Genomic DNA, 57,671 nt, shown 5'->3' with positions numbered 1-57,671 from the left:
ATATGAGATGCCAAACAATATTATCATGTGCAAGATCGAAGATGCGTTAAACTGGTGCCGCTCCCGGTCCTTCTGGCCGCTGACGTTCGGTTTGGCCTGCTGTGCGTTTGAAATGATGGCGGCTGGAGATGCCCGCTATGACATCGCGCGTTTCGGGTCCGAAGTATTCAGACCTTCGCCGCGTCAGTGCGACCTTCTGATTATCGCGGGGACAGTCACGAAAAAAATGGAACCGATTGTTGCCCGACTGTATGAACAAATGGCCGAACCGAAATACGTGCTGGCAATGGGCAGTTGCGCAATCAGCGGCGGTCCGTTCAAAGACTCCTATAGTGTTGTGAAAGGAGCCGATACGTTCTTGCCGGTAGATGTCTACGTACCGGGCTGTCCGCCGAGACCCGAAGCACTGTTCTACGGACTTCTCGAGCTGCGGAAAAAAGTGACGAATCCCAGAAAGTTCGCTGAGAACAACAAGGAGAGGATCATGCAGAATGGATAAGAAGATGGATCGTCAAGCACTGGTTGCCTTCCTTAATGAGAAGATGGATGCTCAAGCAGAAGTCTTTGAGGACAATACGGAAGGTTCCATAAAAGTATCCCGCTTGAAGCTTGTGGAGACCATGCAGGAACTTAGGGAAAATCCACAGTACAAATTCGATGTTCTGATGAATCTAAGCTCTGTGGATTATCCGGAAAACTTCACGGTGATCTATCACCTGTTTTCGATTGAGCATAAGCACTATTTGACTGTTAAAGTGGAAATAACCAAAGAGAATCCCTGCTGGGTACCGTCGGTCAGTTCCGTCTGGAAAGCGGCTCAGGTACACGAAAGGGAAGTTTTCGATTTGATGGGGATTCTATTTAATGATCATCCTGATCTCAGAAGGATTCTGCTGCCGGAGGACTTTGCCGGACATCCTTTGCGCAAAGATTTTACGCAGCAGGCTGATTAAACACCAAAATGCGAAACAGAATTTGAGGTGTAAGAATGAATGACATAAGAACCCAGGAGATGAACTTAAACTTTGGTCCTCAGCACCCCAGTACGCACGGGGTGTATCGCGGAGTGTTCACAATGGAGGGCGAATATATCACCAAGTGCGTGAACCATATCGGTTATCTTCATCGCGGCATTGAAAAAATGGCGGAGTCCCGTACCTATACCCAGTTTATTCCGTACAACGGACGGTTGGACTATGTTTCAGGCATGTTGAATGAAGAGGCTTATGTCCGTACGGTGGAAAAATTGATGGGTATTTCCGATCAGGTTCCCGAACGGGCCGAATATATCCGGGTGATTATGGCTGAACTTCAGCGTATCGCCAGCCACTTGGTGTTTTATTCCTCGATGGCGCTGGACATGGCCGGTTTCACACCTTGGACCTACGGGTTCCGCGAGAGAGACACGATTTTGGATTTATTTGAAATGGCAGCCGGCAGCCGCATGATGCCGAATTATATGCGGTTTGGTGGCGTTGCAGCGGATCTAAACGAAGAATTTATGCCTGCCCTGCGCAAATTGCTCGATATCATGCCTAAATGCATGGAAGAGTACCACGGTATATTAACCGGCAATGAGATCTTCCAGGCCCGTACAAAGGGGGTTGCCTCGCTTTCCCGCGAAAAAGCTTTGAATTACGGGATATCCGGTCCTTCGGCCAGGGCTTCAGGCATTGATTATGATCTGCGTCGGGACGAGCCATATGGGATCTATGACCGTTTTAAATTCAATGTGCCGGTCCGTCAGACTGGGGACACGTTTGATCGTTATATCGTTCGTATGGACGAGATGGCTGAAAGCGTCAAAATTCTGGAACAGGCTTATAGAGAACTTCCGGAAGGTCCGGTTTTGGCCAAGGTCCCGAAAATAATTAAACCTCCTGCCGGAGAAGTCTATCACCGTATCGAGCATTCCAAAGGGCATCTTGGTTTCCATATTGTGAGTGACGGTACAGCCAAACCTTACCGTTTAAGGATTTGTTCTCCCTGTTTTGTAAATGTGGCAGTTTTTGAAGAAATGGCTGTCGGTTTGCATCTGCAGGATGCAGTCGTTGCCTTTGCTTCCTTAGACATTGTGTTGGGAGAAATTGATCGCTAACAGACAGAAACAAGAATTCAGAAGATGGAGGAAAATATGGTACTATTTCTTGTTTGGGTCGATATGTTCAGACAGTGGCTTGTTGGGATTGGAATACCGGCATTGCCTGCTGAAATATTGATTAAAACCATTCTGGTTTTAATTGTCATTATCTTTGTGCTAACGAACCTGATTGTTCTGGTCTGGCTGGAACGTAAGTTTGCTGCTTTTTACGCTGACCGCGTTGGCCCCAACCGCCTTGGACCTGCAGGTTTTCTGCAGTTCCCAGTTGATATTGTCAAAATGCTCGGGAAAGAGGATATCATTCCCGAAAACGTGGACAGACCGGTATTTAAGATTGCCAGTATCTGCGCATTCCTTACAGCAATTATGGGCTGGGCCGTTATTCCTCTCGGCAAAGGTATGATCCTGGAAGATTTGAATGTCGGACTATTGTACTTTATTGCGATCGGTTCTACAGGAACGATTGCCTTTGTCATGGCCGGTTTTGCTTCCAATAATAAATACGCGCTGCTCGGCGGCATGAGAACGGCTGCTCAGATGATCAGCTATGAAATTCCGCTGGCCTTTTCTTTGCTCGGCATCGTCATGATCACCGGAAGCTTAAGCCTTACCGAGATTGTCGATGCCCAGAAAAACGTCTGGTTTATCTTCCCACAGATTCTCGCCTTCTTCGCTTATTTTGTTTGTTCCATCGCGGAAACAAACCGTGGACCGTTCGACTTGGCGGAAGGGGAGCAGGAGTTGGTTGCGGGATATTTCGTTGAGTATTCGGGTATCCGCTATGCGTTGTTTATGGTCGCTGAATATACCCATCTGGTTGCGGTCTCGGCGATTGCAGCGGTTGTGTTCCTCGGCGGCTGGAATGCACCGTTTGGCTTGACCTTCATACCGGGATTCATCTGGATGATGTTTAAAATTTACTTGATGATTTTCCTGTTCATGTGGGTCAGATGGACATTTGTCAGGGTAAAGGTCGAGCATTTGATGCATATTGGCTGGAAATTCCTGATTCCGCTTACGTTATTCAATATTGTGATCACCGGCATTGGCGTTTACGTCTACCGGATGATTGCAGGTTAAGGTGGTGAAATCGTGTACGGACAAGGACTTTTAAAAGGCTTAAGAATATCAATCAGACACTTTTTTAAGAAGAAAGTCACGGAGATGTACCCGGAGCAAAAGCCTAACCTGCCGAAGCGCTCCCGGGGATGGTTTGAACTGACCCCGGATAAATGTACGGCATGCGGACTTTGCGTCAACGCTTGTCCCAACGGGATTATCTCCATTGAAAGCTATAAGGATGAGAACAACAAAAGAAAGCTGGTTCAGTATCGTATGCTGATGGAAAGCTGTATTTTCTGCGGGTTTTGTGTTGAGGCCTGTCCTCAAGATGCTTTGTACAATACGCAAGCTTTTGAACAGACGGTCTTCTTCCGGGAAGATCTTAACAGAATCCTCTATAAAGCCGAGCCTCAGTCGGTTCAGGCTGAAAGGAGTGAAGCGTGATGGGCTTTACAGTGATGTTTTACGTAATTGCCATCGTTACCCTCGGTTCGGCACTTATGATGGTCATCAGCAAAAATATCTTTCACAGTGCGCTTTTAATGCTGGTAGCATTCTTGGGTATTTCGGGGGTTTTTGTTCTGCTGCATGCTGATTTTCTGGCCGCCACCCAGGTTCTGATTTATGCCGGGGCGATTACGATCTTTGTTGTTTTCGCGATCATGTTTACCATGCGCGGGGATATGAAAACGACAAACTTGTTCTCCAGGAACCTGATTCCGGGAGCGCTGCTCTCGCTGATCATGATCGTCGTGAATGCAGTCATGGTGCTGACAACGAAGTGGCCGCTGAAGGCTACGACAGCTCCGGAGTCAACAGCGAAGGAAATTGCTAATCTGATGCTGACAAAATACGTCGTTGCGTTTGAAGTGACCGCAGTACTGTTGCTGGTGGCCATGCTCGGCGCGATTGTTATCGTGAAAGAGGTGAAAAAGTCCTCATGAGTAGTATCATCGACTTTTTATTCAATATTGGATTGCCGCATTTTCTGATTCTTAGCGGAACTCTTTTCTTCATCGGGCTTTTCAGTGTTCTGGCCAAAAGAAACCTGATTGCGATCCTCATGGGAATGGAAATCATGCTGAGTTCAGTCAACATCAACCTTGTTGCATTTAACAGATATACCACCGCTCCGGCTCTGCACGGCCACGTCTTCGCGCTTTTTGTGATCGCCTTGGCAGCAGCGGAAGTATCGGTAGGCTTGGCCTTGATTATCTCTGTCTACCGCCAGCACAAGTCAGTTGAAGCGGATGATATCGATTCAATGAAATGGTAGTCTTAATTCAAGATAAAGGCAGGTGTAATTTACTATAATGATTGATTTTGCTTTGAATAACGCCTGGTTGATTCCGTTGTTGCCAGCGTTGGCCTTTGCTCTGATCGTCTTTGTGACGAAACCCTCGCAAAAGCTAAGCGCTTTCATTTCCATTCTGGGCATCCTTGTATCGTTTGTACTGTCGGTTGCTATTGGAATAGGCGTACTTCAACGCGGCGAATTCTTAATAGAACATCCTTTAAAAGTCGTTGTTCCTTGGTTCAGTATGCATGGGCTCACGATCGACGTAGGAACGCAGATCGATCCTACATCGGCCATGATGCTTTTCGTAGTGACGTTGGTCGCGTCTTTGGTCCAGATTTATTCTCTCGGCTATATGCACGGAGATCCTGGATTTTCCCGTTTTTATTCCTACCTTTCGCTCTTTGCCGCCTCGATGCTGGGGTTGGTCATTGCGCCGAACCTTCTGCAAATGTTTGTGTTCTGGGAACTGGTCGGCCTGTGTTCCTATCTGCTGATTGGTTTCTGGTACGAGAAGAATTCCGCGCGTGAAGCAGCAAAAAAGGCGTTCATTACCTGCCGGGCAGGGGACTTCGGCCTGCTTCTGGGGATTATTCTTCTGCAAGTCAACTTCGGGACCCTTGACCTGCAGGAACTCGCTGAAATGATCCCGAATTTTGCGCAGTACACCACCCTCTCGGCTGGTGCGCTGACGGCAATCGCGATCGTGCTGTTCCTCGGACCTATGGCCAAATCCGGTCAGTTCCCGTTCCATGTTTGGCTTCCCGACGCCATGGAAGGCCCTACTCCGGTCAGTGCACTGATCCATGCGGCTACCATGGTTGTGGCAGGGGTCTATCTGGTTGGCAGAACGCTTACGCTGTTCATTACGCTTCCTACGGCAATGGTTTTTGTGGCGATTATCGGCGGTTTCACCGCAATCTTTGCGGCCTCTATTGCCTTAACGCAGACCGAGATGAAAAAGATCCTGGCTTACTCAACGGTTTCCCAGCTCGGCTACATGATGCTGGCCCTTGGAGCAGGAAGCCTTACCGCCAGTATGTTTCATTTGTTCACCCACGCTTTCTTCAAAGCGTTGCTCTTCCTTTGCGCAGGCGCTGTGCTTCATGCGATGCACAATGAAGCCAGCATTGCGAAATACGGCGGTTTGAAAAAATACATGCCGGTTACTTATTGGACCATGCTGGTTGGCTGCCTGGCCATTTCCGGTATCTTTCCGTTTGCCGGCTTCTTCAGTAAGGACCTGATCCTGGAAGTCACCTATGCTGCTTCATCATTATCGGGACATGCTGCCGGTCCGTTTCAGGGCGTCTACACGGTCCTGTTTATTCTGGCAGCGTTGACAGCCCTAATGACGGCATTTTATATGTTCAGGATGTTCTTCATCTGCTTCCACGGTGAACTCAGAAGCCACGATGCGCATCCGCATGAAGCACCGAAGACCATGACGATCCCGCTCATCATTCTTGCTGTGTTTTCGCTGGCCGGCGGCTGGGTAGGCTGGCCGGGACTTGGGGAAGGACATGCTTTTGGTTACTTTGTCCGGTTGGGCCATTTCCACGAGGTGGAAGCAAACTGGTTCCTGATCATCCTGTCAACAGCGTTAGCGTTGATCGGAATTGGAACGGCTGCGCTGTTCTATCTGAAGAAGACATTCTCAGCTGAAGCCGTTGCCCAAAAGATCCCGTTCCTGTATAAGCTTTCGCTTAATAAATACTATATTGATGAGTTTTACCTCTGGGTCATTAATCACATCATTGATGGGTTCGGACGGATTTTGTGGTGGGTTGATGTGGTTATCGTCGACGGTATTGTCAATGGTCTTGCGAAGCTTACCCGGGATTCAGGTGATGCTGCCCGTAGAGTCAATACCGGCAACCTTCAGCACTATGCAATGGTCTTCTTTGTTGGTGTGATCGTCCTGATCATGATTTTAACAACTGCAGACTTAGGTCAACTGAATATCGGGCTGCTGGGAGGTGTCAAGTAATGAATTTTCCTGTCTTAACCACCATTTTACTGGCACCGATCATCGGTGCGCTGATCAGTGTCTTTATACCGAAAGAAAGATCCGGCGCGATCAAAGCCGTTGCCGGCATCGCGACGTTCATTTCCCTTGCCCTGTCCATTTTTGTGTATTATATTTATTACACGCAGAACTTGGCTGTCGGTGGGTTCGCCTTTACGGAAGATATTCCGTTTGTGACGGACTTGGGTGTTGTTTATTCGCTTGGGGTTGACGGCCTGAGCCTGCCTCTCCTGCTGCTGACCAACGTCATTGGCTTTTCAGCAGTGTTTTCCCGTTCCTGGAGTATCGAGAAAAGAGCCAAAGAGTTCTATATCCTGCTGCTGATCCTGATTGCCGGTGTCATGGGAACTTTTATTGCCAGGGACCTGTTTATCTTCTTCTTGTTCTATGAAGTGGTGGTCATTCCGATTTACATCATGGTGATCATCTGGGGAAGCGGCAGCAAAACAAAAGATGTCAACAAAGAATACGCCGGTATGAAACTGACGATCTATCTACTGATCGGAAGCGCCTTCCTTCTGGCCGGATTGATTTGGATGTATGTATTGGCCGGCAATATGCTTGGAACGCCGACCTTTGATATTGAAAAGCTCGCCACGCTGAACTTCTCCAGAAACCTTCAGATTGCGATCTTTGGCTTGATGGCGCTTGGCTTCACGTCCCTGATCTCCATGTTTCCGTTTCACTCTTGGTCACCGGACGGATATGCCGGTGCGCCGACTGCGGTTTCCATGATTCACGCCGGTGTTCTGAAAAAGATTGGCGGCTATGGTCTTATCCGGATCGGTATCTTTATCTTCCCGCTCGGTGCTAAATTCTGGGCGCCGCTGATTGCAATCCTGGCTGTCTGCAACGTGCTGTACGCGGCGTTCATCAGCCTGGCCCAAAAAGACATGAAATATGTCGTCGGATATTCCAGCGTGAGCCATATGGGTTTCGTACTGATCGGTATCGCATCGCTTAATGTGATTGGTCTGAACGGTGCGGTTGCCAATATGTTCGCGCATGGCATCATGGCGGCCCTGTTCTTCTCGGTCGTCGGCTATATCTATGCTGAAACGAAAACTAGGCATATCCCTGATCTCGGAGGGGTCGCACATCAGATGCCGCGTCTAGCCGGTGTGTTCCTAGTAGCGACGATGGCTTCGGCCGGACTGCCGGGCTTAATTACGTTTGTTCCTGAGTTTACCGTATTTATGGGTGCTTTTAGCGAACCGGCCATCAGGATTCCTGCGATTCTGGCCCTGACGGGAATTATTATTGGAGCCGTCTATGTCCTCAGAATGGCAGCCAATGTACTGTTTGGACCACGCAAGACAGAATGGGACGGAAAAATAGATATCAAAGGCTCCTATATGATTCCGGTCATCGTTCTGGTCGCGTTCACTGTCATCTTCGGTTTATTCCCATCCTTGCTGATGGATATGGTCAATTCAGGGATAACGCCTATTGCTGAAAGACTGGTCGAGGCTAGCTCCCAGATAGGAGGTAACCTGTAATGAATATAAACTTTTCTTTATTTACCATTGAAATTGCAACGGCACTCCTTGGACTGGTAGTTCTGGCCATTGGCCTGTTCCTGTCCAAAGAAAAACGGCATAGACTTGGTTACGTCATTGCCGTGGGACTTGCGGTGATCCTCGTATACAGTTTCGGAAGCTATGGACAGAATACCAGTGTGATGGACGGCATGTTCATCGTCGATGATTTTGCCGTGTTCTTTAAACAGCTGTTCCTGATAGCTGCCGTTCTGGTCATCCTGACCTCCACGGTGTATGTCAGGAAAATGGGCGGCAACTATGAGTTCTATATCATCACCCTCGTTGCTGCGCTGGGCATGATGGTGCTGGTTTCCGCCGGAGACCTGCTGACACTTTATGTCGCGCTGGAAACCATGACAATTTCATTCTACATCCTGGCAGGCTACAAGACCGATCTGAAGTCCTCTGAAGCCGGGGTCAAATACCTGATTCTCGGTGCCGTTTCCTCCGGAATCCTGCTGTACGGTTTAAGCCTGGTCTATGGCATGACTGGTACGTTTGTGATCCGTGATATTGCTGAAAGCATTAAGCAGATGGATGGATTGTCACCGGCGATTCTCGTCGGAATCATCTTCCTGCTGTCAGGACTTGGCTTTAAAGTTTCGCTGGTGCCTTTCCATATGTGGTCACCGGATGTCTACGAAGGTGCGCCGACACCTGTCACCACCTTCCTCGCCACCGGTTCCAAAGCGGCTTCTTTTGCAGCGTTGGCCCGTATCCTGATTGAAGCACTGCCAAGCTACAGCGGACAATGGACGTATATCCTGGCGATTATGGCTGCGATGACGATGGTCATCGGAAACATTGCTGCCATCCCGCAGACCAATATCAAGAGAATGCTTGCGTACTCAAGTATCGCGCAGGCCGGCTATATTATCACGGGAATTATCGCCATAAGTTCCGCTGGGATCAAAGCAGTTGCGTTCTATTCGATGGTGTATGTGTTTGCGACGATCGGTGCTTTTGCGGTTGTCATCACATTCTCCCAGAATACGGGGAGTGAAGAGATTAAAGATTATGCAGGGCTTGCCCAGCGTTCACCGTTTATGGCCGCCGTGCTGACGGTATGTCTCCTGTCGATGGCAGGGATACCGCCTCTCGCCGGTTTTGTCGGCAAACTTTATTTGTTTTCTTCGATCGTTAACCAGGGCTATTTATGGCTCGTCATTCTCGGTCTGGTCATGAGCATGGTTTCCGTCTATTACTATTTGCTCGTGGTTAAAGCCATGTATATGAACGATCCTGTCTCCAGCACACCAATCAAGGTTCCGGTCGGAACCAATGTTACCCTACTGCTGATTCTGGTCCTCACGCTGGTTCTCGGTGTCTATGCCGAGCCACTGTCAGTGCTGGCAAATATGGCTGGAAATGCGATGTTTCCTTTCTGATGTAAATGAAGGCATCAAAGGAGTATTATCGATGATATTCATCTTGGATAATTATGATTCATTCACATACAATCTGTACCAGTATTTTGGAGAGCTCGGGGAGGAAGTACTCGCTCGGCGTCCTGAGGAGTGTACGATCGCCTGGATCCAGCAGCTGGAACCGGAGCTTATTGTGATTTCTCCGGGTCCCTGCTCACCGAATGAATCGGTCTTTGCGCTGGAAGTCATTCGGCATTTCCAGGGGAAAATTCCGCTGCTGGGCATTTGCCTTGGCCATCAGGCGATCGGGCAGGTTTTTGAGGCTGAGGTTGTCCGGGCCAAGACGCCGGTTCATGGCAAAATATCGAGCATCATGCATGATCAATCCGGCGTATTCCGGGATATTGCCAGCCCCTTTACGGTAACCCGCTACCATTCTCTGGCCCTGCGCAGAAACAGTATACCTGCTGACTTTATTATTTCCGCGGAAACAGAAGACGGTCAGGTGATGGGGATCCGTCACCGCTATTTGCCGATTGAAGGAGTACAGTTCCATCCGGAGGCTATTCTTACAGAAAACGGTCATCAAATGCTGCGGAACGCAGTACAGGATGCCCGCAGGTGGCTTAGTGAACACGGCAAATCAAAGATGATTCAAGCGTTAAAAGCATCTGTAATACCACAAACAATTCAGAAACCAGGAATACCAGGATCAGTAAAGACATTGGAAACACCAGAATTAGAAATATCAGAAACCCAGGAAACGCCTGATGAAGATGAAATCAAGCAGAATATCTGGCAAGTTAGGCCTTTTATCACAGATCTGAAGCCGTTCGAGATGCTTCAGGTGTTTAAAAATGCCAGAGATCCTTTCTTCTTGGACAGTGGGGACGGTTATACCGAACTTGGGAAGTATTCTTATTTTGGGGCGGATCCTTTCTTAAAGATCAGCGCTCATAGATATCAGTATAGCATCGCAAAGAGCTGCAAAGACGAGGAACTGATCGCTTACTCCGCACCGCAGTACAGCCTAACAATTTTGAACGACTATGTCTTGAAATATCAGGCTCCTTCCGCGGCACCTTTTCCGTTTGCCGGAGGGGCTGTCGGATACTTCAGCTACGATCTGAAAAATGAGATTGAAGAATTGCCTGTACGGGTCAAAGATGACCTTGGGATGCCGCTCTGGCGGCTGGCCTGGTATGACGGGATTGTTGTCTACGAACACGCAACGGGAACTTACAGTCTGACGGCCTGCGGCATGACGGATCAGGGCTGCTGCGACCCCTCTCTCGCGCAGGAAAGGCTTGATAAACTGGAGAAGCTCCTCCGGCACTATGTAGAGGAACAATATTTGGCTAATGGTTCAGCAGAGCACCCCTGCACAGGAAATGAATTAGCTGTTTTCGGTATTTCCTTTGCCGAAGTTCATAAAGCTGTCTCCCAGGAACAATATTACAGGGATCTGCAGCGGGTCATTGATTACATTTATGCCGGTGATATCTATCAGGCGAATCTGGCTCAGATGTTCAGTGTCAGGTATGAAGGAGACCCCTGGGATTTGTATAAGCAGCTTCATCACAAGAATTCTGCTCCATTTGCTGCGTTCTTGCCGTATCCCGATTTTCAGATCCTGTCATCCTCTCCGGAACGGTTTATTAAGATTACACCGGACGGAAATATTGAAACGCGCCCAATCAAGGGAACCCGGCCAAGGGGAAAAACGCCGGAGGAAGACCAAAGACTTGCAGACAAGCTGGTTAACAGTGAAAAAGACAGGGCTGAACTTACGATGATCATCGATCTCGAACGCAATGACCTTGGAAGGATCTGTGAGTTTGGATCAGTGCTTACCACAGAACTGCTGACCCTGGAAAAATATTCGACTGTTTGGCACCTCGTTGCCACAGTCGTTGGGAAACTCAAGAAATCCTTAAAACCGGAAGAACTGATCAAAGCCATTTTCCCGGGCGGCTCGATCACCGGTGCGCCCAAAATCAGAGCGATGGAAATCATTGATGAGCTTGAACCGTATAATAGGGGTATTTACACCGGGAGCATCGGCTATATCGGCTTCGATGGGGCCTGGGATTTAAATATTGTGATCCGGACCATTCTGCTGAAAGAGAAAACGGCGTATCTTCATGCCGGGGGAGGGATTGTTGCCGATTCGATCCCCCAAAAAGAATATGAAGAAACAATCCATAAAGCGGGAAGGCTTCTGGAAGTTTTGGGGGTTAAGCTTGATGGGAAATCAAAACAGTAAATGCGGAAGCTTCGATAAAATCGAGCGTATCGGGGTTTTTGAAACGATAAAGGTTACTGCCGACGGGATCGTCGTACCTGGATTGCATTGGGAGAGGATGAGCAAGGGCGGTAAGCTTCTTGGAATCACCATTCCCGCTTATGATGAATGGCTGAATGAGATCGAGACTTACCTAAGAGAAACAGAAATCGAGCAGCTGCCAGTTGCTTTGAGAGCAGAAATCAGGAAAGATCCGAGTCTGATTTCCGATCAAAGCCAAAATCATAATCATAATAACCAGTGGCTTTTCAGCACTAGAGCAGTCTCCTATACTCGTGAACAATATGAAGAGGGTGTCCGGGTCCTGTTTATGCCGGAGCACCGGTCTGACCCTATACCGCTCAACTACATTAAATCCGCAGATTTTCTGGATACTGCCGCTGCCCTGCGCGCGGTGCAGGGCAGCGGTGCGTTTGAAGGGATCTGGTTGAACAGCAGGGGCCAGATAATGGAGGGGACTAGAAGCAATATTTTCTTTGTAAAGGATGGGCATCTTTATACGCCTTCCCTGGAAAGCGGCTGCCTGGCCGGTATCAGAAGAAGGATCGTGATAGAAAAAGCCCTTGAGCTGACCATACCGTTCAGTGAAGGCGTTTATTATCCTGAAGACTTATTGAATGCTGATGAAGTTTTCCTTACCAATTCCCTGATGGACGTCATGCCGGTAAGAGAACTGGAAGAAAAAGTATTTCGGCTTGATGGAACACTTGGGCGTCGGCTGTCCTTGCCTATTTGAACTGAAAAGACTCGTAGTGAAAATATCCGATACGCAGTCCGCAGGTCTTTAATTCTCTTTCCAGTTTGATCCTCAACGGTTCCGGACCGCAGAAATAGACATCAACAGTTTCGGTCTTGGGTACCGCTTCGCAAATATCTTCGGCACCCAGAAACCCTTTCGTCTGGAGATCGTGCAAATGCACGCGAATACCACTCCCGGCTGCAAGGGTTTTTATTTCATCCAAATAGGGTCCTTCGGCTTCATTGTTATAACAGTAAAACAGGTCAATGGAATATTGCGGAGGGATCGCAGACTGGTAGAAACTGCGAAATGGCGTAATGCCGATTCCGCCGGCCAGCCAGACCTGACGGTTTGATCCAGCCTTATAATCGAAGCGGCCGTGGGGGGAGGTTACGGCAAAAGTATCTCCCTCCTGAACGCTTTCCAGTAAAGCAGAGGTGTGATCTCCCAAAGCCTTGATCGCAAACTGTATCTCATTCTTTCGGAAAGACTGGCTTATCGTGAACGGATGAGAAGGAAATTTTTTACCTTCCTCGGTAAACTTGATAAAAGTAAATTGTCCTTCCTTATAGCGGATTCCTTTTTTAAAGGCTTTGCCGGTAATTTCAAGAGTATTTTTGGCGACCGTGCGGATGTTCGTTACGACATAGCGGGATTGAAATGCTGTTCTTTCATAAAATCCTATACTGTAGATTGCCGAAGTCAGACCGACCAGATTAACCAGATTCAGCCACAGCCCCAGGGCGCTTAAGCCTGTAACGGCATAGTCCGAGCTGCCGTAATAATGAATGATTCCGATCATATAAGGAATAAAAAAGAGCTTGTGAATATTCTTCCATTTTTCATAATTCATTTTCCAGGCGAACAGCGCAAGCAAGATTAAGACGATAAAAAGCAGCATGCTCAGGTTGGCGATCCCGGAAAAAAGCTCCGCCCCATTTTCCACTCCTGGTGGCGGACCATTCAAACCATGTGGACCCGGTCCCAAATTCACCCTGTTCTCCCCATAATGATTACCCTTACCTGCGTCGAGCGTAAATCGATGCACGAAGATCAAAAGAACACTCGTGATACTTAAAACTTTATGGTAAAGGTAACTTTTGTCCAGGCCATGGAACAGGGAGTCCAGCAGCGGATGACGTGTTGAAATAAAATTGACCCAGGCAAAGCAAACTAGCATGAGCGAAGCAGCCATCTCGGAGTATTGTCTGACCGGGGCAACATTCCTTAATGGTTCGCTGACTGACCAGAAGATAAAGGTCAGGATCAAAGTAAGCAGAATGAACAGGGGGCCTTGACGTTTACGCATGTTTTCATCCTCCGAGTGTAATAGAATAGTAAAGGAATAAAGCAATCATACTATAGTGCTGCTATAGTATGATGAGGTAATATATTCCACACAGACCTGCTTTTTTCCTTTAAGCGCTATTGGATACAGTGTATCACATCTGCAATTCTCCGTCAGAATGAAGTGTTTATCAAAAAATAGTTCCGGAATCATAATTTTTAATTATCTAACTCTAGCGAAAACTAGGATTATTCAGTATAATGATATTCATGTGAATTGAATAATTGTTTTTTGTTTTGAAACAGTGGGGATGTAGCTCAGCTGGGAGAGCGCTTGCTTCGCATGTAAGAGGTCGTGGGTTCGAATCCCATCATCTCCACCACCCAAATGTCAAGCCCGAGACAAAAAGAAATTTGTCTCGGGCTTGACTATTTTCATGCTCATTTGCCCTTGTACTCAAATAACGACAAAATCAGTTGCTCCAATCGCCTGACCCAGCAGAAATAAGATTGCCGAAGCTGGAAACCATCCATTGAATCTCGATCCTGTTATCGGGATGTACCAACACCTTGTCAATCAGAAGATCGACCAGCTCCTGCCCCAGCTCATCTGATTCCAATGCCTCCCGTGCCGCCTTTATGGAAGCTGCGCTGGGGGCTGTTTTTTCTTCCTGTTCGCAGATCACCTCATATACATCTCGTTGCCGAGCAAGGTCTGCATCCAAAGCCGCCTTGCGTTCTTTGTATTCCTCCGGACGGATGTCCCCAAGCACCAGGCTTTCATAAAGCCTCTGTTTTTCGTCTTGTAGTTCCTGCAAGCCGCGTTCACACTCTAGTTGCCGCTTGGAGCGATGGCTATGGGTGTCATCGTGTGCGGCGTTCAAAACAATCCTCGCCTGACGAATCACGCTCTCCCGCACCACGCCCTGAAGTTCTTGGTTCAGAATGCGGAGCCTGTGGCAAGCGATGTCGGGTGCTGAGCGGGTGAACCAGCAGTGGAAAGCCGCATTTTTTGTATTGCTGAGTCGCATGGTATGTCCACAAGTGCCGCAGACCACTTTCCCTTTGAGCGGTGAGGAAGCCGAAGGGTATCGCTCCGATGTACCAACCTTCCGGTTGCGCAGCGGCTCGCCCTTGGTGCGAAACTGTTCTTGCACCGCATCAAATAGTTCCTGTGAGATGATCGCGGGATGATGATCCGGTATCCTGATCCAGTCTTCCTTGGCATTTTTCGCGCGGTTAGGATTGCCCACCTCCACGGTTCTGGTCTTACCCGCTGTGTAGAAACCAATATACTGCTCATTCTGCAAAATACTTCGAATGACGGATTTCTGCCAAACACAGCGGTATTCTTCTGCCTCGGCGGTTTGCCGTCGAGGCTTTTTCCAGGCGGCAGGTGTGGGATGGTTTTCCTCATAAAGCCGCCCCTCGATAGCGGAAAGGCTCTTACCTTCGGCATACATCTCAAAGATCATGCGTACCGATTCTGCGGCTTCCTCATCGATAATCATCTTGCGGCTTTCATCCAGCCTGTACCCAAAGGCGCAGTTTTTGGTCACGGCCTCACCTCGTCGAGCCTTTTCCCGCTTCGCACTACTTATCTTCCTTGACAGGTCATGGCTGTAGTATTCGCTCATCAGGAACTTGAATGCCACCTCCATGCCACCAGTATCACCATCATGTTGGGCGGAATCGTAGTGATCGGACACCGAAATAAAACGCACTCGATACAGCGGAAACACCCGTTCGATGAAGTAGCCGGTTTCGATGGCATTGCGTCCGAAGCGACTGAAATCCTTTACCAAAATACAGCCTACACTACCATCCTTCACCAGCTCAAGTAGTTCCTGCACAGCAGGGCGCTCGAAGTTCAGACCGGAAAAGCCGTTATCCACAAACTCCCGCACCGGCCCAGTCAAGTCAGAATCGGCGATGTGCTTATCCAGCAGGAGCCGCTGATGCCCAAGACTCATGCTGTCGGTCTGCGCATCGTCCAGCGAAAGCCGGATGTATTTTGCGATGATCGGTTCAGCCAACGCGCTTCACCTCCCGGAATTCGTCTTTGAAACGTAGGAGGATTTCAAAACTCTTGTCCCTCTGCACCTGTATTCTTTCCACCAAACAGTTGATGGCGTCTGCATTTAATTCCTTGCTGGAAAGTGCATCCGAGGCCGCATCCGCGAAACCCCGATAAGATTCCTGTTCGGTAGCTCGTTCCCTCCGCTGAGTGCGGATCTGATCCGCTCGCTTGGACAGAGCCGTAATCTTACCCTCATAATCGGTTTTCATGGCGGTGAACTCTTCGGCATTAATCAGCCCGGCCACCATATTTTCATACAGGCTTTTGAGGAAGTGCCCACTGGAAGCAAGCTTCCGGTTGATCTCCATTAGTTCGGTCTCGGCGGCGGCATTTTTCACTGGCGTCACGCGCTCTATGCGGATATGCCTACCCAGGATTGCTTCGACATGCTTTCGGAGCAGGGCAAATACCTCAACTTTGATTTCCTCCTCCTTCACCGACACCTGGTAGCATGCGCCCTTGTGGTATTTCCACTGGGATTCACAGCGGTACCAGTAAGTGCCATCCTTGTTTTGACGGTGGCGGTGCATGGGATGGCCGCAGTGGGCGCAAAACACTTTGCCTTTGAATATATGGGGTGAATATGAACTCGCGGCACTGCGCACGGCTTCGTCCTTTTCCGATGTCTGGCGAAGAACATCCTGCAAACGCTCAAACAACTCGCGGGAAACAACAGGTTCATGGGTGTTGGGCACGCAAATCCATTCATCACGCGGAACAGAAACCCCCTTCCCATTTACTGTTTGGCTTTTCCCCTGCGCCATATCGCCCACATAGACTCGGTCTCTGAGAATATCCGTGACCGTGCGCTTCTGCCAAAAGGGCTTGCCCAGCAGTCTTTTGTTTGTAATCAGGCCTTTTTCCCATTTGTAATGGCTAGGCGGGAGCACACTCTGCTCGTTGAGTTCCCGTATAATTTCTCCAACGCCCATACCACCGGCAGCCCAGTCAAATATCTGCCGCACGATTGCGGCGGCCTCCTCGTCAATGACCAGGCGATGACAATCCACGGGCGACTTGGCAAAACCGTAGGGAGCCATCCGCCCAACAAACCGCCCGTCCTGAATATTTTGCCGTTGCACCGAGCGGCATTTGCGGCTGATGTCCAGGGCATAGGATTCCGCGATGATATTCTTGAGCGGCAGCAACACGCCTCCATCTCCTTCGAGGGAATCAATGGAATCGGTGACAGCGATGAAGCGCACGCCCAGGGCAGGCAGGTGCTTTTCAATGTAATAGCCGCAGTCGATGGCGTTGCGGCCAAAGCGGGAGAGATCTTTTACAATGATGCAGTTAATCCTGCCGCTTTCTACATCCTCCAGCATACGCATAAAGGCGGGGCGCTCAAAATTCGTGCCGGTGGCCTGGTTATCGATGTAGATATCGGCAAGGCGAATATCCGGTGATGCTGCGATGAAGTTCTCAATGATATCCTGCTGGTTATATAGGGAATCACCCGGCTTCCGTTTGGCGTCGCTGGAGAGACGAATGTAAGCGGCGGCGTTGTAAACAACATCTTGTTCCTGCACTGCGGGAGTCTCTACGGAACCCTTTCTGCTTTTCCGTGCCATTACGCCACCTCCCGTTGCAGGAGCGCAAGCGCCTGTTCGTATTCCGCCTGATAGTTGAAGGTGATATCCAGCTCCGTCTTACTGAGCACGCGGATGCTGCGCACCAGATTGACCATCGTGCGACGATCCAATTCCTCCAGCCCTTCGAACTTGCGGAAATGCTCCATCCAGCGCAGGCGCTCGGCTTTGCCATCCAAGGCGTTATTTCGTTCAGTTTCCAAGCCCGCAATGGCATCCCGTAGGCGGGTTTCATCGGCGGCATATTTGGCTTTCAGCGTTTTATAGTCGTCTTTGCTCAGCAGGCCGCTGACCATATTTTCGTACAGAGAGGACTTGAAATTGCTGATTTTTGTAAGCTGTCGCTCGTTGTCCTCAATCTGATGCCCAAGCTGACGTGCCAGCGCCTGTGCCGCCTTGCGCCCGTCGCTGACTGTCAGCACCGATTCCAGCGATACGATCCCGGCGATATGCCCCTTGATGCTCTCCAGCACGCACTGAATCAGGTCTTGCTCCCGGAGCATGCCTGCGCCGCTACAGCCTTGCTTTTTGCCGGTCGGGCAGTAATAATAATTGTATACTTGCCCTTTGTAGCGGTTGGTTTTGCGGGTCATCCTGCCTCCGCAGCATCCGCAGATGAGGACGCCGGAAAACAGGTAAACCTTGTCGCCGCCCGGTGCGGTGCGGGTATCCAGTTGCATAATCCGCTGAGCTAGGTCAAAATCTTGAGGACTGACAATGGCCTCGTGGGCGTTCTCGGTTCGCTTCCATTCCGGTTCTGGTTTATCGATCACATCTTTGATCTTGTAATTGAGAGTACCGCGCCGACCCTGAATTAGGGTGCCCATATAGGTCTCATCGTTCAGAATACGGAAGATAGCGGTGGCAGACCATTTCGCGTCCGGTTTATCGGCAAAACCGCCCTTGGGATGGGGCAAGCCCCGGTCGCGCTTGTACTCCATGGGCGACAGCACACCCAGGCTGTTCAGCGTCTCGGCAATCTTGAGCGCGCTCATGCCGTCGATCTTCATGCGGAAGATGTCCCGCACGATGGAAGCGGGGTATTCGTCGATGGCAAGCTGATTTTTGTGTTCCTCACAGCGGCGATAGCCATAAATGGGGCATGCGCCCACATAGTCGCCGTTATCCCGCTTGACGTTCAGCGCCGACCGGGTCTTGACCGAGATATCACGGCTATATGCGTCGTTGATGATGGATTTTACACCCACCACTAAATCGTCCGCGTCATCCCGCAGCGAGTCAATGTTGTCGTTGAGTGCGATAAAACGGACATTATAGGCTGGGAATATGCGGCGTAGATAGCGCCCGGTTTCGATGTATTCCCGCCCGAGTCTGGAAAGGTCTTTCACGATGACACAGTTGATTTCCCCGGCCTCGATCTCGGCCATCATCTCCTTGAACGCTTTACGGTCGAAAATAATGCCAGAAACGCCATCGTCCACCTTTTCAGACACCGCTTCGATATCAGGCTGGGTGGCGATGAAGCTGTCTAAGAGCTTTCGCTGATTCTCCACGCTGTTGGATTCGCCGTCTTTATCATCGGCGTAGGAAAGGCGGATATATTTTGCTGCTCTGTATTTTGTTTCAGACATAACAAATCACTCCTTTTTTCACGGGTTTCGCCGCGAATCAGAAGTGATCAGGAATGGGTCTGCCCCGGTGGATCATTCCCACTGGAGCCTCCAATATGCTCTTTTCCCAGTCCCATGTTAACTCTCTTCGGCGGCGATTACAAGTCATTCTTTCGGGTTTCAGGTGGTTTAGGCGATAATTCTTTGCAGGCATTCTTCCAGCGTGGGACCGTCCTCGGCGAATCGGGCGGTGACCACAAACTTCCCACATCGAAAATGATATGGGTCTTTGATCTGCCGTACAAACTCATTAATGCGTTCCTGCTTGGGCAAATCCTTATCTACGCACACATCGCGGATATCAACCAAATCCTGTGGATTCAGGCTGTTATTCATAAGAAAATTCCTCCCCAATTATTTGAAGTAGGTGAGCGGCTTGCGATCCGCCATAAACTGCCGAACGGCCTCAACACTGGAAGTGACACGGCAGGGCGGTAGAGCGACCAGCATGCGGTCGTGATAGGCGGCACCTTCCCGTGCGCGGGAGTCCAGAATGGCGCAAACACCGGTGTCGGTCTCGGTGCGGATCAGCCGACCAAAGCCCTGTTTCAGCTTGATGAGCATTTCCGGTACAAGCACCCGTGCTTTATACACATCCATATTACTGTAGAGTGTTTGCTCGTAATCGGATATGGGGTCGGGTGCGGCAAAGGGCAACTTGACGATAGTGATACGCTTGCCGCGATTACCGGAAGCATTGCCGAAGCCGCATGTGGGGTGCCTGATTGGATAAAGGATAAGTCTTTAAGCTATCTCGATGCACCGCTTCGGGAGGTCTATGAGAGATGGTTAGGATAGCGGTATCAGCCACACAGGGCGTGCAAAGTTTTGATACTGCTCTGAATTCCTAAAGTCAATTACGGCTGATACCGCACCGCCTTTAATCGTTATCACAATCTGAACTGCGCCGGGGTGACCGGCTTTATCGGTATAAGCATACTCCTCTAAAATCTCTTGCTCTACAGCGGTTTGGCTCATGTCAAACCGCTTTCTCTTTTCCACAAAGGTGCTGTGGGTAATCGGCTTGGGCTTTCCTTTCCCATAGGTTTTTTTCGCCATGAACTGCTCACTTAGCAATGCAGCCATGCCGCCCTTAAATTGATACTGCATCAAATTGTTCAAGCGGATGCCGAAGTTTCTTCCCATTTGCAGATGAACAAGGATATCGTTCCTGCAGATATATTCTGTTGTCGTTAAGGAAATATCGTGTTTTGTATTCGGATCATGGTACATATCTATATCAACTCGGTAAGTCACAACAATCGTCATAAGCGCTCTCTTTTCTTCCCCATAGTCCTTTTTTGAATTCGTCACAGACGAATGCATATGGTTTCGATTATACCGAATCACTCAACCTTCGTCAATGGCGAATACACTAACTTTCGTCTGCTATCTATAATAAATGGTGGACGGAGGTGAAGCGTTTGACAGAAGTTCAGATAAAGGAAATGGCCGCACGCATTAAGGCCCGCCGTGAAGCACTGGGGTTTACGCAGGAAAGCTTTTGCGAAGCGATAGACTTATCAGCAAGTTCCTATACGAAAATTGAAAACGCATTTCAAAAGCCAGCGCTTGATACCTTGATTAGGATTGCCAAGCGCCTTGATTTATCGTTAGACTATATTGTGTTCGGGTCTAAGGAATATAAACCGAGAGAGGTTCGTGACACGGATATTCTAAATTCGATACTGGAGTCCGCTGATAGCGATGCTTTGCAGAGCGTTAGCACGCTCCTTGTGAAAATGGCGAAAATCAAGGGGAAATGAGTTGCTGTGTCTAAAACGCCCAATTTAGGCTAACTTCTTGGGGTGCCCCAAAGTTGATGGTTACAAGCTTTCAAGCTTGCAAGCTTGCAAGCAAGGCATGGTCGCGCGCACAGCGCACTTCCATGCATGCTTGCAGGAGGGCTTACGCCCCCTGACCCCCATTGATCGCCCCGCAAGCGGGACGGCTGCGCAGCCGGAAACCGGCCGCTAATTCAGTGACTGTCACCTTTGCTGGGCATCGGGTTCGCGTTCCTGAGTGTGGGAATCCGTACCCAAAAATCTATCCACGTTGGACTTCGCAACGAGAAGTTCCTTCATATCCGAGCGCGCCTGATTGTAATCATGGCGCGCTTTTTTCTTTTTCTCCAGGAGCAAAGCATACTCAGAACGCAGACTTTTGATGGTGGGAATCTTGGTCAGGCCCAACTCGTCAAAGGCTTTCTTCGCCGCCTGATGGAGCAGGATATCCGTCTCATGCTCGGCTTTGAACTTCTTGCTGTACCCGGCCTTGCGGTAGTCAATGTAGGTCTGCCGGGTCTTGATATAATCAATAATGTGCTTCTGCAATGAAGCGTTGGCGGCTATGTTTGCTTCCAATCCTTTCATACGATCCGAAGAAGCATTGAACCGAGCGGTGGCAGCCGCAGATTTTTCAGCGAGGATATCGTAGCGGTCAAGCCCCTGCTCCTGAAGATAGATGAGCGTCCGCGCCATCGCTTTGAGATTATGAACCTTGGCCCAGCGTTCAAATCTCGGACCCTTACCGGACTGGATTTTTGCTTGAATGTCGATGAGCAGACTGACAGAAGCTGGCGGAGCTTTTGGTATACCGCCACGGCGAACCGGAGCCTGTCTGCGTCCGGCGATGCGATCACGAATCGCGTCCTCGGTGTAGTCGGCACCGAGGGTACTCCCCCTGCATCGGGTGAACTTTTCCTGTTCTGGCGCCTTAAACGCAAGATACTTCCCGCACTTAACCTCATAACCCGCCGCCTGCATTTCCGCAAGGAACGCTTCAAAATCAGAAGGGTGCTTCTCCAGCATAGCGTCGATGGCCTGACGTAACCGCTCTTGAAAAGAAAGCGGACGGTCGCCGCCCATCGCCTCCAGCCACTTGCTGTAATGGCCCCGGCTTGGCTTCGGATTTTTGATGATGGACACCCCATGCTCCACACAAATCCTGTCGCTGACACGGCGCAGAGCAAAGGCAGAGCCGATGAAGTTACGGAATTTGTGTCGGCAATCCAGGGCGGTGCTGTTGAAAATAATGTGATTGTGAATGTGATTTTTATCGATGTGGGTACAGACCACAAGAGAATGCTTCCCCTTGGTAAAGGCCAGCGCAAGCTCCATCCCGATGCGGTTTGCTTCCCCCGGCGTGAGGTCATCGTCCGGGTGAAAGGCTTGGCGGGTATGGTAGGCAATGATATCGCTGCCGCCCTGACTGCGCCCGGTGAGCTGTGCATACTGCCGCTTGGAAAGTGCGAACTCCGCATCGGCGGTCTTGGAATCACACTCGAAGGATGAAATCAATTCGCCGTTCTTTGTCTTTTCAGGATTGGCAACGTAGTCAATGACATCCGCAACCGTTCTTCCGCTGCCGAAATGGATTGGCATCAGCCGAGTCGTGGCGATAGGCGGCACCTCCTTCCGCAGGCAGCAAAGAGCGGCGAGGATTTCTCCTCGCCGCTCACACCGTGATTTTTTAGATAGACTTCATTGCTCCGTTTAGATCGTCCAGCCGGTCAATGAACCACTCCGCCAGCTTGGGAATCCCATAGGGGCTGATGAGGAAAGCGGCTGCGGCTGTGGTCAAGGCCCCGCGGGGTTCTCTCAAAAAGATCAGCGCCAGTAGCGCCATTGTGAACAGCAGACTGGCGATCACTCCCAGCACCGCACTGGAACAATCACAGGCGAATCGGCAAACGCCAACCACAATGGACAGCGTCAGCGTGATCGGGAATAATAAAATCTTAAATAACAACCGCATCTCAAAGCCTCCCTTCTACTCGTCAGAGGGCGTATCACCCTCCGGATTTTTCGGCTGCAGAACCCGGATGTCAGGCTCCGACGAGGACATATACATCTCCTCAGTTTCCTGCTGTGCTTTCTGTAAAAGCGCAATGACATCCGTCTGTGAATTAAATAGTTTTTTATACATCGCTACGTAATCCGGCATTGCAGACACCTCCTTTTTCTTAGGTTGGTTGATGTTACCTTGCTTCAAGAGGTATTGCAAGTAGGTAAAAACACGTTCTTTCAAACTGTTTTCAGCCATGCGTTGTTGCTTTCGCAGGCGCTATGCAATCTTGGAAAGTGCGGTGAGGATGCCTCCCGCACGATCCCAAATCTCATCCAGCCGGACACGCAAATCCTCAATATCGGCAGCGTAAATGCTGCCCGTCTCGTTAGCGCGCTTGGCGTACTGGTTCAGGTTGTTGGAGCAGTATCGGAGCAGGGAAACCAGTTCCCGCACTTCGGAAAGGTCAAGGCTGATGAAATATCCGTCAATGCCGACCTTGCGGAAATAGGCTCCCGCATTGGTGATACCCATTGCCGCCATGCGCTCACGGATGAGGGCGGCTTCTTCTTCGGTAGCGGCAAAATGGAATCGAACCGTGCGCTTGCGCTCGGCCTGCCTGCGACGGCTCATCGCTCAGGCCCGCCTTTGGATTTTTGATGGGGTGGCTTTTCCCTTGGAGCAGAGGGAGGCTGATGCGTCGTCTTGATCTGCGCCAAGACAGAGGGCTTCTCGTCGGCACCATGTTCTGATTTACCGAAACTGTGACGGTGGCGCATCGCACCGCGTTCCGCCCCAACATCAATGCCGAACAAACCATCGTGAGCCTTAATTTCCGATCGGCTCTCGGCAAGCCCTTCGGAGTCGTTCCCATAGAGTCTGAAAGTTTCATACCCCGCATCGTGCAGCTCCATTGCACGCTCCTTGCCCAGCGGAATCATGCCTTCATAGGCGTAGCCGTAGGCATGCATATCGGACATTGAAACCATAGGATCGGAGAGATCGTCATTTTCTTTTTCGGCTTTCGGAAGTACCGGCAGAGTTCCTCCGAACATATCCAGGAGGAACTTCTTGCCACCAAGCAGAATCGCTGTGGTGAAAGCCGTATTGTAATCAGCATACTGTTGTTCATATTTTGGCATGAAACCCACTTCGCCAATGTGAGGAATCGCACCTTCATAGGTGCCGATTTCCAAGCGACCATCCTTGTGAATTCTCATGTAGCTGCCGTCCTCGCCGCCGATATAATAAAAAGCGCCGCGCCCATTGAGCCGGAAGATGCTATCCTCCACCCACTGGAAGCGGCTGCTCTCGGTGATGGCCTGCCAGAGCGCAAACTCGTCTTTATTCATATTGATCCCCTTTCTCACCGCTCCGGATTATGCTTGGCGCGGGTATGGCCTTTTTCATCGGGTTCTTTTTTGGGGTGCGGGGCATCCTTCGCCGCTTTAATCTGCTTCAGTACCGAGGGTTTCTCCGAGTGCAGGGTATCGGGCGCAAGTTCCCGAAGCTCCTCGTAGGTCTGCCCATCGGTCAAATCCGGCTTGGGTGCATCCATGTTATTTCGCAGACCGTCAATCATGTTGTAATTCTGTTCGGTACTCATTTCTGCGGCGGCAAGCAGGTTCGGGATTTCCTTGATTGGTTCATCCTGCATGTGGGCGAGAGTACGGGCTGCAAAATGAGCCGCCGCTTCCTTTTCGGAGTTGCAGTAGGAACCCCAGTAAAAGTCCCTGGCCCCGTTTTCGGTTTTGAACTGCCAGCAGACAAAGGGAGCGGCCGCATTGGGATTGTGTCCGATGGCGAAGCCGCGCCGGTCGTCAAACCAAATTGAGCGGGTGATTTCGTAGCCCTGCACCATGTGGCCGGCTTCCGGCGCACCAGGCAGGGAAAAACGTTCCGCACCCAAGTCCTGATACAGCTTGCGGTAATGCCTAGCGAAACCGTCAATCAGAATGGGATGAGCATTGAGAATTGCACCGCCGAATGCCTTGTCAGGCAAATCGAAGGACGAAGCCCACTCTTTGTTATCACGAGTGAATCGCCCGTCATATTCTCTGCTGTGGATGTTGTACTCCAACACGACCCTAACCCGCTCAAAGCCATAATCATGGACTGTCACCATCACGGCAATGTCGAGGTTATAGAAATCTCGCTTGTAGCAGCTTTTATAGATGGCGCCGTCGATGGCTTTGGCGCACTCGCTGTTGCGGTTGAAGCTATCGCGGTAAAAAGAAGTTTCCAGTCGCTGGATCGCTTTTTCGAGGTCATAAGGGTAGACAATTTTTCCGGGGTCAGCCCGGCCCACCGTGGCCTCGGTCATCGCTTCAAACAGCTCTCGGCAAAACTGTTTTTCCTCCCGGCTTTGTGTGTTAAGCTGTGCGGAAAGATACCGGCCGCAGATACCGAGAGCTTCCACCATGCCGTGGCTGACGGCGGCATCGCGGAAGAAGTCTGCGCCGGTTTCATACTTGATCTCGTTCTCAAGACGCTTCACATAATCTACCCCATACACAATTCCAAGGCCAGAACCATTGTCCCAGCTTGCGAATATCGTCCCCGTATCGTCAACTCCTGTCACGGAACCCCTATCGCCGGGGCGCAGCTTGGAGTAGGGATCGTCCATCGAAATAAGTTCCACCCGTGTTCCAGCCGGGTATTGCTCCCGCAGGCGGGCAACGGTTTCTTTTGATGCAAATTTCATACTGTTTTCCTCCTGTCAAAGTCGAGTTTAAAGTTTACATACTGCCCGGTATCCTCCAGCACCACCGTGGCATCATAGGTTTTACCGATCTTTTCCGAGTACAGCCCCTTTATAAAAACGCGCCCCTCTGTGAGCAGAGCGGCGGCGATGGCCGTGGTGACTTCCTTTTTCTTGGCGGCGAAGAACTTATTGTCCCGCCAGAGGGCAAACTTACAGCCGTTCCCCAAACAGAAAAAGCCTTTCTTGCTTTCGGTCACGGTGCAGCCACAACGGGGGCATGGGCCGACCGAATGCCCGGCAGGCCGGGCGAACCGGGCGCTGTGCGCCGTATCCGGCACAGCGTGAGCGGATATGAGGCCAGTGGTCATGACGGCGATGCCCTCCATAAAGTCAGCGTCCGTAAGTTTCCCATGCTCAATCCGTTTTAATTTATGCTCCCACTCGGCGGTGAGCTGGGGGGATTTGATCGTGTCGGGCAGCACAGCGATCAGGTTGACGCCCTTTTGCGTGGGGAAAAGTTGTTTGTTTTTGCGCTCCACAAAGCCGGACTTCACCAGCTTTTCAATAATAGCAGCACGGGTGGCCGGTGTACCCAGCCCCCTGCGTTCAGCACACCCCAGGGTGGCCTCTCTTGCCCCTGCGGGGCAATTCACCTTCTCTTCGGGCAGAGCCTCGGTGCCGGCAGACTCCATGCTGCTTAGCAGAGTGTCCTCGCTGAAGTGTTTGGGCGGGGAACTGAAGCTCTCCCGTACAGAAACGGCAGCGAACGAAAAGACCTGACCCTCGGAAAGCTCCGGCAGACGGCCGCCGTTCGGCAAAGCGGATTCGTCAGCATCCTCCTGCGGCTTTTCTTTTAGGATGGCCCGAAATGCCTGCTCCGCAGCTTTCCAGCCCTCCCGCAAAGTCGTCCTGCCCTTAGCGGTAAATGAATGCCCAGCACACTCTACCGTGACCACCGTTTCTGCATAATTGTGCTTCTCGCCCACGGCGCAAAGCAGTCGCACCGCCAGCAGATGCAGGATATTCCGCTCCCCCGCAGAAAGCGTGTCCAAGTCAGCTTTTCCCATCGTAGGCGTGGGGATGATGGCGTGATGATCTGTCACCTTGGCTATAAGGGCAAGGTCGTCATAACGACTGGCCAGGATTTCCATGACGCGCTGGTGGTTGCGCCTCAAGCCGCCTATCAGGGGATTCCCATTTTACTGACCCAGCCGAATTCCCTGCCGGCTGTTATTCAAACGGCGCTGCAAACGATAGCACCTACGGAGACCATTGTGGTTGGAAACCCAAGTGCCGTCAGCAACAATGTACTGAGTCAACTTACCAACGCCCGGCGCATCAGCGGCAGTGACATCTATGAAACGGCGGTTCTGGTGGCAAAGAATTTTGGGGCAAATACGGAAAGAGTATTTCTGGCTACGGGTAAGGATTTCCCGGATGCGCTGTCCGGTTCAGCTGTAGCCGCCAAATTCAACAGCCCGATACTGTTTGTCGGAGACCCGCTTTCCGCTTATGTTAAGCAGTATCTGGGGGATAACAAGCAAAATACCACAACGGTCCAACTTTTAGGAGGGACAGGCGCTATTGCGGACACGGTTCGCAATGAAATAGAACAAATTTACGAATAAGTTTAATTGGAATTTAAAGTAGAGAAAATAACCCAATATTGGGGATAAGAAGCCATTGCCTAAAAAGCAGTGGCTTCTTTGACTTTTTCAGTGGCCTTATTTAGTACAGGTCATTTCTGTTACCATAGCTTCATTTAATATGGATGATTATATTTGCATCACTGATATGGCAAAAGCTAAAGGTGGGGATGCACGGGCTGCTGATATCATAAAAATATGTACTGCCACAGAGTGATTATACAAAACAGACAGAATGGCTTGCTTATGCGGACGAAGCCGATTTATTAAATGTAGCGCTTTTCGGCTGTACGGCGAAACAATGGGGACAGGCTAATGTAGAATTGGCAAAGAAAAATAATATAAGAGATTTTGCATCGATAAATGAATTAACGGTTTTATCCAATCTCGAAACACATAATGCCGAGTTAATAAAGGAAGGGAAAAGTAAAGAAGAAAGGCTTGCAACTACAAATAACGCTATTTTTCTAAAAAATAATCAACTTATCGGTTGAATTCGTTGTATTATTTGCGGTATGGAAGCATAATTAAAATATACAAAGTTCTCCTGTGAAAGATTGAATTTATGAATTATATCACAACCCGAGAAGCATCAAGATGATGGGGAATTACACAACGGAGGGTTCAGGTGCTTTGCATTCATGGGAAAATACCCGGTGCTGTCTCTTTGGAAACGCTTGGGCCATATCGGAAATGCACAAAAACCGAGAGATGAAAGGTATAAGAAGAGTAAACCGGAAAAGGAATAGAAATTCGGGAGAATGATACAATGAAACTGCTCCATATTGCCGATCTGCATATCGGAAAGCGCGTCAATGAATTTAATATGATTGATGATCAGAAATACATACTGGAACAGATCTTGCGAATAACCGACGAGGGAAAACCGGATGGTGTCCTCATCGCTGGGGATGTCTATGATAAGAGCCAGCCTTCCGTTGAAGCGGTGGAGCTGCTCGACGAGTTCCTGACAAAATTGACTGCATTCGGACAGCCCGTTTTCATGATCAGCGGGAATCATGACTCTCCTGAGCGATTAGGCTTTGGAAGCCGGATCATGCAGAAAAACGGACTTCATATCGCCGGTGTATTTGATGGTGTTCTGCAAAAGGTATCGCTGGAGGACGAGCATGGTATCGTCAATATATACTTGCTTCCCTTTCTGAAACCGGCAATGGTAAAACCTTATTTTGAACAGCTAATGGAGTCCTATGACGAAGCTGTGCGCGCGGTCATTTCCGCGACGGAAATCAATGCCCAGGAACGAAATATTTTGCTGGCGCATCAATTTGTGATAAGTGGCACACAGCAGCCGGAGCGTTCGGAGTCAGAAAGCCTGTCTGTAGGTGGTCTGGACAACGTGGACGTTTCCGCCTTTGAGTCTTTCGATTATGTCGCATTAGGCCATCTCCATAGACCACAGAGAATCGGACGGGATACCGTCCGCTATGCCGGTTCACCTCTAAAATATTCCTTTTCCGAAGTACGTCATCAAAAATCAGTGACATTTGTAGAGCTTGGCGTAAAAGGCGAGCTTTTAATCCACCAGCTTCCGCTTATCCCTCTGCATGATCTCCGTGAAATCAAAGGGCCGATTGCCGGACTGCTTCGCATTGGACGGGAAGAACCGAAGAGTGCGGAAGATTACCTCCATGCAACCCTAACGGACGAGGAAGAAATCTATGACGCGATTGGGCAGTTGCGTCAGGTGTATCGTAATCTGATGGTACTGAACTTTGAAAACAGCCGCACTAGACAAGCCGTTTCCGCACAGATTGCCGTTTCCGGTGACATTGCCGAAAAAAGCCCGATGGATTTATTTGCGGCATTCTATCAGATGCAAAACAACAACGAGCTAACTCCAGAACAAGTCCAGGTAATGGAACGGATTTTTGAACAGGCGGGAGGTGCTGGAGTATGAAGCCGTTAAAAGTAGTGATGAGCGCCTTTTGCCCCTATGCCGGCAGAACTGAACTGGATCTGGCAGCATTTGGTGGTCAGGGATTATTTCTCATTACCGGTGATACCGGCGCTGGAAAGACAACCATTTTTGACGCCATCGCATTTGCACTGTTTGGCGAGGTGAGCGGTTGCACCAGAACCGTGGACACCCTGCGCAGTGATTTTGCAGAGCCTAATGCTAAGACTTATGTCGAATTTACCTTTCTGCATAAAGACAAGATGTACTCCATAACGCGGAATCCCCGCTATGAGCGGCCCAAAAAGAGCGGCGACGGGGTAACGACTGAAAATTCCGATGCCACGCTGCAACTGCCTGACGGAGACATCATCACCGGCTATCGGGATGTTACGGCAGAAATCGTTGAGCTTTTAGGTATCAACTATCGACAGTTCAAGCAAATTGCTATGATTGCCCAGGGTGAATTTCTCCAGCTTTTGCTTGCGGACAGTAAAGAACGGGGCGATATTTTCCGGCGTGTATTCAATACCGATCTTTATCAAACTGCGCAACGCTTATTGAAAGACAGTGAACGCGAATCTAAAAAGCGCTGTGAGAGCATTGAGCAGAGCATCTTTCAATATATCTCTGGAATCGCCTGTCCTGAAAGTGAGCAAGGGCAGATACTATCCGCGAAGATAGGCACAGCTACCATACATACCGCGGAGGATATCCTGTCAGAATTACAGGCTTTGATCACAGTGGACACAACTCTTCGGGATAGCTTAAAGCAGCAGGTAGATAAACTGGATAAGGATCTTGCTTCGCAGATTGCCATAATCATGCAGGCCCAATATATTAATCAAGCCTTTAACGATTTGAAGATCGTCCAAGAAAAGCGGAACGCTCTGATCGAGCGTCAAGGGGAACATAACGTTCAGAAGAAAATGTTGCAGGACGCGGAAAAAGCGCTATATATCGTCTCTCCCCTGGAAGCCGCATTTTTGCGGGAGCAGGAGGCCGAACAGAAATTAACACAGAGCATCATGGCACTGGATATTGAAATACAGGCACAGATAAAAGACCTGGAAACAGTACAAACGGCCTACCAAGCAGAGAAAGAAAAGGAACCGGAGCGGGAAAAGCTTGCTTCCGCAATTGATCGGCTTACAAAAATGCTTCCCCAGTATGAAGCTTCCGAGCTACTTGAAAGAGAATTGGAAAAACTGACGGAAAAGCAATCGGCAGTTTGTGCGGCGCTGGGAGAACTCCAACAGCAAAAAGCGGATCTTTTGGAGCAGAAAAATAACCTCAATCAAGAATTGGAGCGGCTTGCGGACATAGAGGCAAAAGCGGCAGTCTGTGAGCAGGAAGCAAAACAACTGCAAGCCACTCAATCCGGATTGCTTGATCTACAGAATTTTTTATCCGGGCTCAGCAAATTACAAAGTGAGAGCGCCAGGCTGCAGCAGCAGTTCACTAGTGCACAAGGGGCATTCCAAACCGTTAATACAGTTTATATGGAAAAAGAAACTGCTTTTTTCCGTGAACAGGCGGGACTTCTGGCGGCATCACTGGAAGATGGAAATCCCTGCCCTGTATGTGGTTCCACTGTTCACCCCAACAAGGCAACGCTGGGCGCGGATGCTCCTATCGAGGCAGAGCTGAATGAATTAAAAAAAAAAAGTGACCTTGCCCGGCAGAATATGCAGGAAGCCAGCGAACAGTCGGCTGCAAAGCTGGCGGAAGTCAAACTGGCGCGGGAACAGTTGGTACATGCTGCCGGAGCATATTTCCCCGATGTCGATAAGAGCATCATGCAGGAGCAACTTGCGACCCTGATCGAATCAGCCTTAGCAGAAAGCAGGCAAAAAAAGAAAGAGAATGACGATCACTATCTCCAATTGAAAAAACAAGTCTCTCGTAAAAACCAATCTAAGGAACAACTTGCATCTTTAGAGGGATCCTTACAGACCAACGAGGAAGCAACGACTCAGAACGAACAACAGAAAAATAACATCATCTCAGATATTGCTTCCAAGACCGGAGAACTCAAGGTGCTGAAATCCTCTTTGGAGTATGCAGACCGCCAACAGGCTGTGGCATCTATAGAAGAATGGACGGGAAATCTAAATTCTTTGAAAGAAGCTTTCAGGCAAGCTGAAGAAGCATATCATGCACTTCAAAACAAGTTGGAGGGGAACCAAACTCTTCTTAGCGACCAGAGAGAAAGACTGAGCAACACCATCCAAACAAAACAACAGGCACTGGCAGCTTACACAAAAAAGCTGTCTGAATGTGATTTTCCCAATGAAGAAGCCTATCATAGCGCATTGAAAACAGAATCGGAAATCAGCGAGTTAAAACATTCTATCGACCAGTATCAGAATGAAGTCCAAGCTGTAGAACAGGATTTACGGAGGCTTTTCAAAGAAACCGAAAACAAGCAGAAGCAGGATATGGAACAGCTTGAAGCCGCAAAACAAAAGCTGGAGCAGGAAAAAAGGAAGGCGGATGAATCTATTCGGACGCTGATAGCGCGGTTGGGAACCAATGAACCGATTACAAAAGCTTTCGGCAGAGCAATCTCAGACGCAGCTATCTATCAACAGGAATACCTCCTTCTGAGCAATCTTTCAAAAACGGCGAACGGCGAGTTGGGCGGCAAACAAAAGCTGGCTTTTGAGCAGTATGTACAGGCTTCATACTTTAACCAGATTCTTATTGAGGCAAACAAGCGGCTGAAGATTATGACAAACAGCCGGTTTGAGCTTCTGCGCAGAGAAGACGCGGCAGATCTCCGTGCTCAGACCGGACTGGAAATTGATGTTTTGGATCATTATACCGGCCGGATACGTTCGGTAAAGTCGCTGTCCGGCGGAGAATCCTTTAAAGCATCCCTGTCCCTAGCGCTGGGACTTTCTGACGTGATTCAAAGCTATGCCGGCGGCGTGGAAATCGATACATTGTTTATTGATGAAGGCTTTGGAGCACTGGATACCGAGTCATTAGAGCAGGCAATGCAGACACTTATAGGTCTTGCGGCGGGAAATCGTCTGGTCGGCATAATTTCTCATGTGAGTGAGCTGAAAGAGCGGATTGACCGGCAGGTTGTGATTATGAAGAGTAATAGGGGAAGTAGTATTAATCTCATTTCTTGAAAAAATCGAGAAGAAAACTTCCGGCTGGCCTAAGTAGCGTGTTTAGCCCGATGCTTATTTTAAAAATGGTGTATTAATAAATTAGAAGTGCTGCTATTGAATCCACCAGGGAGAGAGAAAGGAGCATGTTTAAAATGACAGAATTAAAAAATATATGCAGGTAATAATTTAATTTATGTGCAAAGTAATATATAAGATAAATAAGTTGTTCATGCAGGATCTCGGCATCCACCTGAAATAGTCTGTATGAGTTAATTTCTGCCGAAATTGAGGAGTATCCGTGAATAGATTCTTAGAAGATTAGCCAAATACATATGTATGCTCAATGAGAATAGGAGGATTGCAGGCTATAATGAATAATAAAAAAACAATCATTATTACTGGAGCAAATTCAGGACTTGGGTTATCATGCGCTAAAATGGGTAATGGATATTTGCATATCAATGCTGGAGGCTGTGCAATGTAGTAATAAGTTAAATGCCACAACAGCAGTAGGAGATTAAAAGGTGGAAATTTTAATTCCCCCGAATTCGAGGGAATTAAAAACGAAGCGGGATTAAACCGTTTTGTATCAAATATGGAGAACCTGAATGCTGTATTCATTGGCGAAGGCATGTCGTTTTTTACGCACTTAAGGCACGTTGAGACGTGCGTACTTTTGTCCCACAAGAATTCGCAGGCATCCTCACCGTCTTTATAAACCGGAAAATTAAACAAAATTGACTTTAGGGGCAGTTCAGCCTCATCACATGGGAAAATCTCTATTTCTTTGATTAACGAAGAAATTAGAGATTTTTTCTCTTCATCGCTGATTTTGTCGTATACTTTGTCGAAGTTTGCCAATAGCGTATAGATGTTTTCTAAAGTAATAGCGTCTTGCTCTACGGCTTTACGGCGCAGCAAAACATCCTCAATTTTTTCTTCAAGCTCTACGATAATGTCATATAGTCCATCAAGTCTGAGGGTCATGTCATGGATTTTACGTTCCCTGAAACGAGCATCCTCAGCCAAACTGTCAATTTCATTTTCAAGGCGAGTTTTATTCAGTTCTATCTCTCTTAGCTTGGATTCGTAATTTTTTAGCTCTCTGTTCAAAGTGGAGGTATCTATTTCTTTTCCAATCCTTGATTTGATTTCTCCTGCAAAATCCTGATTTTTAATTAGCTCTCTGATCGCTTCAATGACAAGAGGTTCGATATCAGTTTTTTTGAGCATCGCTTTATAATCACAGCTTTTTCCTCGTGCTGTTCGGGCTTTGCTGCACACATAATAATAAATCTCTTTATAAGTACCATCTTTGTTCGTCCATGCGTGCTTGTTGGTGTACATTGGACCGCCACATTTAGGGCACTTTAAAATACCGCTTAACAAGTGTGCTCTGTCCCGACCTATTTTGGAGGGGGACTTAACACCTGTCAGTTCTCTTTTCTCATGTGCAGCATTCCATAGCTCTTCGCTTATAATCGCCTCATGTTGACCTTCGGCTATGATGTAATTTTCCTGCGGTATTTGCTTGTATTCGTTTTTACTTCCTTTAACTTTTTCACGAACACGCCTGCCATAGGAGATTTTGCCACAGTAAACAGGGTTATCAATAATCATCCTGATAAAATGTGTACCCCACCCAGAGAGAGTACCGTTATTCCGTTTTATTTTCTGAATACCTTGCAAGTTAAGATAGTTGGCGATTTTATGAAATCCCATATTCTCATTCAGGTATTTATCAAAGATAATGCGTACAGCCTCAGCTTCATCTTCTTGAATAAAAAGCTGCTTATCTTTGAGATAGTAGCCGTAAGGAGCAAAACCGCCGTTCCAGCCGCCTTGACGAGCTTTTTCTTTTCGTCCGTTCATAGTCTGCTCAATGATGTTTTCGCGCTCTATTTCAGCAACGGCAGACAGAACAGAAATCAAAAGCTTTCCGCTTGTTTGAGATGAATCAATTCCTTCCTCTATGCAGATTAAATTTACGCCAAAGGCTTGAACGTGCTCTAATGAGTTCAAAATATCGGCTGCATTTCTACCAAAACGGGATAGCTTGTATACCAATATATAATCAATCTCTAAACCATTTTCGATATCAAATAGCATTTGCTTAAAAGCAGGTCTGCCTTCTATGGATTTACCAGATTTACCGGCATCTTCGTATATGCTTACGATCTCCATTTCTTCTCTATCCGCAAAACGTGTTAAACTACTTTTCTGTCCATCTAAGCTGTAACCATCAACTTGCATTTCGGTACTTACCCGAGGGTAAAGCACACATTTTTTTCCACTCCTATTCATAGTCATACCTCCAATAAAATATTGGAAAATATCGATATTTCAAATACAGCCATTTACTCGACACGGTTTAATTCATTCAGCACTTCGGCACCATGCTTTTCGATAATCTGCGAAAGCACATTTATAAAATCATGAAATGATTTTGTTGTCGTTGTCGCATACAATTCATGAGGTAGTGTAGCTTCGACTGTAGTTTCGGATAAGTTCTTGATATTTTCCATTTGCAATCACCTCCAAGTGAGGTGCTTATATTGATTATAAGCACTTATTATCTTTATGAGAAGTTTGTCACTTTGCAATATAAGCACACCACAAATTGCATTGTGCAAAAATGTGGTGTGCCTTGTCTTTATTCATTCGCCTTATTTGCCACGCACCCAGGCTAGGGGGATATTTCGAGCTGTCATTGGCTGACATCATAGCCCCACAATACCGATTAGCCTTGTCCCTTCAAGAGGCTACAAATATCGCAGGAACTCCCCCTCAAGTCTGTGGGAGGTCGTGAGAAAGTATCATTATCACTTATGTGTGTCATCGCGCCAATCGAGCCACCGATTGGTCTAATGGCTGCATTTTATCGCTCTAGCTGTGCAATGCTCTGTTTTGCCATTCATTAACTTACAAGAACATTACATAACCCATCATGGCGATGCCCATTATGTTGCTTTGCTTTTCAGCCACATAAGATCTGTACTCAAAATACCGTATATTTAGTTGTCAAGGTACAATATTGTGTGAGGATATAAAGTACATCTCACTAATCAGGACAAAATTCAGGCAAAAGTAAGGGGTGATTAAAGAAATATTTTTAAAAACTTTTCAATTGAACATCACTTTCTTCGATGAATAACACTTAATAATAGTGTTTTTAAAAAAATAGATAAAATTTGGCGTGGGAATTTTTTTATGGTTTTATTACAAATTCCATATTTTAAAAGAAACTTTGCGTATGCGGAATTGACTTCGAGAAATCGAACAAATCAATTGCTAATCTGACTGTATAGTGCTACAATAAAAGCAACACGCTTCTCGGAATTAGATTTCATAATGGGGTGAATAGAATGGGTATAAGCTATAAGAAACTTTGGAAACTCTTAATTGATAAAGATATGAAAAAATCACAATTGCGTGAGGCTGCATCACTGAGCTCGAGCACAATAGCTAAATTGACTCGAAATGAGTATGTAGCCCTTGATGTATTGGTTCGAATTTGTGCTGTATTAAATTGTGATATCGGAGATATCGCTGAAGTAAAACTGGACGAACAGTAACAAGCAAGTTTTAGATACGAAAATATATATGATCATTCAGAATAGGGTGAGGAGATAACGGAATGGAGATATTCGATAATGTAACCAGAATAGTCAAAGACGATATGTCGGTAGAAATAAAAAAAGGCAGCAAGCTTTCGATTGCAGCCGCATGTTTTTCAATATACGCTTATCAGGCTCTGCGCGGACAGCTTGATTCGATAGACGAATTGCGGTTTATTTTCACTTCTCCAACTTTTGTTAAGGAAAAAGTGCAGAAATCAAAACGCGAGTTTTACATACCGCGTATTAACCGTGAACGTAGCCTCTATGGTACAGAATTCGAAGTGAAATTGCGCAATGAGTTGACGCAAAAGGCGATTGCCAAAGAATGCACTGATTGGATCAGAAAAAAAGTGACATTCAAATCGAATGTCACAAATGAAAATATGGGCGGGTTTATCAATGTAATTGCGGCCGATAGTGCGCTCACATATATGCCGGTTAATGGCTTCACAACTGTGGATTTAGGGTGCGACCGGGGGAATAACAGCTACAACATGGTTACTAAAATGGAAGCGCCCCATAGTCATGAGTTTATTCGGGTATTTAACTCCATTTGGAATGATGAAAATAAGCTTCAGGAAGTTACGGATATCGTGATTGACAGCATTACGGAAGCTTATAAAGAAAACACACCTAACTTTATCTATTTCGTGACATTGTACAATATCTTTAACGAGTTTCTGGAAGATATTTCCGAAGACGTATTACCAAATGAAGCGACGGGATTCAAGGAAAGCAAAATATGGAATCTACTTTATGATTTCCAAAAAGATGCCGTTCTTGCGATTATCAATAAACTGGAAAAATACAACGGTTGTATCCTTGCGGACAGTGTTGGCCTAGGTAAGACCTTTACCGCGATAGCTGTAATCAAATATTATGAAAACAGGAATAAAACTGTTCTTGTTTTGTGTCCTAAAAAACTAGCGGACAACTGGAATACTTACAAGGATAATTATTTGAATAATCCTATAGCCTCTGATCGACTGAATTATGATGTGTTGTATCATACGGATTTGTCTCGAACTTATGGAAAATCAAATGGTCTGGATCTTGATCGTTTGAACTGGGGGAATTACGATCTAGTTGTGATTGATGAATCACATAATTTTCGCAATGGTGGGGAACTCTCCGGCATAGAAGGTGAAAAAGAAAATCGTTACTTAAAATTACTGAACAAAGTAGTCCGTGCAGGCGTAAAAACAAAAGTATTGATGCTTTCAGCAACGCCGGTAAACAATCGATTCAATGATTTGAAAAATCAGCTGGCACTTGCCTATGAAGGCAATGCGCAATTGATCAATGAAAAGCTCAATACAGTTAAGTCCATTGATGAGATTTTCCGAAGTGCTCAAAAGGCATTCAATACATGGAGCAAACTGGAGCAGGCAGACCGAAAGACGACAACACTTCTTAAAATGCTAGATTTTGATTTCTTTGAAGTGCTAGATAATGTAACGATTGCCCGTTCGAGGAGCCATATCGAGAAGTATTATAACATCGCTGAGATCGGAAAGTTTCCGCAACGACTTAAGCCTATTTCGTTGCGTCCGTCTTTAACGGACTTGAATTCGGCCATCAATTACAATCAGATATATGGATGTCTGATGCTGCTGAATCTCGCGATATATACTCCATCAAATTATATATTTCCAAGCAAAATGGACAAGTATATTGACCTGTCAGACAAGAAACGTAATAACCTAACACAGGTAGGACGTGAAGAAGGGATTCGGCGGTTAATGAACATCAATCTATTAAAGCGACTTGAAAGCTCTGTGTATTCATTTGGGCTGACTCTTTCGCGCATAAAGTTACTTATTACCGAAATGATAAAAAGCATTGATGCATTCGAGAACAATGGCAGTACAGTGCTTGACTTAGTAGACCTCAGTGAAGCAACAGAATTTGATCTGGATGATCAAAATACAGACCTTTTCACAGTCGGAAAAAAGGTGAGGATCGACCTTGCTGATATGGACTATAAAAGCTGGCGTGAAGAATTAGTTATGGATGCTGAAACGCTTGAACTTTTATCACTGATGATTGCAGATATAACACCAGAACATGATACAAAGCTTCAAACATTATTTCAGCTTGTTGCTGATAAGTTGGAGAAGCCAATTAATAAGGACAATAAAAAGGTTTTGATTTTTACCGCATTCTCAGACACTGCGGATTATCTTTATAGTCATGTGAGCAAGCATATTAAAAACAACTATGGGTTGGACACCGCAATGATTACAGGATCAGTGGATGGAAAGACCACTATTCCAAAATTCAGGGCAAGTCTGAATAATGTCTTGACCTGTTTTTCTCCAGTGTCAAAAGATAAAGTACTGCTAATGCCTGATTCAAAGGACAGTATTGAAATATTGATAGCAACAGATTGTATCTCTGAGGGACAGAATCTGCAAGACTGTGATTATGTCATCAATTATGATATTCACTGGAATCCTGTTCGTATCATACAGAGGTTTGGTCGTATTGATCGTATCGGCAGCCGAAACGACTACATCCAGCTTGTGAACTTTTGGCCTGATTTGTCATTAGATGAGTATATCAATCTGAAGAGCCGTGTCGAGACAAGAATGCGAATCTCTGTAATGACCTCCACAGGAGACGATGACTTAATTAATGCCGATGAAAAAGGTGATTTGGAATACCGAAAACAACAGCTTCAGCGGTTGCAGGAAGAAGTTGTAGATATTGAAGATATGTCCAGTGGGATTTCTATTATGGATTTGGGACTCAATGAATTCAGGTTGGATCTACTGGAGTTTGTAAAAAATAATCCAGATTTGGACAAGACACCTTTAGGGATGCATGCGATTGTGCCTGTAACAGAGGATACACCAGCAGGCGTCATTTATGTGTTGAAAAACATCAATGGTGGCGTGAATATTGACAATCAAAATCGATTGCATCCCTTCTATATGGTTTATATTTCAAATGACGGTAATGTCATTTGCGATCATCTTGCTCCAAAAGAATTGTTGGACAAGCTGCGGTTTATCTGTAGAAGTAAAGTAAGTCCCGATGAAGATTTGTGTAATATTTTTAACAAGGAAACCAAAGATGGAAAAGATATGAGAAAGTATTCTGAGCTGTTGGGAGATGCCATCAATTCCATTATTGACGTTAAAGAAGAAAGTGACATAGACAGCCTGTTCCGTGGTGGCGGTACATCGGCATTGCTATCTGAAGTGACAGGTCTGGATGACTTTGAGCTGATCTGTTTCCTTGTTATAAAATGATGAAGGAAGGAGAAATCAAATGTTATCACTACCAAAATCAACAGAGTTTAACCGAAGGATACCGAAACAGAAATTTTATGAGAACCTCTCTGTTACACCGGAACTCAAGCGAGCGTTTATAGAGCAGATTTCTGTAATCTATTGGCGAAACAAACTTGCAGCCACCACTTTAAATGTGGGACAAGGCGATAATGTAACTGAGCTAGAGATCTTCGAAATAAAGCTGAATCAGCCGAGCCTGGATTCAAAAGTTTTACAATTGATAGATAAAGAAGTACCATATCATATTCTCTATCTCTTGGAACACAACGGTGAATACCAGGCATGGATTGGATACAAGGAGCCGAGCCTTTCAAAGGCAGATACCTTTAAGGTGAATAGCTACTATCATACGGAATGGCTTTCTTTGGACAAACTTCCCATTCGGCTAGATGGGCTGCATATGGATGCAATTTATGATAATTTCATACGACAGATTGCAGGAGAACGGTTAGGATTTGATAAGGGAAATGAGGTAGGGTCAAAATCAAGTATCAAGGATGCCATAGATCAAGATAATATGCGGCGAAAGCTAAACAAGCAGATTGCGGCACTCGAAGCAAAAATGAAAAGCGAAAAACAGTTTAATTTACAAGTAAAGCTGAATACAGAATTGAAACTGCTGAAAAAAGAACTGGAGGAACTAAACTAATGGAAAAAATGCGTATGGAATCCATCAATCTGACTGAGCAGAATATTGAGAAGATCGGGGAGATGTTTCCGAATGTAATAACAGAAGCCAAGGATGAAAATGGTAAATTGAAAAAAGTGGTCAACTTTGCACTTCTGAAACAAATGTTGTTTGAAGATGTAGTTGATGGCGATGAAGCCTATGAATTTACATGGGTTGGAAAGAAAGCAGCCATTGTAGATGCGGGAAAACCGATTCGTAAAACATTACGCCCGTGTATGGAAGAAAGTAAGGAGTGGGATTCCACAGAAAATCTTTATATTGAGGGTGACAATCTTGATGTGTTGAAGTTGCTGCAAGAGAGTTACCTTGGCGCTGTTAAAATGATATATATTGATCCACCTTACAACACTGGGAAGGATTTCATTTATCGAGATAGATTTGGTATGAGCAAAGAAGATTATGATGTTAATCAAGGAATATACAATGAGGATGAAAAACGATTGTTTCAAAATAACGAAAGCAACGGTCGTTTTCATTCAGATTGGTGCTCGCTAGTTTATCCAAGATTACTTTTAGCAAGAAATCTATTATCGGATGCTGGAGTGATATATATATCAATTGACGATAATGAGATACAGAATATGAGAAGTATTTGTGATGAGGTATTCGGTTCTTCAAATTTTATAGCATGTATTGTGTGGCAAAAAATACATAGCACAAAGAATGATGCTAAGTACTTTTCAGAAAACCATGAATACTTGCTAGTTTATGCAAAATCAGCAAGCTTAGTCCAAATCGGATTGCTCCCACGAACAGATGAGATGAATGATAGATACAAAAATCCAGATAATGATCCAAGAGGGTCATGGCAGTCAGGAGATCTTGTTGCAAGTGGCGAAAGAAGTAATGGGCATTTTCTGGTTGAAAGCCCTAAAACAAATAAAACGTTCGATGTTCCACAAGGAAAACATTGGGTTTACTCCGAAGAAAACCTCAAACAGCTTGTAGCGGATAACCGAATATGGTTTGGTGTGGACGGGAATTCATTTCCGCGTAAAAAGAGATTTTTATCAGAGGTACAAGATGGGCGAACGCCAAATACATTGTGGTTGAGTGATGAGGTTGGACATAATCAAACTGCAACTAGAGAACTGAAGCAGATTTTTGATGATAATAAATATTTTGACTTTCCTAAACCAGTTGAGTATATTAAGCGCGCAGTATTATTGTCTTCCAGTAAAAATGACGTAATCCTTGATTTCTTTTCGGGGTCTGCTACTACTGCTCACTCAATTATTAAACAAAATGCAGAAGATGGGGGAAATCGTAAGTTTATTATGATTCAGCTTCCAGAAGAGTGCTCAAGTGATAGTGAGGCTGCAAGTGTGGGTTTCATGAATATTTGTGAAATCGGTAAAGAAAGAATTCGACGTGCTGGAGAAAAAATCAAACAAGAGGCAGGGCTTATGGCTCAAGGTCTCGATATTGGATTCCGTGTTCTAAAACTAGATAGCACCAATGTGAAAGATGTTTACTACTCGGCAGATGAGTATTCACAAGGAATGCTATCTGGGCTGGAAAGCAATATCAAAGAAGATCGCACTGATATGGATTTGTTATTTGGTTGCTTGCTTGAATGGGGACTTCCACTTTCTTTATCGCATGCTTCAGAGGAAATAGATGGTGTTTTCGTTCATACCATTAACGATGGCGATCTGATTGCCTGCTTTGCACGAAATATTAGTGAAGTAGTTGTTAAAGAAATTGCAAAACGTCAGCCGTTAAGAGCGGTATTCCGTGACAATAGTTTTGCCAACAGCCCTGAAAAAATCAATGTAGAGGAAATCTTTAAGCTGATGGCACCAAATACCAGCGTAAAGGTATTATAGGAGGAACAAACGATGAAGTTACAATTCAAACATCAGAAGTTCCAAGCCGATGCAGCAAAAGCGACTTGCGATATTTTTGCAGGACAGCCGTTTCTGACACCTACCTACATGATGGATAAAGGTATTGACGCTGACGTACAAATGAGGCTTGCTTTTGAGCATGATTTTACTGGCTGGGGAAATCACAAATTGGTTCCTGAACTGAACGACCAGATTATTCTGGAAAACCTACACAAGGTTCAGCGCAGTCATCAGATAGAACCTTCTAAAAAATTAGAAGGAAAATACAATCTAACAATTGAGATGGAAACTGGTGTTGGAAAGACCTACACCTATATCAAAACCATGTATGAGATGAATAAACGCTTTGGATGGAGTAAGTTTATCGTTATTGTACCTAGCGTTGCAATCCGTGAAGGTGTATACAAGTCTTTTCAGATTACACAGGATCATTTTGCGGAGGATTATGGCAAAAAAATTCGGTTTTTCATTTACAACTCAGCCCAGCTTACTGAAATAGACCGGTTCGCAAGTGATAGCTCCATTAATGTCATGATTATCAATTCGCAGGCTTTTAATGCAAAGGGCAAGGATGCACGACGAATCTATATGAAGCTGGACGAGTTCCGAAGCAGACGTCCTATCGATATCATTGCCAAAACGAACCCGATCCTGATTATAGATGAACCACAATCGGTTGAAGGTAAGCAGACCAAAGAACGTCTGATTGAATTTAATCCATTTATTACGTTACGATATTCTGCTACCCATAAAAAGGACAACATTTATAACATGGTATATCGTTTGGATGCCATGGAAGCCTATAACAAAAAACTAGTGAAGAAAATTGCCGTTAAAGGGATTTCCGTTACAGGGAGTACGGCAACTGAAAGTTATTTATACTTAGCTTGCATACATCTCTCAGGAGATAAAGCACCTACAGCTTCACTGGAGTTTGATATTAAAGGTGTAGGTGGGGTTCGCAAGGTCACTCGCAGAATTACAGAAGGCTATAAACTATTTGAAAATTCAGGTGAGCTTGAGGAATACAAAAACGGCTATACGGTTAAAAGTATTGATGGACGTGATAATTCTGTCACTTTTATCAATGGGATAAAAATATACGCAGGGGATGTCATCGGCGCGGTTAGTGAAGAGCAACTTCGTCGTATCCAAATCAGGGAAACAATCCTTTCACATATCGAAAGGGAACGCCAGCTTTTCTATAAGGGCATAAAAGTGCTCTCATTGTTCTTTATTGATGAGGTTGCAAAATACAAGCAGTATGATTCTTCGGGTAGTCCGGTTAATGGCATTTATGGTGAGGTATTCGAGGAAGAATATCAAGATATCATCAGTTCACTGCAAGGTGAAATAGGGGATGAAGAGTATATAAAATACCTAAGCTCTATTTCTGCCACCGCTACCCATCAGGGTTATTTCTCTATCGATAAAAACAAGAAAACCGGTAAAGAGTTTTATGTAGACAGCAAACTGGAACGCGGCACAACGGAATCTTCTGACAGTGATGCTTATGACCTGATAATGAAGGATAAAGAACGCCTGCTTGACCGAAAAGAGCCTGTGCGCTTTATCTTCTCCCATTCCGCTTTGCGTGAAGGATGGGATAATCCGAATGTCTTCCAGATTTGCACACTGAAACAAAGTAGCTCAGAAGTGAGAAAACGTCAGGAAGTAGGGCGTGGGTTACGTCTATCTGTTAATCAGAGTGGAGAACGTATGGATGCAAATCTCTTAGGAGAGGATGTCCATCATATCAACGTGCTGACGGTTATTGCTAACGAGAGCTATGATAGTTTTGCAAAAGCGTTGCAGTCAGAATTAGCTGAAGCTGTGGCTGATAGACCATTGATGGTCACTGTGGATCTGTTTAAGAACAAAGTAATCAAAGATCAGGCTGGTGCAGAGCAGGTTGTTGATCATGAGCTGGCACAGACAATTCACGAAGGATTAATTGCAAATGGCTATATTAAGAAGGGTATTTTAACTGACAAATATTACGAAGACAAGAAAAACGGGAATATCGAATTAGCAGAAGAGGTGCAAGACTGCGCAGATTCTATCTTGACGATTATAGATTCTATTTACGATAGCCGAACCATGCTGCCGGATAATGCCCGTGACAAAAACATAGAATTAAGGCTGGACAAAAAGAAACTGGAAATGGAAGCCTTTAAGAAGTTGTGGGCACAAATCAACAAAAAGTCTGCCTATGTAGTGAATTTTGATACAGATGAGCTGATAGAAAAATCAATTACAGCACTTAACAAGGATTTAAGGGTATCAAAGATATTCTTCAAGGTACAGTATGGAGAAATGAAGGATATCAAGTCGAAAGAAGAGCTTCTTAGTGGTGCAGCTTTTGTCAAAGAATCCGGAGAATATAGAACTGCTCAGGTATCCTCAAACAGTAATGTCAAGTATGACCTTGTTGGAAAAGTTGTCGCTGAAACAGGGCTAACACGTTCGGCGGCTGTGCGAATTCTTCAGGGCATCGAGAAGGCTGTGTTTGATCAGTTTAAAGACAATCCGGAAGAATTCATTATCAAAGCATCAAAGATCGTTAATGAGCAGAAGGCAACGGTGATTATTCAACACATTACCTACAATAAGATTGAAGCAGCTTATGACACAACAATATTTACAGAACCGACCATGAAGGGGCGTTTAGGCGTAAATGCCATGGCTACGAAGCGCCATTTGTATGATCATATTCTTTATGATTCTACCAATGAAAGAAATTTTGCTGAAAACTTGGATACCAGTGAAGAAGTTGCAGTCTATGTGAAGCTACCAAGTGGTTTTTACATCACTACACCGGTAGGTAAATATAACCCTGACTGGGCCATTGCCTTTAATGATGGGAAAGTGAAGCATATTTACTTTGTAGCAGAAACCAAGGGTTCTATGTCTTCCATGCAGTTAAGGTTGATTGAAGATGCAAAAATCCATTGTGCCAGAGAGCATTTTAAAGCGATCAGTACGGAAAATGTGAAATATGACGTGGTGGATAGTTATGAGACCTTGATGAACAAAGTGATGAAGTAGCGACGGTTAAAGCTGCCAGCTTAGTTGGCAGCAATGTACTTAATACCTGATTAAAAGTAAAGGGGAGAAATGCGATCATGTCAGAATTCAAATATGAAATTACAGAGCGTATTGCGGTTTTGTCCGAAAATGGCAAGGGCTGGACAAAGGAGCTCAATAAAGTGAGCTGGAATGATAGACCTGCAAAATTTGATCTACGAGACTGGCACCACGAAGAGAAAAAAATGGGCAAAGGTGCTACGCTGTCAGACGAAGAAGTTAGAAATCTCAGGGAAGTATTGAATGCAATAGAATTGTAAAGTGGGTGATGGCAATGGCGGAGATAATCAATATCTTTAATTTTTTAAAAGAGTTTAATGAAATATCGAACCCTGTTATTACAGAGATCGATAATCAGAAGTGGAGTTTAAATATTTCGGATATTCCAGTAATTGACGAAATACGAAGTGTATTTCTTGGTCATGAAGTAGGAGAGATGGATTATTTGGAGATTAAACGACCAACTCTTTTGCCATGTCCAAATCCACTGGAATCGTTGATTGAATGGATCAAGAATGATTGGAAGAAGCTAAGCGTAGATAAGATTGAAGTCGCTGATAAATTGCCGAGAGCATCTCTGGATGATACGGGTGATTTGGTCTACAACGATGAGTTTTTTACAGATGATCAAGCCCGTGTAGATACATATCAACTTTGGCTTTCAGCACGAAACAGCTGGCGAGATATAGAGGTTCCAAAGTCTAAAGGGCTTGATTTATATAACAAGCTGTATCAATTGTATTCTGAGATGAAGCTGGAATCTGAAAGCGTTGAGTTAATGCTTGGCGATGGGAATATTAGATGGTATACGTCGGAAAGAGTCATAGACCATCCTGTGCTTCTTCAAAAGGTGCTCTTGCATTTTGATGCCCATGTACCATCATTTAAAGTATATTGTGAAGAAAAAAAATCGGAGATATATACGCCCATGCTTAGAGTCATTCCTTCCATCAACCAGAAAATGTTATCAGACATTATTTTGGAAATCGATGATGGAGACTATGATATCTCTTTATTTGAGAATACATCTGCACTATTTAAACGCATTATCAATGTTGTGGATATCAAAGGCACTTTTGTTGAACAACGCAAACCAATCAATGAAATGGCAATAATATACTCAGCACCAATTCTTTTCCTAAGAAAGCGTACTCTAGGCTTTTCAAGCTTTATTGAGGGTGTGATTGAAGATGTGCAAACGAATTCGGAGATTGAACTGCCCGAATTTTTCGAAATAATGTCAGGTATATACGCAGAAAGACCACAAGAAGAGATAGTTGAAAAAAGCTGGAATCACAGTGGCATCGATGAAGATGTCTTATTAACTTTGCCTGCAAACAATGAACAGCTACGTATTATTAAGTACTTGGATCGATATGGGGCTGTTTTGGTTCAAGGGCCTCCTGGTACTGGGAAAACACATACCATTGCAAATCTCATAGGACATTTGTTGAGTCAGGGCAATAGCGTTCTAGTTACAAGTCATACAGAGAAAGCCTTGGCTGTATTGAAGGAGAAAGTTTATCGAGATCCACACGATCCGGAACTTAATCTTCAGAATCTGTGTATTAGCATATTAAGCTCCACTTCACAAAAGAAAGAGATGGATGAAGCGATCAATGAGATCGCGTCCAAAAGCTCGTCTATGGATTTGCATAGTTCTCAGAAAAAAATAAAACGTCTTGAAGAAGAAAGAAAAGATCTGGTAAATCAGTCGAAGCAATTGACTGATGAGCTTGTCAGAGCAAGATCCATGGAATATAAGGACTTGATTTTTGACAATCACACAATATCGCCAATTGAAGCTGCGAAGTTTTTAAATAGCGGTAATGACGTGTTTGATTACATCGGTGGAAAAAGTAATGATAATGAGGTCGGCTTTCCGCTAACACACGAAGAATTAGTCTTTCTTTATTCTTCAAACGACAGACTGAGTGGCGAAGAAGAAAACCTTCTAAGGAAGGCATATCCATCCAGTGATCAGATAATAAGCAGTGCGGACTTTGCAGCCCAAGTAGATCTTATCAATGACTTGAAGGGAATTCTTTCAGGTAATACAGTTCTTGAAGAAGCAATATTTACGGCAAATATATCGACAGTCAATCATCTTCTGAATGAATCGAACAAACGGATTTCAACAATTAGTGGATTTGAACCTTTGGAAAAAGCCATCATCAATCAAACGATAGTTGATCCAACATATCCGAGGCTTTGGGATGATGTGCTTGAAAAGACAGGAATAATACAGACAAAATATGAGTCTTATCGAAAACTGAAATTGAATAACGATTTTTCTATAGAAGAGTCGATAATTAGTAAATCAGCGCTTAAAATCCTTGAAAACATCATTGACTCAGGGAAAGAGAAGCCAATTGGGTTATTAGCCAAGGGTGAATGGAAGCGGACAAGAGACGCCATAAAAATAAATGGGAAATTGATTGAATCAAAAGATGAGTTCATAAAAGCATATGAGCTTATTTCCTATGAAGATGAAAAACAAGATCTCGTGAAATTGATTAGAAAACTACTTTCAGATATCACGAATATCGATAAACTGGTATTCGACGATTTTGAAAATAAAATTCGTAAATATAAAGATCAGATTGTATCAGCTTTGAGCTGGTATCGGAACGATTGTGAAGCTTTTCTCAAAAGCGTTGAAGAATGTATTCAATGGGTCAGTGAAAAGAGGCTTCCACGCATTTCATCTATAGACAATCTTGATGCTGCATTTAATTATTTAGTATCGGCACGAGCCTTGTTGCATGCAAAAATAGATGATGCTGATCTGAAAGATATAAATTTGAAAATAGAAGACTATAAGGCTCTTCTAAGCGTTTATATTGATTCGAATTCTTATATCCAAGCTCTCTATACTGCGGTTCATGATCTTGATGAAAACGCATATAGTGGCCATTTGAAGGCGTTAAATTCGTTAATCGAAAAAAATGAAATTGCAGAAAAGAGAATGCATCTTTTGTCTCGAATTAGAGTAATAGCGCCAACCATTGCAAAGCAAATAGAAATTCGAGAAGGTATCCATTCACAAAACGCAATGCCGGAACATTTAGATGAGGCTTGGAAGCATTTTCAACTGAGGAATCAAATCGAAAGATTGGATGGTCTTGATCCTGCCAAAATTCAAGCTGATATTGAGCAAATCAACGTAATGTTATTGAAAAATGCGAGGACACTCGCATTTGAAAAAGCGTGGTATGAAAAGATAAAGAACCAGACAGACAAGCAAAATCAAGCATTGCAAGGGTGGAGAAATACCGTTAAACAGATAGGCAAAGGAACCGGAAAGAATGCACCAATGCTGAAGGCGAAAGCAAGAGAGCTCATGCCACTTTGTCAAATGGCAATACCGATATGGATTATGCCGCTTAATAGAGTTGTGGAAACCTTCGATCCACGGAACAACAAATTTGATGTCATCATTATTGATGAGGCCAGCCAAGCGAATATTTTATCTCTTGCAGCCTTGTACCTGGCTAAAAAGGTGATTATAGTAGGCGATGATGAACAGGTTAGCCCAGATGCTTTTGGTGTTAAATCGGATGAAGTAAATGCCTTGGTTGCTCAACATTTAGAACGCATTCCAAACAACCATTTATATAACGGATTGACATCTCTATATGATATGGCAAAATCATCAGGATTTAAGCCACTTATGCTGACTGAGCATTTTAGGTGCTTGCCAGAAATCATCGGATTCAGCAATGACTTGTCCTATAATGGCAGAATAAAGCCGTTAAGGGATTCTTCAAGCACTTCAATATATCCACCAGTAGTCGAATACAGAGTAGCCGGAGCATCAAGGAATAATAAGAAAGTGAATGACGTTGAAGCGGATCATATAGTATCTCTGATTCAAGCATTTTTAGAAATGGATGAATATAAGGGACAAACCATTGGTGTGATTTCGATGCTGGGCAATGAGCAAAGTGCTGCCATCGAGAAAAAACTTCAGGCAGTTGTTGACCCAATCGTGTATGAGGAAAGACGCATACAATGCGGTACCCCACCTCAATTTCAAGGTGACGAAAGGGATATCATAATCTTAAGTTTAGTGGATAGCCCAAATGAAAATGGCGGGCCACTCCGACTGCTAAGCGAAGATGGAAACAACGATAAATACAGAAAGCGCTACAATGTTGCCGTGAGCCGTGCAAGGAATCAATTGTGGGTAATTCATTCATTGAATCCGGATATTGATCTAAAATCGGATGATTTAAGATTAAAATTGATTAAATATGCGATAAACCCTAATCGTGATCAGGACAACCTGCTGTCAATGAGCGAATCGCCTTTTGAAATGGAAGTAATGAAGCTTCTATTGGCTGAACGGTATAAGGTTATTCCACAGTTCAAAGTTGGCGCTTATAGGATTGACATGGTCATTCAATATGGCGATAAAAAAGTAGCTCTGGAATGTGATGGCGAACGGTTCCATACCAGTGACAATTTGAATAACGATCTTGCGAGACAAGCAATATTGGAGCGCTTAGGATGGCGTTTTATAAGGATCAGGGGAAGTGAGTACTATCGCTATCCTGAGCAGACAATGAAGAACGTACTAGATTCATTGTTAAAGTATGGGATACATCCATCATTTGAAGATGTAGAATCTGATTTGCAAGCAAATGATACGCTGTTAAATGTTGTGAAGATTAGAGCGAGCGCTTACAGGAATGAAGTTGTTGAACAGCTTTATCATAACGAAAGTCCCGAAGTGATTGATTCTAAGCCAGCCGAGGTTTCAATGGATCAGTTGACTGGTATGCTTGATATTCATAAATACACTTTAGAATATAGCGAAGATGAAGCGGTAGATTCCTCGAAATGTGCCGATAATTCAGAGGTTGCAGAAAAAGAAGAAGTAGCAGCAGAACCATTAATTGTGGCCGATCAAAAAGTCGTTAGAAACGAAGTTGAGCAAAAGGCAGAAAAAAGCGAAACAGCGCTAACTTTTGACTTTCGGGAAAAGCAGAAAACCGTGAACCAAATAAAAGAAAAGCCAAGAGCGGTAGAAGCTAAAGCAACGGAAGCTGCCTGTCTTGGTAAACCAAAGTTTGATTTTAGAAACAGGAAATCTTAAAGGGTTTTCTAAAATTTTTTTAAAAGGGGTGAGGTAATGGAATCAGAGAATATTGTTTTTTATAAGAGTAAGGTAAAAAAAATGGTCTCACAGGATATGATGAAAAAAGAGTTTGCTCAATGTCTTCAAGTTGAGAATCTCAATTTTTTGATTGGTTCTGGTTGTTCAAGTTGCGTTATAGATGAAGTTGAAAAATCTATACCGATAATGGGGACTTTAGCCAAACGTTTTTTTGAGGAGCATGAAGATTTTTCTGTGCAAGAGACTCCTTTGAAGCAACATTTTGAAGGTAACTTAGAGAGCATGCTTGATTATATGATTTCTGTAAGATCGGTAAATCATATTTGTGCGATAGAGCCAGATATTGATGAGAAAATTAAGCGTGTACAGTCATTTATTCGTCTTCAAATTATTGAAGGTATGAAATGTGAAGAGGTAAATGATATATATAAAGAGTTCTATCTCAAGATTTTGAGGAAGAACAGGCGGAATCCAATTAATATTTTTACGACTAACTATGATTTGTATTCTGAGAAGGCGCTAGATGAATTGGGATTCTTCTACAATAATGGGTTTACAGGAACATACGAAAGGAAGTTCAACCCAATAGCGTACAATTACGCTTTTGTTGAAAATATGAACTTAAATAAAGACGTTTGGGACAGAATATCCAATTTCTTCAATTTATATAAAATCCATGGGTCTATCAACTGGATAAACAAAGATTCGGTTGTAATTGAAAAAGCAATTGAAAATATTACGGATGAGACCGTGATGATTTATCCCACACCATTAAAAGACAGAACAACGCTTATGACTCCATATTCAGACTTAATGCGAAATATGCAACAGTCCCTTATGAAAAATAATAGTATTTTAGTGACGTTGGGTTATAGCTTCTCAGATGATCATATCAACAGGATTATTCTCAACATGTTATCAGTCCCAAGTTTTCGATTAGTTGTTCTGGGTAGTGGGACAAACATCGAAAAATTAATATCGGCTAACGATAGCAGAATATGGGTTATTAACTCTGAGGATAAAATTCATTACTTTGATAATTTCGTCAGAAAGTTGTTGCCGGACATTCAAGACGACATCAAGGAGAGAATAGATTTACAGGAAAAGTTCAAGGCGATTGAGTCGGCGTTAAAAGGAGATGACTAATATGACGAACCGTAATATTGGTCGGGTTATTACAATAAGTAGCAAATGGATTGTAGCTGAATTGTATCCTAACATTGGGAACTATGTTAATACAGTTGATGGGATTAGATTTGTCGGAGAAATTGGATCATATGTTTCTATTGAGGAAACTGATAGAAAGGTCATTGCGGAAATTATTTCTATAGATGAAAAAAATTCTGTTGGTTCGGAAATAATGAATAAGCCGAACAGTAATAGAATGGTCAATTTAAATCTTATCGGTGAGATATCAGGAGGCGCTTTTGTATTTGGTGTTTCAAAAATGCCTTTCATCTTTTCTGAGATCAGTATTATTACTGAAATAGATTTAAGAACTATGCTCGAGATTGGCAATGAGGAAATTGTGATAGATGCTGATAAGCAACTAACAAGAGCGGTTTCGTTGACAATAGGTTCATCCGTTATATTTCCAGACTACGATGTTAAGATAAACATAGATAAGTTTTTTGGTTTTCATTTTGCTGTTTTCGGAAATACTGGAGCAGGTAAATCCAATACAGTTGCGCGGATAATCCAAAACGTTTTTAAAAAGAAAAGCAATTCCGCTGTTGGAGCAAAGTTCATCATTATTGACTCAAACGGAGAATATGAATCATCAATTTGTGAGTTGAATACTAGGGGTATTCTCTCTGAAACTATAAAACGGACACTAAAGTCGGCAGATTCGGGTTCAATTGAGCCCGAATTTTGCGTTCATTTATTTTTTTCACTTGGTTTTCGTAATATATAACTAAAGAAAGGGGCTCTTAAATATTAAGAGCTATTTAAAAGGTGAAAAAAATGGAAAAAAGACTTGAAAAAAAGAGATGTAGTAATTGCGAGTATGTACAAACGGTAGACACAAGCATTGAAGACTGGGAAATAACCACTGTTTGCGACAATTGTAAAGACACTGAATGCTTTACAGACGTTACAGAAGAGAGCGAAATGCTTTCATATGTAAAAGACAAGCTATCTTTTTACAATTTCAAAAGCAAAAGCTTTGATGGTTTTGGAAAAGACTTTAGCTTTGAAAAAAACGCTAATGACGAGTATTCTGAAGAACTTGGAAATCTAATAAAGGATGTCTTAAAGGATAACCCCGAAGCATTTCCTGGAACAATAGTAGACGCAGAAGGAGAACTTCTTGCTCTGATTGATGGAGTAAGAAGAGTCAACAGGCTTGGTTATGTTATCTACAAAACAATCAACGGTGTAGATATAGTCTATAACAATGGAGGATATTATCTGTAGAAGGATGATACAGTTATGTACTGCAAGAAATGCTATATAAAAGAAGTGGACAACTATAATGGACTATGCAGAATTTGTGCAGAAAAAGACGAGGATGTTCAGGAAGAAAAAAAAGGAATAATGGCTGCAGTGAACTACTCGCCACTTTAGAAGTGGGAGCTTCTTGGTCAATATAGCTAATGCTATAAGTTTACCCAAGCTAACCCCGTCGCACCGACGGTTGGTGTCATAGACACAATCGAATGCCAGTTTATTTCTTCTTGGCGAGAAGCCACCCCATTTAGGGATTGTCGATTGCTCTTACTATGCCAGCGTCAAAGCTTGGTTTTCGCTCTTCTGGCATAGGTGCGAATAGGTTGAATATTTTACTCCGCAAACCATTTTCTTGCGGAAACCTCGTATATTCAGTTGTAAAAGAACAATGCATTAGCTATATTATACCCTATTCTTTCGGATATATCGAATATCCTCAAGAATATTGCTATCTATCCCCACCCTACGCTCTCTCTAAAACGAGCAAGGTGGCTTAAAGGATGGGGAATTCCGCAAATATAGTTAAAAAAGATTGAAGCTGAAAAGGCTATGAGTCAAAAACAATATACAGATGAATTTAAAAAAACAATAGTAGAACTTTATAATTCTGGAAAGAGCCTAGCAGAGTTGAATAGTGAATATGCCGTATCAAAATCAACAATAACTGGCTGGGTAAAGAAAAATAAACCTGTTTCTGTAGATAAAAATACAACTATAACAGCAGTGGAACATAAAAATTTATTAAAGAAAAATGCAAAACTTGAGGAAGAAATTGAAATATTAAAAAAGGCTATGGGCATATTCGCAAGGAAGTAACTACTATATTTGAATTCATCACTAACAACAAGAAATATCATGATATTAAGCTCATGTGTAAGGTTTTAAAGGTAGCTAGGAGCTCTTATTACAAGTATTTAAATAAAAAACCAAGTGATCGAGAATTAGAAAATAAAAATATAGAAAAAGAAATCATAAATATCCACAAAGAGAGCAAAAACCGTTATGGAGCACCCAAAATAAATGAATCACTAAAAGCATTGGGGATAATTATTAGTTTAAAAAGAACTCAACGTTTAATGAAGAAGTTGGGAATAAAATCTATAATAATAAAAAAATTTAGACCAGCATCATCTAAAAGGAAAATAGTAGAGAAAGAAAACCTTTTAAAAAGGGATTTTGAAACAGCTACTATTAATGAAAAGTGGGTAACTGATATTACTTACATCCACACAATTAAAGATGGTTGGTGTTACTTAGCTTCGGTTATGGATCTATATAGTAAGAAAATAATAGGACATGCTATGTCTAAAACTATTGATACCCCATTAGCGCTACGGGCTGTAAAGAATGCTGTACAGCTTCAAAAACCAAGCACTCCATTAATACTTCATAGTGATTTAGGATGTCAGTATACAAGCTCCGCTTTCAAGCAATACATAGATAGTACTAAACTTATTACCCATTCCTTTAGTGCAAAGGGATGTCCTTACGACAACGCTTGTATAGAGTCATTTCATGCTTCTTTGAAAAAAGAGGAAGTCCACCTTGTTAAATATTTTGATTTTGACACAGCAAGATTATCGATATTTGAATATATAGAAGCTTGGTACAATAGAAAAAGGATACATAGCAGCATTGGTTATATCTCACCACAAAACTGTGAAGATTTAGCTAGAAAAATTGCATGAAAAGTTCAGCTTTTTGTGTCTAAGATATTGACATAGATCCATTTTGAATATTCATTGATGAAGGTGCTTTAGTCGCAACTTCAACCAATTCAATAATATCTTTATCTGAGATCTCCGTATCTTTAAATCGACGGATACTCTGTCTCTTGCTGACAACTTCTTTTAGTTCCATGCTATTGCACTCCTTTACGCTCTTTATACATGGCTAACAGTTTGGTGATAGTATCTGCCGCACGATGACATTTTAAAATAGAATTTTCTTGCTGTTTAAATTTGGGTGGTAACATCTCTGTTGTAATTTTATCAACAAAACCGTTATCTTTCACAATATTTCCGTCAGCACAAGTCATACCATATTTACATGAGTAACATTGCGAAAAAGCACCCACTAAAAATTTTGAAATTACTTTCATTTTATTTTTATTCGCAAAATGTTCTACTATATTCAGTACTTGACTATTTTCTTCATCCTTAGAATAACCAGTCGATAGAATGACAATCGGTTTATCTTTTAAGGAGAAGGTGCCTTGGTGACGAAAGCAGAAACATCGTTCTAACATCGCATGTGTCAAAGCATTGGGTACATCATAATAATTAGGTACGCCTAGAACAATAGCGTCTGCTTGAGCCATAGCTTCTGCAATCTCTTGAAAATCATCTTCTACAACGCATTTATTGTCTTTCGTACAACCAAGGCAACTGATGCAACCTCCTATATGTTTCCCAAATAGGGAGATATACTGTGTGTCCTCCTTGCTCTGAGAAAGAATTTCTTTGATAGCGTGAGCGGTAATACCATTTTCCCTCGGACTACCTGATATACCTAAAATCATATTCATACACCTCCTATAATTGAATTACTTAATAAAACTTGATCCTTTTTGAATAACCATCTTTATTTTTGACATGACAAAGTCATAACTACCTTCAGCATGAGGTTTTGTACAGCCGGAACAATCTTTTACCCCATTGGTCACTTTGAAGTTACCGCCACATTCGTTACCTAACATATACAATGGACAATAACAGAAAAGGCAGTTAAACTTGTCTTCCTCTACTCCTTTGTGACAAGGAAAAATTTCACATTGTCTATGTTGATTAAACTTATAATTATCCGTTTTGTATGTTCTCATCATTTACTCCTTTAATTCATTTTTTTCTTTTTTCGCATGTATATAAAAAATTCCTAGGAATTTCTAGATTATTGTAAAAATGAATATGTGCATACCCACCAAGGAAATTTTTGTAGGTATAACCACATGACCATTTATTGATATTGCCATTACCTCTGTCTTTTTCAACACTATAAACTGTCTGGTCATCCAAGTGCTCCGTCAGTTTTGAGCGATGAAACTCATGAGCTTCAAAATTGGTCATATCTGATCCAATAATCGATTCCTTATTGATTCTGACATCTACATAACCAAATCGTTGTAACTTTTTTGTCATGACAGAGTCATTTTCCAAGATACCAACCATTTCATAAGCATTATCCTCAAGATCCACTATCCGGTTACACATATACATAAGTCCACCACATTCCGCATAAACTGGGCCACCTGCTTCAATAAACTCTTTAATAGATGTTCGCATTTGTTTATTAGCCGATAGCTCTTTAACAAATACTTCTGGAAAACCACCTCCAAAGTAAATACCATCTATGGATGCTGGAACTGCCTTATCTTCTAAAGGACTAAAATACACTAGTTTCGCTCCAAGTGCTTCTAGTAGTTCTAAGTTGTCTTGATAGTAGAAGTTAAAGGCCTTATCCAACGGCACACCAATTCTTACTTCATCAACAACTTTTTTTATGCCTAAATCTACTCTTTTTAATGGTGCCGCACTTTGCCCAAGTTCCAGTAAACCATCAAAATCAATAGAGTCTTCCATCAAATTACTAATCAAGTCGATTTTGTCTTGTAGCACTTCTACTTCATAAGAGGGTATTAAACCTAGATGACGACTATCCAAATTAATGTCAGGGTGTTTCTTTAAATAGCCAAAACACTTTACGCCCGTCATTTCTTCAATAGCTTCTTTTAATATGTCATAATGACGTTTACTGTTGACCTGATTAATAATCACACCTGCTACGTCCACATCATTATCAAAATGCTTAAAGCCGTGTACAATTGCTGCGGCACTTGTAGAAATACCACTACCATTAATGATGAGTACAACTGGTGCTTTTAATACTTTTGATAAATGAGCAGTACTGCCAACATTTTTATGAACAATATGCCCATCATAAAAACCCATTACGCCTTCGATAATAGAAAGATCTTTATTCACTCCAGTTTGTTGCATTAAATATTCTATAGGGTTTTCCTGTATAAGCCATGTATCTAAATTTCGCGATGGGTTTCCAGTAACAAATGTATGAAATGCAGGATCGATATAGTCTGGCCCACTTTTAAATGGCTGAACATTAATTCCTTTCCGTCGAAACCCATTTAAAAGACCTAGGGTGATTGTCGTTTTACCTACACCACTATTTGTACCTGCCAGGACAAATCTTGGACAATTCATTCTATCTAAGTTAGCCATTTGTAACTTCCTTCGCAAACGTCGCTACCGATTTCAAGTCATCTTTATCTGGTTTTCCACGATGCATTACTGTAAAGCTCCCTCTACAATGAAACTCTTTATCAGACATCGTGATACCTCTTTTCTTAACTAATTTTTTAACTTGATTGTATGTGGACTCGATAATCGCCGCAGAACTAAAATTAACTACTTTACCAACATTTTTGTCTAAAGTATTTATAAAGGTTTTAACTTCTCCGGACACGCCTGCTGCGTAAACAGAGCTTCCTAAAAATAAAATATCTGTATCTGGGTCTACAGGTTGTGAAAGTGGAAAAGCTTTAACACCTATAGCCCTTCCAATGGCTTCAGCTAACTTTTTTGTATTACCCGTTTTCGAATAATATCGCACCGCTATTTTCATCATTTCCTCCTCCTTTTTAATATGTGACTTGTTTTTTAAATTATTTTCAGTATAATTATTACATATATATCCGTTTTTAAAAATATAATTATTTTTGATAGATACTATCATTAATGATACCGAGGTGATGAAATGTTTAAAAAATACTTAGATGAATGTGGCTCTTGCCAAATCAGTCCAGAAGTAAGAGAAGCACTCTGTCCATATTGTATGGCACAAAAAGTCATAAAAGGAAAATGGAAACTTCTAATTTTCTGGCATCTACAACAAGGTACCAAACGATTTAATGAACTAAGTAGACTTATTCCTGCAACTCAGGCAACACTTACGAGACAATTGAGAGAATTGGAACAAGATGAAGTCATTGTTCGGGAAGTATACAACGTCATACCTCCTAAAGTGGAATACAAATTGTCACCACTAGGAATCGAGTTTGGCAATGTCTTGTCTGCTATGAATATTTGGGGAGTCGAGTATCTCACACACATGGGCATGATCAATCAAGACAACTAATTAATCGCTTAAAATAAAAGGTTTAGCCTAGCGTGTACTATCAGAGGCTAAACCTTCTTTAAACATGGGTGTATCCCGAACTCTGTGTAAACTCTAAAATTGATGTAAAATAAGGCGAATATTTTATGGGAGCAATAGCTTAAATGGCTGTCGCTCCTTTTGTCTGCATTATACAAGAATTTTCAGGGTTGTC

50 protein-coding genes, 1 tRNA gene and 1 pseudogene (1 of these 52 running past the window's edge) are annotated in these 57,671 nt (G+C 44.2%); 31 read left to right on the top strand and 21 right to left on the bottom strand.

Annotated features, from left to right (window positions below; genetic code table 11):
- The 12 genes in view from OKX56_RS00955 to OKX56_RS00900 are tightly spaced (at most 37 nt apart) and all read left to right on the top strand, a layout consistent with a single transcriptional unit that may run on beyond the window.
- Positions 1 to 499, top strand: partial view of an NADH-quinone oxidoreductase subunit B gene (locus tag OKX56_RS00955; protein WP_019225116.1) — the 3' portion only. Its footprint begins 41 nt before the window's first position; the window shows 499 of its 540 coding nt (coding positions 42-540); its start codon lies beyond the left edge, outside the window; it ends in the stop codon at positions 497 to 499.
- Positions 492 to 953, top strand: coding sequence for an NADH-quinone oxidoreductase subunit C (locus tag OKX56_RS00950; RefSeq protein WP_019225117.1), 462 nt, complete (start codon positions 492 to 494; stop codon positions 951 to 953). The genes OKX56_RS00955 and OKX56_RS00950 overlap by 8 nt, the downstream gene beginning before the upstream one ends.
- A gap of 35 nt (positions 954 to 988) precedes the next feature.
- Positions 989 to 2,098 carry an NADH-quinone oxidoreductase subunit D gene (locus tag OKX56_RS00945; RefSeq protein WP_025205348.1) on the top strand — a complete coding sequence of 370 codons (1,110 nt, stop codon included), beginning with the start codon at positions 989 to 991 and terminating at the stop codon, positions 2,096 to 2,098.
- A 36-nt stretch (positions 2,099 to 2,134) separates the two neighbouring features.
- Positions 2,135 to 3,181, top strand: coding sequence for an NADH-quinone oxidoreductase subunit NuoH (nuoH, locus tag OKX56_RS00940; RefSeq protein ID WP_019225119.1), 1,047 nt, complete (start codon positions 2,135 to 2,137; stop codon positions 3,179 to 3,181).
- A 12-nt stretch (positions 3,182 to 3,193) separates the two neighbouring features.
- The gene (locus OKX56_RS00935; protein WP_019225120.1) at positions 3,194 to 3,607 is read left to right on the top strand and encodes a NuoI/complex I 23 kDa subunit family protein; all 414 of its coding nucleotides are present in this window, start codon (positions 3,194 to 3,196) and stop codon (positions 3,605 to 3,607) included.
- On the top strand, positions 3,607 to 4,107 hold the full coding sequence (locus OKX56_RS00930; RefSeq protein ID WP_019225121.1) for an NADH-quinone oxidoreductase subunit J family protein: 501 nt from the start codon (positions 3,607 to 3,609) through the stop codon (positions 4,105 to 4,107). The genes OKX56_RS00935 and OKX56_RS00930 overlap by 1 nt, the downstream gene beginning before the upstream one ends.
- Positions 4,104 to 4,439, top strand: a complete 336-nt coding sequence (gene nuoK, locus OKX56_RS00925; RefSeq protein ID WP_019225122.1) for an NADH-quinone oxidoreductase subunit NuoK — start codon at positions 4,104 to 4,106, stop codon at positions 4,437 to 4,439. Before OKX56_RS00930 ends, nuoK begins: the two co-directional genes overlap by 4 nt.
- A 37-nt stretch (positions 4,440 to 4,476) precedes the next feature.
- Complete coding sequence (gene nuoL, locus OKX56_RS00920; RefSeq protein ID WP_019225123.1) at positions 4,477 to 6,450, top strand: NADH-quinone oxidoreductase subunit L; 1,974 nt, start codon at positions 4,477 to 4,479, stop codon at positions 6,448 to 6,450.
- Positions 6,450 to 7,988, top strand: a complete 1,539-nt coding sequence (locus tag OKX56_RS00915) for a complex I subunit 4 family protein (RefSeq protein WP_019225124.1) — start codon at positions 6,450 to 6,452, stop codon at positions 7,986 to 7,988. The genes nuoL and OKX56_RS00915 overlap by 1 nt, the downstream gene beginning before the upstream one ends.
- Entirely contained in the window at positions 7,988 to 9,418 is a 1,431-nt protein-coding gene (locus OKX56_RS00910) for an NADH-quinone oxidoreductase subunit N (protein WP_019225125.1), read from the top strand. Before OKX56_RS00915 ends, OKX56_RS00910 begins: the two co-directional genes overlap by 1 nt.
- Positions 9,419 to 9,449: 31 nt before the next feature.
- Entirely contained in the window at positions 9,450 to 11,663 is a 2,214-nt protein-coding gene (gene pabB, locus OKX56_RS00905; RefSeq protein WP_019225126.1) for an aminodeoxychorismate synthase component I, read from the top strand.
- Positions 11,644 to 12,438: an aminotransferase class IV gene (locus tag OKX56_RS00900; protein ID WP_019225127.1), complete on the top strand. Its 795-nt coding sequence runs from the start codon at positions 11,644 to 11,646 to the stop codon at positions 12,436 to 12,438. The genes pabB and OKX56_RS00900 overlap by 20 nt, the downstream gene beginning before the upstream one ends.
- On the opposite strand, the gene OKX56_RS00895 is transcribed toward OKX56_RS00900, so the two are convergent.
- Positions 12,431 to 13,750 (bottom strand): ferredoxin reductase family protein, encoded by a 1,320-nt coding sequence (locus tag OKX56_RS00895; RefSeq protein WP_019225128.1) that lies wholly within the window; start codon positions 13,748 to 13,750, stop codon positions 12,431 to 12,433. The two genes, OKX56_RS00900 and OKX56_RS00895, sit on opposite strands and share 8 nt — an antisense overlap.
- A 285-nt stretch (positions 13,751 to 14,035) precedes the next feature.
- Here OKX56_RS00895 and OKX56_RS00890 point away from each other — a divergent pair.
- Positions 14,036 to 14,111 (top strand) — tRNA-Ala (locus tag OKX56_RS00890).
- 90 nt (positions 14,112 to 14,201) lie between these two features.
- Here the strand turns inward: OKX56_RS00890 and OKX56_RS00885 are convergent.
- The 6 genes from OKX56_RS00885 to OKX56_RS00860 form a co-directional block, all read right to left on the bottom strand.
- Positions 14,202 to 15,764: a recombinase family protein gene (locus OKX56_RS00885; RefSeq protein ID WP_287895306.1), complete on the bottom strand. Its 1,563-nt coding sequence runs from the start codon at positions 15,762 to 15,764 to the stop codon at positions 14,202 to 14,204.
- Positions 15,757 to 17,379: a recombinase family protein gene (locus OKX56_RS00880; protein ID WP_287895303.1), complete on the bottom strand. Its 1,623-nt coding sequence runs from the start codon at positions 17,377 to 17,379 to the stop codon at positions 15,757 to 15,759. Before OKX56_RS00880 ends, OKX56_RS00885 begins: the two co-directional genes overlap by 8 nt.
- Entirely contained in the window at positions 17,379 to 18,989 is a 1,611-nt protein-coding gene (locus OKX56_RS00875; protein WP_287895300.1) for a recombinase family protein, read from the bottom strand. The genes OKX56_RS00880 and OKX56_RS00875 overlap by 1 nt, the downstream gene beginning before the upstream one ends.
- Before the next feature lie 168 nt (positions 18,990 to 19,157).
- The gene (locus tag OKX56_RS00870; protein WP_287895297.1) at positions 19,158 to 19,364 is read right to left on the bottom strand and encodes a DUF6870 family protein; all 207 of its coding nucleotides are present in this window, start codon (positions 19,362 to 19,364) and stop codon (positions 19,158 to 19,160) included.
- A gap of 18 nt (positions 19,365 to 19,382) precedes the next feature.
- Entirely contained in the window at positions 19,383 to 19,685 is a 303-nt protein-coding gene (locus OKX56_RS14885; RefSeq protein WP_353737741.1) for a helicase C-terminal domain-containing protein, read from the bottom strand.
- A 132-nt stretch (positions 19,686 to 19,817) separates the two neighbouring features.
- The gene (locus OKX56_RS00860; protein WP_287895293.1) at positions 19,818 to 20,297 is read right to left on the bottom strand and encodes a hypothetical protein; all 480 of its coding nucleotides are present in this window, start codon (positions 20,295 to 20,297) and stop codon (positions 19,818 to 19,820) included.
- A gap of 155 nt (positions 20,298 to 20,452) precedes the next feature.
- On the opposite strand from OKX56_RS00860, the gene OKX56_RS00855 reads away from it, so the two are divergent.
- Positions 20,453 to 20,794, top strand: coding sequence for a helix-turn-helix domain-containing protein (locus OKX56_RS00855; protein ID WP_287895291.1), 342 nt, complete (start codon positions 20,453 to 20,455; stop codon positions 20,792 to 20,794).
- A 222-nt stretch (positions 20,795 to 21,016) separates the two neighbouring features.
- Here the strand turns inward: OKX56_RS00855 and OKX56_RS00850 are convergent, their stop codons facing one another.
- From OKX56_RS00850 to OKX56_RS00815, 7 genes are all read right to left on the bottom strand, one after another.
- Positions 21,017 to 22,429, bottom strand: coding sequence for a relaxase/mobilization nuclease domain-containing protein (locus OKX56_RS00850; protein ID WP_287895382.1), 1,413 nt, complete (start codon positions 22,427 to 22,429; stop codon positions 21,017 to 21,019).
- 70 nt (positions 22,430 to 22,499) lie between these two features.
- The gene (locus tag OKX56_RS00845) at positions 22,500 to 22,784 is read right to left on the bottom strand and encodes a CD1845 family protein (RefSeq protein ID WP_287895289.1); all 285 of its coding nucleotides are present in this window, start codon (positions 22,782 to 22,784) and stop codon (positions 22,500 to 22,502) included.
- A gap of 15 nt (positions 22,785 to 22,799) precedes the next feature.
- Positions 22,800 to 22,973 (bottom strand): hypothetical protein, encoded by a 174-nt coding sequence (locus tag OKX56_RS00840; protein WP_287895287.1) that lies wholly within the window; start codon positions 22,971 to 22,973, stop codon positions 22,800 to 22,802.
- 120 nt (positions 22,974 to 23,093) lie between these two features.
- Complete coding sequence (locus tag OKX56_RS00835) at positions 23,094 to 23,447, bottom strand: plasmid mobilization protein (RefSeq protein ID WP_287895285.1); 354 nt, start codon at positions 23,445 to 23,447, stop codon at positions 23,094 to 23,096.
- Positions 23,444 to 24,166, bottom strand: a complete 723-nt coding sequence (locus OKX56_RS00830; RefSeq protein WP_287895283.1) for a hypothetical protein — start codon at positions 24,164 to 24,166, stop codon at positions 23,444 to 23,446. Before OKX56_RS00830 ends, OKX56_RS00835 begins: the two co-directional genes overlap by 4 nt.
- A gap of 14 nt (positions 24,167 to 24,180) precedes the next feature.
- Complete coding sequence (locus OKX56_RS00825) at positions 24,181 to 25,518, bottom strand: DUF4314 domain-containing protein (RefSeq protein WP_502850521.1); 1,338 nt, start codon at positions 25,516 to 25,518, stop codon at positions 24,181 to 24,183.
- Positions 25,515 to 26,570 (bottom strand): DNA topoisomerase, encoded by a 1,056-nt coding sequence (locus OKX56_RS00815; protein ID WP_287895280.1) that lies wholly within the window; start codon positions 26,568 to 26,570, stop codon positions 25,515 to 25,517. Before OKX56_RS00815 ends, OKX56_RS00825 begins: the two co-directional genes overlap by 4 nt.
- 39 nt (positions 26,571 to 26,609) lie before the next feature.
- Here OKX56_RS00815 and OKX56_RS00810 point away from each other — a divergent pair, with 39 nt between their 5' ends.
- From OKX56_RS00810 to OKX56_RS00795, 4 genes are all read left to right on the top strand, one after another.
- The gene (locus OKX56_RS00810) at positions 26,610 to 27,146 is read left to right on the top strand and encodes a cell wall-binding repeat-containing protein (protein ID WP_287895278.1); all 537 of its coding nucleotides are present in this window, start codon (positions 26,610 to 26,612) and stop codon (positions 27,144 to 27,146) included.
- 341 nt (positions 27,147 to 27,487) lie between these two features.
- Positions 27,488 to 27,658: a hypothetical protein gene (locus OKX56_RS14880; protein WP_019225451.1), complete on the top strand. Its 171-nt coding sequence runs from the start codon at positions 27,488 to 27,490 to the stop codon at positions 27,656 to 27,658.
- 275 nt (positions 27,659 to 27,933) lie between these two features.
- Complete coding sequence (locus OKX56_RS00800; protein ID WP_019225453.1) at positions 27,934 to 29,085, top strand: exonuclease SbcCD subunit D; 1,152 nt, start codon at positions 27,934 to 27,936, stop codon at positions 29,083 to 29,085.
- Positions 29,082 to 32,225 carry an AAA family ATPase gene (locus OKX56_RS00795; protein WP_287895276.1) on the top strand — a complete coding sequence of 1,048 codons (3,144 nt, stop codon included), beginning with the start codon at positions 29,082 to 29,084 and terminating at the stop codon, positions 32,223 to 32,225. The genes OKX56_RS00800 and OKX56_RS00795 overlap by 4 nt, the downstream gene beginning before the upstream one ends.
- 621 nt (positions 32,226 to 32,846) lie before the next feature.
- On the opposite strand, the pseudogene OKX56_RS00790 reads toward OKX56_RS00795, so the two are convergent.
- Together OKX56_RS00790 and OKX56_RS00785 are read right to left on the bottom strand one after the other, a co-directional pair.
- Positions 32,847 to 34,511 (bottom strand): annotated as a pseudogene (locus OKX56_RS00790) (recombinase family protein); the annotation flags it as partial.
- A 53-nt stretch (positions 34,512 to 34,564) separates the two neighbouring features.
- Positions 34,565 to 34,732, bottom strand: a complete 168-nt coding sequence (locus OKX56_RS00785; protein ID WP_021315259.1) for a hypothetical protein — start codon at positions 34,730 to 34,732, stop codon at positions 34,565 to 34,567.
- Positions 34,733 to 35,572: 840 nt separating this feature from the next.
- On the opposite strand from OKX56_RS00785, the gene OKX56_RS00780 reads away from it, so the two are divergent.
- The 12 genes from OKX56_RS00780 to OKX56_RS00725 all read left to right on the top strand — a co-directional run bounded on the left by OKX56_RS00780 (position 35,573) and on the right by OKX56_RS00725 (position 54,015).
- The gene (locus OKX56_RS00780) at positions 35,573 to 35,782 is read left to right on the top strand and encodes a helix-turn-helix domain-containing protein (RefSeq protein WP_021315334.1); all 210 of its coding nucleotides are present in this window, start codon (positions 35,573 to 35,575) and stop codon (positions 35,780 to 35,782) included.
- A gap of 62 nt (positions 35,783 to 35,844) precedes the next feature.
- Positions 35,845 to 39,084: a helicase-related protein gene (locus OKX56_RS00775; protein WP_021315337.1), complete on the top strand. Its 3,240-nt coding sequence runs from the start codon at positions 35,845 to 35,847 to the stop codon at positions 39,082 to 39,084.
- A 19-nt stretch (positions 39,085 to 39,103) separates the two neighbouring features.
- Positions 39,104 to 39,775, top strand: coding sequence for a DUF4391 domain-containing protein (locus tag OKX56_RS00770; RefSeq protein ID WP_021315328.1), 672 nt, complete (start codon positions 39,104 to 39,106; stop codon positions 39,773 to 39,775).
- Complete coding sequence (locus OKX56_RS00765) at positions 39,775 to 41,646, top strand: site-specific DNA-methyltransferase (protein WP_021315332.1); 1,872 nt, start codon at positions 39,775 to 39,777, stop codon at positions 41,644 to 41,646. Before OKX56_RS00770 ends, OKX56_RS00765 begins: the two co-directional genes overlap by 1 nt.
- Before the next feature lie 12 nt (positions 41,647 to 41,658).
- Positions 41,659 to 44,715, top strand: a complete 3,057-nt coding sequence (locus OKX56_RS00760) for a type III restriction-modification system endonuclease (RefSeq protein WP_021315336.1) — start codon at positions 41,659 to 41,661, stop codon at positions 44,713 to 44,715.
- A 77-nt stretch (positions 44,716 to 44,792) separates the two neighbouring features.
- A complete protein-coding gene (locus tag OKX56_RS00755; RefSeq protein WP_021315331.1) occupies positions 44,793 to 45,014 on the top strand; it encodes a YdbC family protein in 222 nt (73 codons plus the stop codon).
- A gap of 14 nt (positions 45,015 to 45,028) precedes the next feature.
- On the top strand, positions 45,029 to 49,855 hold the full coding sequence (locus OKX56_RS00750) for a PDDEXK-like endonuclease domain-containing protein (RefSeq protein ID WP_021315333.1): 4,827 nt from the start codon (positions 45,029 to 45,031) through the stop codon (positions 49,853 to 49,855).
- A gap of 36 nt (positions 49,856 to 49,891) precedes the next feature.
- A complete protein-coding gene (locus OKX56_RS00745; RefSeq protein ID WP_021315329.1) occupies positions 49,892 to 51,022 on the top strand; it encodes an SIR2 family protein in 1,131 nt (376 codons plus the stop codon).
- Position 51,023: 1 nt separating this feature from the next.
- The gene (locus OKX56_RS00740; RefSeq protein WP_021315330.1) at positions 51,024 to 51,791 is read left to right on the top strand and encodes a helicase HerA domain-containing protein; all 768 of its coding nucleotides are present in this window, start codon (positions 51,024 to 51,026) and stop codon (positions 51,789 to 51,791) included.
- Positions 51,792 to 51,841: 50 nt separating this feature from the next.
- Positions 51,842 to 52,294: a hypothetical protein gene (locus tag OKX56_RS00735; protein ID WP_034378167.1), complete on the top strand. Its 453-nt coding sequence runs from the start codon at positions 51,842 to 51,844 to the stop codon at positions 52,292 to 52,294.
- Positions 52,295 to 52,309: 15 nt separating this feature from the next.
- Positions 52,310 to 52,444, top strand: a complete 135-nt coding sequence (locus tag OKX56_RS00730; protein ID WP_015045070.1) for a hypothetical protein — start codon at positions 52,310 to 52,312, stop codon at positions 52,442 to 52,444.
- A 432-nt stretch (positions 52,445 to 52,876) separates the two neighbouring features.
- A protein-coding gene (locus OKX56_RS00725) for an IS3 family transposase (RefSeq protein ID WP_144020299.1) occupies positions 52,877 to 54,015 on the top strand; the annotation gives its coding sequence in 2 pieces (ribosomal slippage) (positions 52,877 to 53,108 and positions 53,108 to 54,015; 1,140 coding nt in all).
- A gap of 19 nt (positions 54,016 to 54,034) precedes the next feature.
- Here the strand turns inward: OKX56_RS00725 and OKX56_RS00720 are convergent.
- The 5 genes from OKX56_RS00720 to OKX56_RS00700 are packed head-to-tail and all read right to left on the bottom strand — an operon-like array spanning position 54,035 to position 56,968.
- Positions 54,035 to 54,187 carry a nitroreductase family protein gene (locus OKX56_RS00720; RefSeq protein WP_015045067.1) on the bottom strand — a complete coding sequence of 51 codons (153 nt, stop codon included), beginning with the start codon at positions 54,185 to 54,187 and terminating at the stop codon, positions 54,035 to 54,037.
- Between the two features lies 1 nt (position 54,188).
- Complete coding sequence (locus OKX56_RS00715) at positions 54,189 to 54,848, bottom strand: flavodoxin family protein (protein WP_015045066.1); 660 nt, start codon at positions 54,846 to 54,848, stop codon at positions 54,189 to 54,191.
- A 24-nt stretch (positions 54,849 to 54,872) separates the two neighbouring features.
- Positions 54,873 to 55,148 (bottom strand): cysteine-rich small domain-containing protein, encoded by a 276-nt coding sequence (locus OKX56_RS00710; protein WP_144020310.1) that lies wholly within the window; start codon positions 55,146 to 55,148, stop codon positions 54,873 to 54,875.
- A 16-nt stretch (positions 55,149 to 55,164) separates the two neighbouring features.
- A complete protein-coding gene (locus OKX56_RS00705; RefSeq protein WP_015045064.1) occupies positions 55,165 to 56,562 on the bottom strand; it encodes a cobyrinic acid a,c-diamide synthase CobB in 1,398 nt (465 codons plus the stop codon).
- Complete coding sequence (locus OKX56_RS00700) at positions 56,555 to 56,968, bottom strand: flavodoxin family protein (RefSeq protein WP_201736491.1); 414 nt, start codon at positions 56,966 to 56,968, stop codon at positions 56,555 to 56,557. The genes OKX56_RS00705 and OKX56_RS00700 overlap by 8 nt, the downstream gene beginning before the upstream one ends.
- 129 nt (positions 56,969 to 57,097) lie before the next feature.
- Here OKX56_RS00700 and OKX56_RS00695 point away from each other — a divergent pair, with 129 nt between their 5' ends.
- Positions 57,098 to 57,478: a winged helix-turn-helix transcriptional regulator gene (locus OKX56_RS00695; RefSeq protein WP_081582761.1), complete on the top strand. Its 381-nt coding sequence runs from the start codon at positions 57,098 to 57,100 to the stop codon at positions 57,476 to 57,478.
- Positions 57,479 to 57,671: the final 193 nt, after the last annotated feature.

It is taken from the genome of Dehalobacter sp. (genome assembly GCF_030063005.1).
Taxonomy (GTDB): domain Bacteria; phylum Bacillota; class Desulfitobacteriia; order Desulfitobacteriales; family Syntrophobotulaceae; genus Dehalobacter; species Dehalobacter restrictus.
The sequence above is the reverse complement of the archived record's forward strand: the minus strand, read 5'-3'. Positions and strand labels throughout refer to the sequence as shown.

What these genes read in the sequence shown, in the direction of transcription:
- OKX56_RS00710 (WP_144020310.1), bottom strand. Translation starts at nt 55,148, where the DNA reads ATGAGAACATACAAAACGGATAATTATAAGTTTAATCAACATAGACAA.
- OKX56_RS00900 (WP_019225127.1), top strand. Translation starts at nt 11,644, where the DNA reads ATGGGAAATCAAAACAGTAAATGCGGAAGCTTCGATAAAATCGAGCGT.
- OKX56_RS00700 (WP_201736491.1), bottom strand. Translation starts at nt 56,968, where the DNA reads ATGATGAAAATAGCGGTGCGATATTATTCGAAAACGGGTAATACAAAA.
- nuoL (WP_019225123.1), top strand. Translation starts at nt 4,477, where the DNA reads ATGATTGATTTTGCTTTGAATAACGCCTGGTTGATTCCGTTGTTGCCA.
- OKX56_RS00730 (WP_015045070.1), top strand. Translation starts at nt 52,310, where the DNA reads ATGTACTGCAAGAAATGCTATATAAAAGAAGTGGACAACTATAATGGA.
- OKX56_RS00945 (WP_025205348.1), top strand. Translation starts at nt 989, where the DNA reads ATGAATGACATAAGAACCCAGGAGATGAACTTAAACTTTGGTCCTCAG.
- OKX56_RS00830 (WP_287895283.1), bottom strand. Translation starts at nt 24,166, where the DNA reads ATGAATAAAGACGAGTTTGCGCTCTGGCAGGCCATCACCGAGAGCAGC.
- OKX56_RS00875 (WP_287895300.1), bottom strand. Translation starts at nt 18,989, where the DNA reads ATGTCTGAAACAAAATACAGAGCAGCAAAATATATCCGCCTTTCCTAC.
- OKX56_RS00860 (WP_287895293.1), bottom strand. Translation starts at nt 20,297, where the DNA reads ATGACGATTGTTGTGACTTACCGAGTTGATATAGATATGTACCATGAT.
- OKX56_RS00770 (WP_021315328.1), top strand. Translation starts at nt 39,104, where the DNA reads ATGTTATCACTACCAAAATCAACAGAGTTTAACCGAAGGATACCGAAA.
- OKX56_RS00755 (WP_021315331.1), top strand. Translation starts at nt 44,793, where the DNA reads ATGTCAGAATTCAAATATGAAATTACAGAGCGTATTGCGGTTTTGTCC.
- OKX56_RS00765 (WP_021315332.1), top strand. Translation starts at nt 39,775, where the DNA reads ATGGAAAAAATGCGTATGGAATCCATCAATCTGACTGAGCAGAATATT.
- OKX56_RS00745 (WP_021315329.1), top strand. Translation starts at nt 49,892, where the DNA reads ATGGAATCAGAGAATATTGTTTTTTATAAGAGTAAGGTAAAAAAAATG.
- nuoK (WP_019225122.1), top strand. Translation starts at nt 4,104, where the DNA reads ATGAGTAGTATCATCGACTTTTTATTCAATATTGGATTGCCGCATTTT.
- OKX56_RS00695 (WP_081582761.1), top strand. Translation starts at nt 57,098, where the DNA reads ATGTTTAAAAAATACTTAGATGAATGTGGCTCTTGCCAAATCAGTCCA.
- OKX56_RS00880 (WP_287895303.1), bottom strand. Translation starts at nt 17,379, where the DNA reads ATGGCACGGAAAAGCAGAAAGGGTTCCGTAGAGACTCCCGCAGTGCAG.
- OKX56_RS00845 (WP_287895289.1), bottom strand. Translation starts at nt 22,784, where the DNA reads ATGCGGTTGTTATTTAAGATTTTATTATTCCCGATCACGCTGACGCTG.
- OKX56_RS00720 (WP_015045067.1), bottom strand. Translation starts at nt 54,187, where the DNA reads ATGGAACTAAAAGAAGTTGTCAGCAAGAGACAGAGTATCCGTCGATTT.
- OKX56_RS00750 (WP_021315333.1), top strand. Translation starts at nt 45,029, where the DNA reads ATGGCGGAGATAATCAATATCTTTAATTTTTTAAAAGAGTTTAATGAA.
- OKX56_RS00840 (WP_287895287.1), bottom strand. Translation starts at nt 22,973, where the DNA reads ATGCCGGATTACGTAGCGATGTATAAAAAACTATTTAATTCACAGACG.
- pabB (WP_019225126.1), top strand. Translation starts at nt 9,450, where the DNA reads ATGATATTCATCTTGGATAATTATGATTCATTCACATACAATCTGTAC.
- OKX56_RS00915 (WP_019225124.1), top strand. Translation starts at nt 6,450, where the DNA reads ATGAATTTTCCTGTCTTAACCACCATTTTACTGGCACCGATCATCGGT.
- OKX56_RS00950 (WP_019225117.1), top strand. Translation starts at nt 492, where the DNA reads ATGGATAAGAAGATGGATCGTCAAGCACTGGTTGCCTTCCTTAATGAG.
- OKX56_RS00895 (WP_019225128.1), bottom strand. Translation starts at nt 13,750, where the DNA reads ATGCGTAAACGTCAAGGCCCCCTGTTCATTCTGCTTACTTTGATCCTG.
- OKX56_RS00910 (WP_019225125.1), top strand. Translation starts at nt 7,988, where the DNA reads ATGAATATAAACTTTTCTTTATTTACCATTGAAATTGCAACGGCACTC.
- OKX56_RS00835 (WP_287895285.1), bottom strand. Translation starts at nt 23,447, where the DNA reads ATGAGCCGTCGCAGGCAGGCCGAGCGCAAGCGCACGGTTCGATTCCAT.
- OKX56_RS00870 (WP_287895297.1), bottom strand. Translation starts at nt 19,364, where the DNA reads ATGAATAACAGCCTGAATCCACAGGATTTGGTTGATATCCGCGATGTG.
- OKX56_RS00775 (WP_021315337.1), top strand. Translation starts at nt 35,845, where the DNA reads ATGGAGATATTCGATAATGTAACCAGAATAGTCAAAGACGATATGTCG.
- OKX56_RS00810 (WP_287895278.1), top strand. Translation starts at nt 26,610, where the DNA reads ATGATCTGTCACCTTGGCTATAAGGGCAAGGTCGTCATAACGACTGGC.
- OKX56_RS00735 (WP_034378167.1), top strand. Translation starts at nt 51,842, where the DNA reads ATGGAAAAAAGACTTGAAAAAAAGAGATGTAGTAATTGCGAGTATGTA.
- OKX56_RS00825 (WP_502850521.1), bottom strand. Translation starts at nt 25,518, where the DNA reads ATGAAATTTGCATCAAAAGAAACCGTTGCCCGCCTGCGGGAGCAATAC.
- OKX56_RS00785 (WP_021315259.1), bottom strand. Translation starts at nt 34,732, where the DNA reads ATGGAAAATATCAAGAACTTATCCGAAACTACAGTCGAAGCTACACTA.
- OKX56_RS00780 (WP_021315334.1), top strand. Translation starts at nt 35,573, where the DNA reads ATGGGTATAAGCTATAAGAAACTTTGGAAACTCTTAATTGATAAAGAT.
- OKX56_RS00760 (WP_021315336.1), top strand. Translation starts at nt 41,659, where the DNA reads ATGAAGTTACAATTCAAACATCAGAAGTTCCAAGCCGATGCAGCAAAA.
- OKX56_RS00740 (WP_021315330.1), top strand. Translation starts at nt 51,024, where the DNA reads ATGACGAACCGTAATATTGGTCGGGTTATTACAATAAGTAGCAAATGG.
- OKX56_RS00800 (WP_019225453.1), top strand. Translation starts at nt 27,934, where the DNA reads ATGAAACTGCTCCATATTGCCGATCTGCATATCGGAAAGCGCGTCAAT.
- OKX56_RS00930 (WP_019225121.1), top strand. Translation starts at nt 3,607, where the DNA reads ATGGGCTTTACAGTGATGTTTTACGTAATTGCCATCGTTACCCTCGGT.
- OKX56_RS00715 (WP_015045066.1), bottom strand. Translation starts at nt 54,848, where the DNA reads ATGATTTTAGGTATATCAGGTAGTCCGAGGGAAAATGGTATTACCGCT.
- OKX56_RS00795 (WP_287895276.1), top strand. Translation starts at nt 29,082, where the DNA reads ATGAAGCCGTTAAAAGTAGTGATGAGCGCCTTTTGCCCCTATGCCGGC.
- OKX56_RS00705 (WP_015045064.1), bottom strand. Translation starts at nt 56,562, where the DNA reads ATGGCTAACTTAGATAGAATGAATTGTCCAAGATTTGTCCTGGCAGGT.
- nuoH (WP_019225119.1), top strand. Translation starts at nt 2,135, where the DNA reads ATGGTACTATTTCTTGTTTGGGTCGATATGTTCAGACAGTGGCTTGTT.